At 63.9% G+C, this 57,203-nt stretch carries 55 protein-coding genes (1 of these 55 running past the window's edge); 31 read left to right on the top strand and 24 right to left on the bottom strand.

Annotated elements, in window-relative coordinates; genetic code table 11:
- The 3 genes from ABWP89_RS02630 to murI form a co-directional block, all read right to left on the bottom strand.
- A protein-coding gene (locus ABWP89_RS02630) for a TonB-dependent receptor plug domain-containing protein (protein WP_353226991.1) crosses the window boundary here: on the bottom strand, window positions 1-2,921 show its 5' portion. It extends 7 nt beyond the left edge of the window; 2,921 of the gene's 2,928 nt are visible here — the first part of the coding sequence; its start codon is at window positions 2,919-2,921; its stop codon lies beyond the left edge, outside the window.
- A gap of 270 nt (window positions 2,922-3,191) precedes the next feature.
- Complete coding sequence (gene hemA / locus ABWP89_RS02625) at window positions 3,192-4,412, bottom strand: 5-aminolevulinate synthase (protein ID WP_353226989.1); 1,221 nt, start codon at window positions 4,410-4,412, stop codon at window positions 3,192-3,194.
- 178 nt (window positions 4,413-4,590) lie between these two features.
- Entirely contained in the window at window positions 4,591-5,391 is an 801-nt protein-coding gene (gene murI, locus ABWP89_RS02620) for a glutamate racemase (RefSeq protein ID WP_353226987.1), read from the bottom strand.
- 134 nt (window positions 5,392-5,525) lie between these two features.
- Here murI and plsY point away from each other — a divergent pair, with 134 nt between their 5' ends.
- The 3 genes from plsY (at window position 5,526) to topA (ending at window position 9,996) form a co-directional block, all read left to right on the top strand.
- Window positions 5,526-6,110, top strand: a complete 585-nt coding sequence (gene plsY / locus ABWP89_RS02615) for a glycerol-3-phosphate 1-O-acyltransferase PlsY (RefSeq protein ID WP_502915219.1) — start codon at window positions 5,526-5,528, stop codon at window positions 6,108-6,110.
- On the top strand, window positions 6,107-7,270 hold the full coding sequence (dprA, locus tag ABWP89_RS02610; protein WP_353226983.1) for a DNA-processing protein DprA: 1,164 nt from the start codon (window positions 6,107-6,109) through the stop codon (window positions 7,268-7,270). The genes plsY and dprA overlap by 4 nt, the downstream gene beginning before the upstream one ends.
- 89 nt (window positions 7,271-7,359) lie before the next feature.
- A complete protein-coding gene (topA, locus tag ABWP89_RS02605; protein WP_353226981.1) occupies window positions 7,360-9,996 on the top strand; it encodes a type I DNA topoisomerase in 2,637 nt (878 codons plus the stop codon).
- A 115-nt stretch (window positions 9,997-10,111) separates the two neighbouring features.
- Here the strand turns inward: topA and era are convergent, their stop codons facing one another.
- The 3 genes from era to lepB all read right to left on the bottom strand — a co-directional run bounded on the left by era (window position 10,112) and on the right by lepB (window position 12,682).
- Window positions 10,112-11,041 (bottom strand): GTPase Era, encoded by a 930-nt coding sequence (gene era / locus ABWP89_RS02600; protein WP_353226980.1) that lies wholly within the window; start codon window positions 11,039-11,041, stop codon window positions 10,112-10,114.
- Window positions 11,042-11,105: 64 nt separating this feature from the next.
- Window positions 11,106-11,825, bottom strand: a complete 720-nt coding sequence (gene rnc / locus ABWP89_RS02595; protein ID WP_502915218.1) for a ribonuclease III — start codon at window positions 11,823-11,825, stop codon at window positions 11,106-11,108.
- On the bottom strand, window positions 11,780-12,682 hold the full coding sequence (gene lepB, locus ABWP89_RS02590) for a signal peptidase I (RefSeq protein ID WP_353226979.1): 903 nt from the start codon (window positions 12,680-12,682) through the stop codon (window positions 11,780-11,782). Before lepB ends, rnc begins: the two co-directional genes overlap by 46 nt.
- Before the next feature lie 193 nt (window positions 12,683-12,875).
- On the opposite strand from lepB, the gene pgi reads away from it, so the two are divergent.
- The 4 genes from pgi to ABWP89_RS02570 are packed head-to-tail and all read left to right on the top strand — an operon-like array spanning window position 12,876 to window position 17,538.
- Window positions 12,876-14,396, top strand: coding sequence for a glucose-6-phosphate isomerase (pgi, locus tag ABWP89_RS02585; protein ID WP_353226978.1), 1,521 nt, complete (start codon window positions 12,876-12,878; stop codon window positions 14,394-14,396).
- Complete coding sequence (gorA, locus tag ABWP89_RS02580) at window positions 14,393-15,757, top strand: glutathione-disulfide reductase (RefSeq protein ID WP_353226976.1); 1,365 nt, start codon at window positions 14,393-14,395, stop codon at window positions 15,755-15,757. The genes pgi and gorA overlap by 4 nt, the downstream gene beginning before the upstream one ends.
- A 26-nt stretch (window positions 15,758-15,783) precedes the next feature.
- Window positions 15,784-16,506, top strand: coding sequence for an SDR family oxidoreductase (locus ABWP89_RS02575; RefSeq protein WP_353226975.1), 723 nt, complete (start codon window positions 15,784-15,786; stop codon window positions 16,504-16,506).
- 3 nt (window positions 16,507-16,509) lie between these two features.
- The gene (locus ABWP89_RS02570; protein WP_353226974.1) at window positions 16,510-17,538 is read left to right on the top strand and encodes an NAD-dependent epimerase/dehydratase family protein; all 1,029 of its coding nucleotides are present in this window, start codon (window positions 16,510-16,512) and stop codon (window positions 17,536-17,538) included.
- 6 nt (window positions 17,539-17,544) lie between these two features.
- On the opposite strand, the gene ABWP89_RS02565 is transcribed toward ABWP89_RS02570, so the two are convergent.
- The 6 genes from ABWP89_RS02565 to ABWP89_RS02540 all read right to left on the bottom strand — a co-directional run bounded on the left by ABWP89_RS02565 (window position 17,545) and on the right by ABWP89_RS02540 (window position 23,722).
- The gene (locus ABWP89_RS02565; protein WP_353226973.1) at window positions 17,545-18,300 is read right to left on the bottom strand and encodes a molybdopterin-dependent oxidoreductase; all 756 of its coding nucleotides are present in this window, start codon (window positions 18,298-18,300) and stop codon (window positions 17,545-17,547) included.
- Window positions 18,297-19,148: a cytochrome b/b6 domain-containing protein gene (locus ABWP89_RS02560; RefSeq protein WP_353226971.1), complete on the bottom strand. Its 852-nt coding sequence runs from the start codon at window positions 19,146-19,148 to the stop codon at window positions 18,297-18,299. Before ABWP89_RS02560 ends, ABWP89_RS02565 begins: the two co-directional genes overlap by 4 nt.
- A 106-nt stretch (window positions 19,149-19,254) precedes the next feature.
- Window positions 19,255-20,208 carry a phytoene/squalene synthase family protein gene (locus ABWP89_RS02555; protein WP_502915213.1) on the bottom strand — a complete coding sequence of 318 codons (954 nt, stop codon included), beginning with the start codon at window positions 20,206-20,208 and terminating at the stop codon, window positions 19,255-19,257.
- Between the two features lie 6 nt (window positions 20,209-20,214).
- On the bottom strand, window positions 20,215-20,796 hold the full coding sequence (locus ABWP89_RS02550) for an LOG family protein (RefSeq protein ID WP_353226968.1): 582 nt from the start codon (window positions 20,794-20,796) through the stop codon (window positions 20,215-20,217).
- Window positions 20,793-22,271, bottom strand: coding sequence for a phytoene desaturase (locus ABWP89_RS02545; RefSeq protein ID WP_353226966.1), 1,479 nt, complete (start codon window positions 22,269-22,271; stop codon window positions 20,793-20,795). Before ABWP89_RS02545 ends, ABWP89_RS02550 begins: the two co-directional genes overlap by 4 nt.
- 218 nt (window positions 22,272-22,489) lie before the next feature.
- Window positions 22,490-23,722, bottom strand: a complete 1,233-nt coding sequence (locus ABWP89_RS02540) for a cytochrome P450 (RefSeq protein WP_353226965.1) — start codon at window positions 23,720-23,722, stop codon at window positions 22,490-22,492.
- 196 nt (window positions 23,723-23,918) lie between these two features.
- On the opposite strand from ABWP89_RS02540, the gene ABWP89_RS02535 reads away from it, so the two are divergent.
- A complete protein-coding gene (locus ABWP89_RS02535; RefSeq protein WP_353226963.1) occupies window positions 23,919-24,326 on the top strand; it encodes a GFA family protein in 408 nt (135 codons plus the stop codon).
- 63 nt (window positions 24,327-24,389) lie between these two features.
- Here the strand turns inward: ABWP89_RS02535 and ABWP89_RS02530 are convergent, their stop codons facing one another.
- From ABWP89_RS02530 to ABWP89_RS02515, 4 genes are all read right to left on the bottom strand, one after another.
- Window positions 24,390-24,677: a hypothetical protein gene (locus tag ABWP89_RS02530; RefSeq protein WP_353226962.1), complete on the bottom strand. Its 288-nt coding sequence runs from the start codon at window positions 24,675-24,677 to the stop codon at window positions 24,390-24,392.
- 197 nt (window positions 24,678-24,874) lie between these two features.
- Complete coding sequence (locus tag ABWP89_RS02525) at window positions 24,875-25,363, bottom strand: cupin domain-containing protein (protein WP_353226961.1); 489 nt, start codon at window positions 25,361-25,363, stop codon at window positions 24,875-24,877.
- The gene (gene dapD / locus ABWP89_RS02520) at window positions 25,360-26,196 is read right to left on the bottom strand and encodes a 2,3,4,5-tetrahydropyridine-2,6-dicarboxylate N-succinyltransferase (RefSeq protein WP_353226960.1); all 837 of its coding nucleotides are present in this window, start codon (window positions 26,194-26,196) and stop codon (window positions 25,360-25,362) included. Before dapD ends, ABWP89_RS02525 begins: the two co-directional genes overlap by 4 nt.
- A 38-nt stretch (window positions 26,197-26,234) precedes the next feature.
- On the bottom strand, window positions 26,235-26,924 hold the full coding sequence (locus tag ABWP89_RS02515; protein WP_353226958.1) for a pyrimidine 5'-nucleotidase: 690 nt from the start codon (window positions 26,922-26,924) through the stop codon (window positions 26,235-26,237).
- Between the two features lie 55 nt (window positions 26,925-26,979).
- Here ABWP89_RS02515 and rnhB point away from each other — a divergent pair, with 55 nt between their 5' ends.
- The 3 genes from rnhB (at window position 26,980) to folP (ending at window position 30,218) form a co-directional block, all read left to right on the top strand.
- On the top strand, window positions 26,980-27,591 hold the full coding sequence (gene rnhB / locus ABWP89_RS02510) for a ribonuclease HII (RefSeq protein ID WP_353226957.1): 612 nt from the start codon (window positions 26,980-26,982) through the stop codon (window positions 27,589-27,591).
- Window positions 27,592-27,793: 202 nt separating this feature from the next.
- A complete protein-coding gene (locus tag ABWP89_RS02505) occupies window positions 27,794-28,924 on the top strand; it encodes a site-specific DNA-methyltransferase (protein ID WP_353226955.1) in 1,131 nt (376 codons plus the stop codon).
- Window positions 28,925-29,105: 181 nt separating this feature from the next.
- Complete coding sequence (folP, locus tag ABWP89_RS02500) at window positions 29,106-30,218, top strand: dihydropteroate synthase (RefSeq protein WP_353226953.1); 1,113 nt, start codon at window positions 29,106-29,108, stop codon at window positions 30,216-30,218.
- A gap of 38 nt (window positions 30,219-30,256) precedes the next feature.
- Here the strand turns inward: folP and ABWP89_RS02495 are convergent, their stop codons facing one another.
- Window positions 30,257-31,675, bottom strand: coding sequence for a sigma-54-dependent transcriptional regulator (locus tag ABWP89_RS02495; RefSeq protein ID WP_353226951.1), 1,419 nt, complete (start codon window positions 31,673-31,675; stop codon window positions 30,257-30,259).
- A 235-nt stretch (window positions 31,676-31,910) separates the two neighbouring features.
- Between ABWP89_RS02495 and ABWP89_RS02490 the strand changes: the two genes are divergently transcribed.
- The 7 genes from ABWP89_RS02490 (at window position 31,911) to ABWP89_RS02460 (ending at window position 38,445) form a co-directional block, all read left to right on the top strand.
- A complete protein-coding gene (locus ABWP89_RS02490) occupies window positions 31,911-32,033 on the top strand; it encodes a hypothetical protein (RefSeq protein ID WP_353226950.1) in 123 nt (40 codons plus the stop codon).
- A gap of 23 nt (window positions 32,034-32,056) precedes the next feature.
- Window positions 32,057-33,175, top strand: a complete 1,119-nt coding sequence (locus ABWP89_RS02485) for an NAD(P) transhydrogenase subunit alpha (RefSeq protein ID WP_353227190.1) — start codon at window positions 32,057-32,059, stop codon at window positions 33,173-33,175.
- A gap of 15 nt (window positions 33,176-33,190) precedes the next feature.
- The gene (locus ABWP89_RS02480) at window positions 33,191-33,475 is read left to right on the top strand and encodes an NAD(P) transhydrogenase subunit alpha part 2 (RefSeq protein WP_353226949.1); all 285 of its coding nucleotides are present in this window, start codon (window positions 33,191-33,193) and stop codon (window positions 33,473-33,475) included.
- Window positions 33,475-34,890, top strand: a complete 1,416-nt coding sequence (locus ABWP89_RS02475) for an NAD(P)(+) transhydrogenase (Re/Si-specific) subunit beta (RefSeq protein WP_353226948.1) — start codon at window positions 33,475-33,477, stop codon at window positions 34,888-34,890. The genes ABWP89_RS02480 and ABWP89_RS02475 overlap by 1 nt, the downstream gene beginning before the upstream one ends.
- A 35-nt stretch (window positions 34,891-34,925) precedes the next feature.
- The gene (locus tag ABWP89_RS02470) at window positions 34,926-36,092 is read left to right on the top strand and encodes a deoxyguanosinetriphosphate triphosphohydrolase (protein ID WP_353226947.1); all 1,167 of its coding nucleotides are present in this window, start codon (window positions 34,926-34,928) and stop codon (window positions 36,090-36,092) included.
- Window positions 36,085-36,774 (top strand): NAD(P)H-binding protein, encoded by a 690-nt coding sequence (locus ABWP89_RS02465; RefSeq protein ID WP_353226945.1) that lies wholly within the window; start codon window positions 36,085-36,087, stop codon window positions 36,772-36,774. The genes ABWP89_RS02470 and ABWP89_RS02465 overlap by 8 nt, the downstream gene beginning before the upstream one ends.
- Before the next feature lie 114 nt (window positions 36,775-36,888).
- A complete protein-coding gene (locus tag ABWP89_RS02460) occupies window positions 36,889-38,445 on the top strand; it encodes a long-chain-fatty-acid--CoA ligase (protein WP_353226944.1) in 1,557 nt (518 codons plus the stop codon).
- A gap of 8 nt (window positions 38,446-38,453) precedes the next feature.
- Here ABWP89_RS02460 and ABWP89_RS02455 read toward each other — a convergent pair whose 3' ends face one another.
- The 3 genes from ABWP89_RS02455 to ABWP89_RS02445 all read right to left on the bottom strand — a co-directional run bounded on the left by ABWP89_RS02455 (window position 38,454) and on the right by ABWP89_RS02445 (window position 42,765).
- Window positions 38,454-39,434: a DMT family transporter gene (locus ABWP89_RS02455; RefSeq protein WP_353226943.1), complete on the bottom strand. Its 981-nt coding sequence runs from the start codon at window positions 39,432-39,434 to the stop codon at window positions 38,454-38,456.
- A 50-nt stretch (window positions 39,435-39,484) separates the two neighbouring features.
- Entirely contained in the window at window positions 39,485-40,990 is a 1,506-nt protein-coding gene (locus ABWP89_RS02450) for a TadA family conjugal transfer-associated ATPase (protein ID WP_353226942.1), read from the bottom strand.
- Window positions 40,991-41,178: 188 nt separating this feature from the next.
- On the bottom strand, window positions 41,179-42,765 hold the full coding sequence (locus ABWP89_RS02445; protein WP_353226940.1) for a hypothetical protein: 1,587 nt from the start codon (window positions 42,763-42,765) through the stop codon (window positions 41,179-41,181).
- A 123-nt stretch (window positions 42,766-42,888) separates the two neighbouring features.
- Between ABWP89_RS02445 and ABWP89_RS02440 the strand changes: the two genes are divergently transcribed.
- From ABWP89_RS02440 to ABWP89_RS02405, 8 genes are all read left to right on the top strand, one after another.
- The gene (locus ABWP89_RS02440) at window positions 42,889-43,233 is read left to right on the top strand and encodes an HNH endonuclease (protein ID WP_353226938.1); all 345 of its coding nucleotides are present in this window, start codon (window positions 42,889-42,891) and stop codon (window positions 43,231-43,233) included.
- A gap of 156 nt (window positions 43,234-43,389) precedes the next feature.
- Entirely contained in the window at window positions 43,390-44,838 is a 1,449-nt protein-coding gene (gene zwf, locus ABWP89_RS02435) for a glucose-6-phosphate dehydrogenase (RefSeq protein ID WP_353226937.1), read from the top strand.
- Window positions 44,831-45,475: a 6-phosphogluconolactonase gene (locus ABWP89_RS02430; RefSeq protein ID WP_353226935.1), complete on the top strand. Its 645-nt coding sequence runs from the start codon at window positions 44,831-44,833 to the stop codon at window positions 45,473-45,475. Before zwf ends, ABWP89_RS02430 begins: the two co-directional genes overlap by 8 nt.
- A complete protein-coding gene (gene edd, locus ABWP89_RS02425; RefSeq protein ID WP_353226934.1) occupies window positions 45,475-47,295 on the top strand; it encodes a phosphogluconate dehydratase in 1,821 nt (606 codons plus the stop codon). Before ABWP89_RS02430 ends, edd begins: the two co-directional genes overlap by 1 nt.
- A 70-nt stretch (window positions 47,296-47,365) precedes the next feature.
- Entirely contained in the window at window positions 47,366-48,337 is a 972-nt protein-coding gene (locus ABWP89_RS02420; RefSeq protein ID WP_353226933.1) for a glucokinase, read from the top strand.
- Between the two features lie 69 nt (window positions 48,338-48,406).
- Window positions 48,407-49,189, top strand: a complete 783-nt coding sequence (locus ABWP89_RS02415) for an enoyl-CoA hydratase-related protein (RefSeq protein WP_353226931.1) — start codon at window positions 48,407-48,409, stop codon at window positions 49,187-49,189.
- 63 nt (window positions 49,190-49,252) lie between these two features.
- Complete coding sequence (locus ABWP89_RS02410) at window positions 49,253-49,624, top strand: tRNA-binding protein (protein WP_353226929.1); 372 nt, start codon at window positions 49,253-49,255, stop codon at window positions 49,622-49,624.
- A complete protein-coding gene (locus ABWP89_RS02405) occupies window positions 49,624-50,061 on the top strand; it encodes a DUF488 domain-containing protein (protein WP_353226928.1) in 438 nt (145 codons plus the stop codon). The genes ABWP89_RS02410 and ABWP89_RS02405 overlap by 1 nt, the downstream gene beginning before the upstream one ends.
- 148 nt (window positions 50,062-50,209) lie before the next feature.
- Here the strand turns inward: ABWP89_RS02405 and aroB are convergent, their stop codons facing one another.
- Window positions 50,210-51,343, bottom strand: coding sequence for a 3-dehydroquinate synthase (aroB, locus tag ABWP89_RS02400; protein ID WP_353226927.1), 1,134 nt, complete (start codon window positions 51,341-51,343; stop codon window positions 50,210-50,212).
- A complete protein-coding gene (locus ABWP89_RS02395; RefSeq protein ID WP_353226925.1) occupies window positions 51,334-51,915 on the bottom strand; it encodes a shikimate kinase in 582 nt (193 codons plus the stop codon). Before ABWP89_RS02395 ends, aroB begins: the two co-directional genes overlap by 10 nt.
- Window positions 51,916-52,005: 90 nt before the next feature.
- On the opposite strand from ABWP89_RS02395, the gene ABWP89_RS02390 reads away from it, so the two are divergent.
- From ABWP89_RS02390 to ABWP89_RS02375, 4 genes are read left to right on the top strand one after another with little or no spacing between them, the layout of a single operon-like run.
- Window positions 52,006-52,155 (top strand): hypothetical protein, encoded by a 150-nt coding sequence (locus ABWP89_RS02390; protein WP_353226923.1) that lies wholly within the window; start codon window positions 52,006-52,008, stop codon window positions 52,153-52,155.
- Entirely contained in the window at window positions 52,152-54,092 is a 1,941-nt protein-coding gene (locus ABWP89_RS02385; protein WP_353226922.1) for a hypothetical protein, read from the top strand. Before ABWP89_RS02390 ends, ABWP89_RS02385 begins: the two co-directional genes overlap by 4 nt.
- An 8-nt stretch (window positions 54,093-54,100) precedes the next feature.
- Window positions 54,101-55,027: a tyrosine recombinase gene (locus ABWP89_RS02380; protein ID WP_353226920.1), complete on the top strand. Its 927-nt coding sequence runs from the start codon at window positions 54,101-54,103 to the stop codon at window positions 55,025-55,027.
- Between the two features lie 32 nt (window positions 55,028-55,059).
- Complete coding sequence (locus ABWP89_RS02375; RefSeq protein WP_353226919.1) at window positions 55,060-56,016, top strand: acetyl-CoA carboxylase carboxyltransferase subunit alpha; 957 nt, start codon at window positions 55,060-55,062, stop codon at window positions 56,014-56,016.
- A 25-nt stretch (window positions 56,017-56,041) separates the two neighbouring features.
- Here the strand turns inward: ABWP89_RS02375 and ABWP89_RS02370 are convergent, their stop codons facing one another.
- Window positions 56,042-56,224, bottom strand: a complete 183-nt coding sequence (locus tag ABWP89_RS02370; protein ID WP_353226918.1) for a Flp family type IVb pilin — start codon at window positions 56,222-56,224, stop codon at window positions 56,042-56,044.
- A 95-nt stretch (window positions 56,225-56,319) separates the two neighbouring features.
- Entirely contained in the window at window positions 56,320-56,502 is a 183-nt protein-coding gene (locus ABWP89_RS02365; protein ID WP_353226916.1) for a Flp family type IVb pilin, read from the bottom strand.
- A 123-nt stretch (window positions 56,503-56,625) separates the two neighbouring features.
- Between ABWP89_RS02365 and ABWP89_RS02360 the strand changes: the two genes are divergently transcribed.
- Entirely contained in the window at window positions 56,626-57,102 is a 477-nt protein-coding gene (locus ABWP89_RS02360; protein WP_353226915.1) for a (deoxy)nucleoside triphosphate pyrophosphohydrolase, read from the top strand.
- Window positions 57,103-57,203 lie beyond the last annotated feature (101 nt).

Below are 57,203 nucleotides of genomic sequence, written 5' to 3'. Positions count from 1 at the left end.
TTGACCTTGGCGCCGATAAAGAACGACTGGCCAATTGCCTCGGTCGGATAGGAGTTGAAACCCAGATCCGGCTTCTGGTTGAGGATGTTGGTCACACCGCCGTAGAACGTGAAGTTCTTTTCCACGTCGACGCTGGCGTAGATGTTGTGGACCGAGCGCGCCTTGACCCACACATATTGCGGCGCGACGTAGTTGGGGTTACCGGCCAACTTGTCTGGCGTGTAGCGCTGGGTCTTGTCAAACCAGGACCAGCTATAATCGAACGTGAAATTGCCAGTGTTGAACCCGACGTTGGTGTAGAACTGATACTTGGGTGAGGTGTACTTGTACTGCGCGAGTTCGTCGGTTGGGGCAGCCCCGGGGGTACCGACCGTCGTCAGCTTGTTCAGATAGTTGCCGACAATTTTGGCAAAGACTGTACCGAACTTCTTGACCGACACATGATAATCAAGGTTGATGTCAAGCCCGGCAGTCTGGAAGCTGGCGACGTTCTGCGGCTGCAACGCATAATCGGATATCAGGCCAGTGCCCGGTGCGCGGATGATCGCTTTGCAGAACGGGTTGTCGATGGTCTGCTGATCGACGCACAGATCCGCGAGTTGCTGTGGATCAACCGTGTTGATCGCCTGCTTGATCTTGATGTTGTACCAGTCGAACGACACCGACAAGCCGGGCGTAAAGCTGGGTTGCAGCACAACGCCAGCGGTCCAGGTATTGGCCACTTCCGGACGGAGCGCGCCATTGCCACCCTGCGTACCGGCAATGTTGACCGAGCGTGTATCATCGAACTTGGCAATCTGTGCCGGGGTCAGGCCGGATTGTGCCAGCAGCGCCTGACAGTTGGCCGCGCGCGGCGGCTTGCCCAGCGTCCGGTTGGACACAATGCAGGGATCGTCAAAGAAGAAGAAAGTCTGTGACTTCGCACCGTACAGTTCGCTGATGTTGGGTGACCGTACCGAACGCGACAGCGTGCCGCGGAACTTGATATCGCGGATTGGCGCCCAGGTGCCGTCAAACTTCCACGTCGTGCTCGTCCCGGTGCTTGTGTAATCGGACACGCGCGCTGCGGCCGAAAAATCAAGCACTTCAAAGAACGGCTTGTTGTGTATCAGTGGCAGGTCAAGCTCGCCAAACGCTTCCTTGACCGAATAGGACCCATGCGACGGGTTCAGCACGTTGCTGAATGTCAGGCCCTTCACCTCAAGCTGGTCTGGAACGAACGTCGACGATTCCCAGCGAAATTCGGAACCGACCGCAAAACTGACCGGCCCACCTGGCAGATTGAAGAAGCTGTGCGTGTCGCCCGACAGCGAACCCGATGCCACATGCTGCACCTGGCGAGTGTGTTCGGTCGTGGCGGCGCGAATGAAGTCGATCGATGCCTTGCTGGCCACGCCTTCGCCAAACACGTTGAACGGGACGCAGGCGCCGGGTTTGAACGATACTGCAGCCGCCGCGTCGGTCGGATCGACGTTCACGCGGCAGGTGGGTTTGCCATCGGGGCCGTTGACCGCGTCAATCGCTGCCAGCCAACGGTCGGTATAGCGATCGTTGATGAAGTGGGTGGTCACATTGGTCTGACCGAATACATAGCTCACGTCGTAATGCAGGCTGCTGCCCAGTTCACCGCGCGCGCCGATAACAGTGCGGAACGTTTCGCGTTTGATGCTTTCGCCACGCTGGCCCAGGTCAAAGTTGTCGCGCGTGATCTGGACATGGTCCATGCCGTTATCAGCCGCAGCACCGCGGATCGACGCCGGCATAAACGGATTGTCCGTCCTGATCGGCAGGTTATAATCGAAGGTCGGCTGCGCTAGCGAATAGCTCTTGGTTTTGGCGTATTTACCTTCGAAATAAAACTTCAACGCCGGCGAAACGTCATAATGACCGAGTACGTTGACGATGTGACGATCAACCCGAGGCCGCAAATCGTTGGCATAATCCGATACCAGCGTATCCTCGCTGTTGCGCGAATAACCGCCGGGCAGCGTCGTGCCAAGGTTGTAGGGCTGACCCAGCCCGTTGAACGACGGATAGTCACCATCCAGGATGTTCACCGCGCCCTTGCGTGATGTCAGGCCGTAGGAAACATTATCCAGCGGGATGCGGGAATACGACCCGGCAGTGCCCGCGTGATAATCGGGATTGCGAAAAAACCCGATTGCAGCGGGCCCGGTATATTCGGAACGCTGGTGGCTGGTCAGTTCATCTTCGCCGCTGTATTCATACGACAGCGCGATATTGCCGCGACCGCCGGCAAAGTTCTTGCCCCAGGTTGCCGCGACCAGGCGGTTGCCGTTGTCACCATATTTGCTGATGCCGGACTGGGCGCGGACGGTCAGACCGTCAAAATTCTTTTTCAGCACAAAGTTGACCACACCGGTCACCGCGTCGGCGCCATAAATTGCCGATGCGCCGCCGGTCAGAATGTCGGTGCGTTCCACCAGGTCTTCGGGAATGGTGCTGATATCGACCGACTGTGATCCTTCGAGGCCCGACACATGGCGGCGGCCATCGATCAGCACCAGCGTGCGATCGGTGCCGAGGTTGCGCAGGTTGAGCAGATTGAGCCCGGTCGTACCGATCCCGGCGCGATCGCCCGAGTTGGCATAAGCGCCCGATGAATTGAGCAATGCGGGCAGCGAGGTCAGGAAATCGGTGAAGTTGACCGTGCCGGACTGCTGCAGCAGCGCGCTGCCGAATGACACCACCGGGCTGGCGGTGTTGTAATCGGGACGGCGCACGCGCGTGCCGGTGACAACAATGTCGGTGGCGGCTGGCGCCTCTGGCGCGGCAGCCTGCTCTGCGGCAGGCGCGGGTGCCGGCGCATCGGCCAGCGCGATATTCGGTGCGAATGCCGCAAGGGCAAAGCCGGACACTGCAACGCGCAGGGCGTGGCGGCGATTGGAGAACGATGACATGGAAGCCCCCATTGGATTGTCGTTACGGCCATAAAACAGCCTGTGCACCCGCAGTGCAACAAATTTGTCGAAAACCGACCTTCCCTTTGTGTCAGGGCGTCTACACTATCTTTAGTGATTGGCGGAAAAACCGCGGTTTCCCCGGCGTTCTGGAAGATTTGACTGTTGCGTTTAGGTCACAGAGAGGCGCAAAACACGACACAGCCGTTCGCGCAGATCGCTGTGATGCCAGTGGCGTTGCCGCTGCAAAGCGGGCCTGTTGCGACCCGGTCAGGCGGCGCGGCGCTTTTCCAGTTCCAGCCGCTGCCAGATTTCCACCAGCGCAGCGGTCAGATCGACGATCATCGCGTGCGTGTGCTGTGGCCCGGGGGTAAAGCGCAGGCGTTCGGTGCCGCGCGGCACGGTGGGGAAATTGATTGGCTGCACATAGACGCCATATTCGGCCAGCAGGATATCGCTGACCTTTTTGGCGCGCACCGGGTCACCCACCATCAGCGGCACGATATGTGTGGTCGATGGCATGACCGGCAGGCCGGCGTCGGCAAACAGCGTCTTCATCGTCGCGGCAGCCTCGGCCTGCGCATCACGTTCCACACAGGATGATTTCAGATGGCGCACCGCCGCCAGCACGCCGGCGACCAGCACCGGCGACAACGACGTGGTAAAGATAAAGCCCGGCGCGTAGGACCGGATGACATCGATAATGCGGCGGTCGGCGGCGATATAGCCACCCATCACGCCAAACGCCTTGCCCAGCGTGCCTTCGATGATGTCGATGCGGTGCGCGGCATCGTCGCGTTCGGAAATGCCACCGCCGCGCGCACCATACATACCGACCGCGTGGACTTCGTCGATATAGGTCAGCGCGTTGTATTTTTCCGCCAGGTCGCAGATCGCATGGATCGGCGCGATGTCGGCATCCATCGAATAGACGCTTTCAAACGCGATCAGCTTGGGCACGGCGGGGTCTTCGGCGGCCAGCAATTCTTCCAGATGGGCGACGTCGTTGTGGCGGAACACGCGCTTTTCCGCGCCCGAATTGCGAATACCGGCGATCATCGAGGCATGGTTCAGCGCATCGGAAAAGATCACGCAGCCGGGCAGGATTTTGGCCAGCGTCGACAATGTCGCATCGTTGGACACATAGCCCGATGTGAACAGCAGCGCGGCGTCCTTGCCATGCAGGTCGGCCAGTTCGTGTTCCAGATCGATGTGGTAATGCGTGTTGCCACCGATATTGCGGGTGCCGCCCGACCCGGCGCCGACATCGTGCAGCGCCTCTTCCATCGCGGCGATCACCGCGGGGTGCTGCCCCATGGCGAGGTAATCGTTGGAACACCACACCGTGATCGGTTTGGGCCCGTTGTGCCCGGCAAAACAGCGCGCGTTGGGAAACGCGCCCTTGTTGCGCAGGATATCGATGAACACCCGGTAGCGGCCTTCGGAATGAAGCCGGTCGATCGCGCTGTCAAACACCTGCTCGTAATTCACCTGAGGCTCCTTTACCCCACGTCGAAGGCGGTTTTTGCGCCTGCGGCACGTCTGTTTTGCCGGTCCCACAACGCTGGCGTGGTGCGCGCCATAGTCCTGTTTTTACGCGATTGCCACCCGGTTTCGCCCATTGCCCCCTATGGCATTTTGTCCCACCCGTGGCCCTGTCAGCATGGCGTCAGAAAATGACGGTATGGTCCAGCCCGGCGCGGGCGAGCGCGGGGGCCAGCGCAATCAGGCCCGGGTCATCGCGCGTAAACAGCGCCTGATCGGGCACGCTGCGCGCAAACGGCTGTCCGTCGGTCAGGTGCGCAATCCGCCGGGCGATGCCGTCGGCGCCGTCGATAAACCGCACGCCGGGTCCGAACGCGGCGGCCAGATCGTCGATCATCAGCGGAAAATGGGTGCAGGCCAGCACCACCGTATCGATCGTGTCGCCACCCGGCATCGCGCGGAGCGCCGCCGCCGCCCGCTGTGCCGCGCCGCCAGCGTCATCGCCCCCGCGCATCATCGCCTCTGCCGCGGTCACCAGATCGGGCGCAGCATGGCGCAGCAGCGTTTTGTCATGGGCAAATTCCGCCTGCAGCCGGTCAACATAGCCCTGGCGGATGGTCGCTTCGGTCCCCAGCAGCCCGATCACCCCGGTGCGGGTCATGCCGGCAGCAGGTTTGATCGCGGGGACGGTGCCGACAATCGGCACTTCCAGCACATCGCGCACGGCGGCCAGCGCGATCGTCGAAGCGGTGTTGCACGCGATGCACACCAAACGGGGCCGCAGCCGTTCGGTCATCCGGCCCAGCAGGCCCGACACCCGCGCGGCAATCTCCGCCTCGGTCTTGCCGCCATAGGGCAGCCCGGCATTGTCGGCGACATAGATGACCGGCGCCTGGGGCAGCACCCGGCGCAGCGCGCGCAGCACCGACAGCCCGCCCACGCCGGAATCGAACATCAGGATGGGTTGGTCGGGGGTAATCGGCATGGTTGATGCCTGCTATGGGCATCATGGGCAAAAACATCCAGATGCCCCCTCCCTTTTACCCACGGTGGCCGTTAGTACGGGTGCTGCACAGGCCCATACCTGCGCCGGGGGACAATCGGGTGATCGATAAAACGCTGCAACTGGCGCTGGTCGTCGCGGGTCTGGCCTATCTGCTGGGGTCGATCCCGTTCGGGCTGATCCTGGCGCGGCTGGGCGGGGCGGGGGACCTGCGCGCCATCGGATCGGGCAATATCGGCGCGACCAACGTCCTGCGCACCGGGCGCAAGGGGCTGGCGGCGGCGACACTGCTGCTCGATCTGGCCAAGGGTGCGACGGCGGTGTGCGTGGTGCGCGCGCTGTGGCCGGGGTATGAACATGTGGCGGCGGGCGCGGTGGTGATCGGGCATTGTTACCCGGTGTGGCTGCGGTTTCGCGGGGGCAAGGGCGTGGCCACGCTGATGGGGGTGTCGCTGGCGCTCGCCTGGCCGATCGGGCTGGCCTATGCGGTGGTGTGGCTGGGCATGCTGGCGATCACGCGCATCTCCTCGCTCAGCGGGATATCTGCAGCAGTTGCGGCGCCGCTGGCCGCGCTGGCGATCGGGCATGTCAATGATGCGCGTGCGCTGTGGCCGCTGGCAGTGCTGGTGCTGTGGCTGCACCGCGCCAACATCGCCCGGCTGCGCGCCGGGACCGAGCCGCGCGTCGGTGCGCCCAAGTGAACCGCGCACACGTCGAAGGGCCGGATGCCGCAGAACAGTTCGCGCGTGTACGCTTGCTGCGGTCCCCCAACATTGGCCCGGTGACGTTTTATCACTTGCTCACCCGGTTTGGCAGCGCGGTGGCTGCGCTACCCGCGGTGCCCGATCTGGCCGCGCGCGGTGGCGCCGCCTATCGCCTGGCGCCGGCCGCGCAGATCGAGGATGAATTTGCCGCACTGGCACGCTGCAGTGCGCGGCTGGTGTTTCATGATGATGGCCATTATCCGCTGGCATTGCTGGCCGCCGATCAGCCGCCGCCGGTGTTGAGCGTGCGCGGCAATCTGGCGCTGTTTGATCAACCGGGGGTGGCGATTGTCGGCGCGCGCAATGCCTCTGCCGGGGCGGTGCGGCTGGCGCGCGATTTCGCCGCTGCGCTGGCCGCGCGCGGTTTTGCGGTGATTTCCGGGCTGGCGCGCGGGATCGATGCGGCGGCGCACCATGGCGCGCTGGCCGCGGGCGATGGCGCTGTGCACGACGGCGGCACGATCGCGGTGATCGCGGGCGGCATTGACGTGGTCTATCCGCCCGAACATGCCGCACTGCAGGAACGGATTGCCGCCGAAGGTCTGCTGGTGGCGCAGATGGCGCCGGGGATCGAGCCGCAGGCGCGCCATTTCCCATCGCGCAACCGCATCATCGCCGGGCTGGCCGCCGGGACCGTGGTGGTAGAGGCCGCGCCCAAATCCGGGTCGCTGATCACGGCAAGGCTGGCCGGCGAATTCGGGCGAGAGGTCATGGCGGTGCCGGGATCGCCGCTCGACGCACGCGCGCACGGCTGCAACCGCCTGATTCGCGAAGGTGCGATCCTGGTGCAGAGCGCCGATGACATCGCCGAACTGGTCGATACATTTCAGGGCACCGCGCGATCCACCTTTCGCGATGGCGCGCTCGGCGATTATGCTGGCGCGCAGAACGAAGGCGCGGGAGACGCGCCAGCCGGTGACGTGGTCGCGCAGATCGCCGCGCTGCTGGGCACCGCGCCGGTCACGGTCGATGAATTGATCCGCCAGAGCGGGGCCGCGCCGGGCGTGGTGCAGAACGCTTTGCTCGATCTGGAATTGGCCGGTCGTCTGGCGCGCCATGCCGGGGGGCGGGTCAGCACGGTTGCGTTTGGCGCCTAGAACTGCTTGACGGCGGTGCGGGGTTGTCTCCACCCTCGTGCGTGCACACGTAAGGTGCGCACTCTATTCAGGACAGTTGGCGCCGCCCCATGCAATTGGTCATCGTAGAATCCCCCGCCAAAGCCAAGACCATAGAGAAGTATCTGGGACCGGGCTTTAAGGTGCTCGCGTCCTATGGCCACGTGCGCGACCTGCCGCCAAAGGATGGTTCGGTTCGCCCCGATGACGCGTTTGCGATGGATTGGGAAATCTATGGTGACAAGGCCGCGCGGATAAAGGCGATCACCGATGCGGCCAAAACTGCCGATCGCCTGATCCTGGCCACCGACCCCGATCGTGAGGGTGAGGCGATTTCGTGGCACGTGCGCGAATTGCTGGCCAAGCGCAAGGCGCTGCCAAAGGACGTGCAGCGGGTCACCTTCAACGCCATTACCAAGGCCACCGTGCTGGCGGCAATGGCCGCGCCGCGTGCGCTGGATCAGGACCTGATCGATGCCTATCTGGCGCGGCGTGCGCTCGATTACCTGTTCGGCTTTACGCTGTCGCCGGTGCTGTGGCGCAAATTGCCGGGGGCAAAATCGGCGGGTCGCGTGCAATCGGTGGCGCTGCGGCTGATTGTCGAGCGCGAGCGCGAGATTGAGGCGTTCAAGACCCAGGAATACTGGTCGGTCGCGGCAAAACTGGAACATGCCGGCACCGGCTTTACCGCGCGGCTGGTGCGATTTGAAGGCAACAAGCTGGACCGGTTGTCGCTGGGCGATGAAGGCGTGGCGCAGCGAGCCAGGGCGACGGTAGAGGCGGCCACGTTCCGCGTCGACTCTGTCGAAACCAAGCCGATGCGGCGCAACCCGCAGCCGCCGTTCACCACATCGACGTTGCAACAGGAAGCCGCGCGCAAGCTGGGCTTTTCCACCAGCCACACCATGCGTGTGGCGCAGACGCTGTATGAGGCGGGCGCGATCACTTATATGCGCACCGACGGCGTGCAGATGGACAGTTCTGCCATTTCCGACGCGCGGCGGGTGATTTCCAGCCGCTATGACGGGCATTATCTGCCCGAAAAACCACGTATTTACGAAACCAAGGCGAAGAATGCTCAGGAAGCGCATGAAGCGATCCGGCCGGTCGATTTTTCTCGCACCACGCATGGTTCGGGTGATGAAGCGCGGCTGTATGACCTGATCTGGAAACGCGCGCTGGCCAGCCAGATGGCCTCTGCCGCGCTGGAACGCACCACGGTTTCGCTGGGCGAAGGCACCGGCAAGCACGAATTGCGCGCCACCGGCCAGGTGGTGCGGTTCCCCGGATTTTTGGCCGTCTATGAAGAAGGGCGCGACCAGAAGGCCGACGCCGACGATGAAGACAGCGGCATCCTGCCGGCGATGGCCGCGGGCGATCTGCCAAAGAAGCATGGCGTGGAGGCGATCCAGCATTTCACCCAGCCACCGCCACGTTATGCCGAGGCATCTTTGGTGAAGCGGCTGGAAGAACTGGGCATCGGCCGGCCATCGACCTATGCCGCGACGATCCAGGTGATCAAGGACCGCAATTATGTGCGGCTGGAAAAAAACCGTTTCTTTGCAGAAGAATCCGGCCGGTTGTTGACAGCGTTTCTCGAACGCTTTTTCGACCGCTATGTCGCCTATCAGTTCACCGCCGGGATGGAGGAGGAACTGGACGATGTGTCGGGCGGGCGCGCCGCGTGGAAAGATGTGCTCGCCGCGTTCTGGCGCGATTTCAAGCCGAAGTCTGACGAAGTGATGGAGCGCAAGCCCAGCGAGGTGACTGCCGAGCTGGACGTGTTCCTGTCCGATTACCTGTTTCCCCCGCGCGAAGATGGCACCGATCCGCGCGTGTGCCCCAAATGCGCGGTGGGCCGTCTGTCGCTGCGCGGCGGGCGCTATGGCGCGTTTGTCGCCTGTTCCAACTATCCCGAATGCAAATACACGCGCAAATTCGCGCAAGGGCAGGACAATGCCGAGGGCGGCGCATCCGAAGACGCCGTGCTGGGCCAGGACCCGGTCACCGGTCAGGACGTGGTGCGCCGCAGCGGGCGGTTCGGGCCCTATGTCCAGCTCGGCGACGGCAAGGAAGCCAAGCGCGCCTCGATCCCCAAGGACATTCCGGAGCTCGATCTGGACTGGGCGCTGAAGCTGCTGTCACTGCCGCGCGAAATCGGCATGCATCCCGAATCCGGCAAACCGATTACCGCATCGATAGGCCGCTATGGTCCTTATCTGGCGCATGACGGCAAATATGGCCGCCTGCGCAACACCGCCGAAGTGTTTGAAACCGGCATGAATGCTGCCGTGGTGCGGCTGGCCGAGGCCGCCGCCGGCGGTGGCGCACGTGGTGGGCGCACAGCGACCGAGCCATTGAAAGTGGTTGGGGCACATCCCGTATCAGGACTGGAAGTGCGGCTGATGGCGGGACGCTATGGCGCCTATGTTACCGATGGCACCACCAACGCGACATTGCCCAAGGACAAGACCGCCGACACGCTGACGATCGATGAAGCCGCCGCGCTGATCGACGCCCGCGCCGCTGCCGCGCCTGCCAAGGGGAAAAAGAAGGCCCCGGCGAAAAAGGCGCCTGCGAAAAAGGCGCCGGCGAAGAAAGATGCCGGCGCGGGTGCTGCAACCGCCGCCAAAAAGCCGGTGGCGAAAAAACCTACTGCCAAGAAACCTGCTGCGAAGAAACCCGCAGCGAAGAAACCGGCGACATAATACCAAGCGCCACTATATTTAATTCGTCATTCCAGACTTGATCTGGAATGACGAAAAGCTTTGAACACCTTCCATCCAAATGGGCCAACCCATTGGGCGCCTGGGACAACCCCAATCACTGCACCCAGTCGAGCCCGATCTCTTCATACAGATCGCGGCTTTCGGCCCATTTTTCCTCGACTTTGACGTGGAGGAACAAGTGGACTTTGGCGCCCAGCAGGTTGGCCAGTTCCTTGCGCGCGGTTTCGCCGATTGATTTCAGTTTCGACCCGCCTTTGCCCAGCACGATCGGGCGCTGGCTGTCGCGCGCGATCACGATCTGCTGGTGGATCTCGATCGATCCGTCGGCGCGCACGGCATAGCTTTCGGGGCGGACCGCGCTGTCATAGGGCAGTTCGTCGTGCAATTGGCGGTACAGTTGTTCGCGGGTGATTTCGGTGGCCAACAGGCGTTCCGACGCATTCGACACCTGGTCTTCGGGATAATGCCAGGGGCTGGGCGGCATCAGCGCCGCCAGCCGCGTTTTCAATTCGGCCACGCCGTCGCCGGTCAGCGCAGAGATAAAGAACACCTCGTCAAACCCGCCCGCCGCGACCAGCTCTTCGGCGGCGACCAGCAGCGGTTCCTTTGGCGTGGCATCGACCTTGTTGAGCACCAGGATGCGGCGTTCGGGGCGCGTGGCCAGCGTGGTCAGGATCGGTTCGAGGTATTCGCGGCGCTTTTTGCGCGCATCGACCACCAGCACGATCGCATCGGCGGCCTCTGCGCCGCCCCAGGCCGCGCTGACCATCGCTCGGTCCAGCCGCCGGCGCGGTTCAAACAGCCCGGGCGTATCGACCAGGATGATCTGTGTATCTGCCTCGATCGCGATGCCCATCAGGCGCGCGCGCGTGGTCTGCGCCTTGTTCGACACGATCGCCACTTTCTGGCCGACCAGGGCGTTGACCAGCGTCGATTTGCCCGCGTTGGGCGCGCCCAGAATGGCAACCAGCCCGCAATGCTGCGGCGAAATGGCGGGATCAATAGGGGGGGAAATGTCTGACATGAAACCGATCTTATCATCAAAACGGGAAAGGCGCGAATGGCAGGGCAGGGGCGTGTGACCTGGCCTAGCCGAAACGCTGCATGAATTCACGGGCGGCGGCGGTTTCCGCCTCCTGCTTGCTGGTGCCGCGCGCGCTTACTTCGCCCACCCCGGCCACGGTGACCGAAACGGTGAAGGTGGCGGCATGATCCGGCCCCTCACGCGTGACCAGCGCATAGACCGGCGGTTTGCGCCGGTTGCCTGCTGCCCATTCCTGCAACGCCGCCTTGGGGTGTTTGCGCTGGCCTGCGCCCGCCGCCATCGGCGGGGCCCAGGCGCGGCGCACGAAATCGCGCGCCACGGTAAACCCGCGTTCGACAAACAGCGCGCCGATCAGCGCCTCCATCACGTCGCCCAGGATATTGTCGCTGTCGGCGCCGCCGTCATCGCGCGCCTGTTTGCCCATGCGGATATGCGGCGCCAGCCCGATGGTGCGCGCGATCGCTGCGCAGGTTTCGCGGCTGACCAGCACGTTCAGGCGTTGTGACAGCTTGCCTTCGTTGCTGCCACCTTCGCCAAACAGCCATTCGGCGATCGACAGCCCCAGCACGCGATCGCCCAGAAACTCCAGCCGCTGGTAATCGGGCGTTTCGCCCAATGATCCATGCGTCAGCGCTTCGCGCCACAGCGCTGCGTTCAGCGGTTCCACCCCGGTCAGCGCGATCAGGAATTGCCGTGCGGCCGGGTCGAGCGCGGCGCTCAGAACATGCCCCCGATGCGGTTCCAGCGTGCGGCGGTAAACCACGTCCACGGCAGGAACCAGTTGGCGCCGCCATCGGTGGACCACATCACGATGGTGGCGCGGCCAACCAGGTTTTCCTGCGGTACCAGCCCGATCCCGCCGCCTTCCCGCGCCTCAAACCGGCTATCCATCGAATTGTCACGGTTGTCGCCCATCATGAACAGGCGATCGGCGGGCACCACTACCGGCGGGGTATCATCCTGCGGACGATAGCCCAGGTCGAGCACGTTATAACTTTTGCCTTCGGGCAGCGTTTCTTTGAACTGCGGGTAATGGCAACTGGGGGTGCCGTCCTTTTCCAGCGCTTCAAATTCGGGCGATACGCAATTTGTATTGGGTGAAATGCGGATGACGAAATCATCCTGCTTTACCTTGGGCACGGGTTTGCCGTTCAGCCAGACCACGCCGCCCTTCAATTGCACCGTGTCGCCGGGCAGGCCGATCACGCGTTTGATGTAATCGACATCGTTGCCCGGCGGTGCCTTGAAAATGACCACGTCGCCGCGCGCCGGCTGATGCGCCAGCACACGGCCCGGGATCAGCGGCAGGCTGAACGGCATCGAATATTTGGAAAAGCCATAGGGCCACTTGGCTGCCAGCAGATAGTCACCGTTTTCCAACCGGGGCAGCATCGATTCGGATGGAATGTTGAACGGCGAAAAGATGAAGCTGCGGAAAATTCCGACAATCAGCACGAGCTTGATCAGAAAGACGAAAAAGTTTTCATCTTCCTTTGGCTTGGCCGGCTTGGCACCGCGCGCGATCTGGGCGGCAATTTCGGCGGCCGGGTCGCGGGTGGTTGCGGCGGGACCGGCGCTTTCCGGGGAATGTTCGGGCGTATCGTTCATCGTCGCGGTCATGTTGGGCCGGTTGCCTTGCGTCAAGCGGGATCGTCATGCGCGACCCGCAAATATTGCCTTGCCCTAGGCGCAGACGGGCCTGGCGCATAGCTTTGCGCAAGGTGTTGGTCGAATAGCGGGAACGCTTGGCGGATTTGTCGCCAGCGGGCACAAGGGGGAAAGCCTGTTTGGGCGTGATCCGTTGGAGTGCATGATGACCGATACCTCTGCTGCGCTGTGGGAACAGTTTGAGCAGCTTGAATTTCCGGCGCTGGCGGCGCTGTTTGCCGCGCCGGACCGGCTGGCGCGCTATTCGACCACGCTGGGGCTGCCGGGCGGAGCGATTCGGTTCGACTGGTCCAAAACCCATTTGTACCCGGCGGCAGAGGCGATCCTGACCCGGCTGGCCGATGTGCAGCAGTTTACCGAAAAGCGCCGGCAACTGATCGATGGCGAACCGATCAACAACACCGAGGGCCGCGCCGCCGAACACACCGCCCAGCGCGGGGTGGGCAATGCCGCCAGCGTGGTCGAGGCCGAGGCGCTGCAGGCGCGGATGGAGGCGCTGGTCGAGGCGATCCACGAAGGCCTGTTTGGCGAAGTCCGTTCACTGATCCATATCGGCATTGGCGGTTCGGCGCTGGGCCCGGCGCTGGCGATCGACGCGCTGACCCACGATGGTGCGCGCGTCGCGGTGCATGTGGTGTCCAACATCGATGGTTGCGCACTGGAAACCGCGTGCCGTGCGTGTGATCCGGCAACGACCATGATCGCGATCGCATCAAAGACCTTTACCACCACCGAAACGATGACCAACGCCGCCTCTGCGCTCGACTGGTTGCGCGAAGGCGGGGTGGAGGACCCCTATGGGCGGGTAGTGGCGCTGACCGCAGCACCCGAAAAGGCGGTGGAATGGGGGGTGGATGACACCCGCGTGCTGCCCTTTGCGGAAAGCGTCGGCGGGCGTTATTCGCTGTGGTCGTCGATCGGTTTTCCGATTGCGCTGGCGCTGGGCTATGCCGGGTTTGCCGAATTTCTGGCCGGTGCCAAGGCGATGGACCTGCATTTCATCGAAACCCCGCTGGCCGGCAATGTCGTCGTGCGTGCCGCCTTTGCGGATCTGATTTATACCCAGGCGCTGGGGTGCCAGTCGCGTGCGGTGTTTGCCTATGATCAGCGGCTGGCGCTGTTTCCCGATTATTTGCAGCAGCTGGAAATGGAATCGAACGGAAAAAGCGTGACTGCCGATGGCCAGCCGCTCAACCGGCCGAGCGCGCCGGTAACCTGGGGCGGGGTGGGCACCGATGCGCAACATGCGGTGTTTCAGCTGTTGCATCAGGGCACGCACCTGATTCCGGTCGATTTTCTGGCGGTGAAAATCCCCGGCCACGATCTGGACCCGGTGCATCACCAGATCCTGCTGTCGAACTGTTTTGCGCAGGGCGCCGCGCTGATGGCCGGGGCCGCTGCCGATGATGCCGCGCGGTCCTATCCGGGCAACCGTCCCTCGGCGACCATGCTGGCCGATGACCTGAACCCCGCGACGCTGGGCGCGCTGATCGCGTTCCACGAACACCGCGTGTTTGTTTCGGCGATGATGCTGGGGATTAACCCGTTTGACCAGTTCGGCGTCGAACTGGGCAAGAAAATCGCCAAGCAGATCGACAGTGGCGGGGGCGAGGGGTTTGACCCATCGACCGAAGCGCTGCTGGCGGCGGCCGGGATCGGAGCATGACGGTGAACGACGCGCAATTCGAATACGACCTGTTTGTGATTGGCGCGGGTTCGGGCGGGGTGCGCGCTGCGCGGATCGCCGCCGGGCATGGCGCAAAGGTGGCCGTGGCCGAAGAATTCCGTATCGGCGGCACCTGCGTCATCCGCGGCTGTGTACCCAAAAAGCTGCTGGTCTATGCCGCGCAGTTTTCCGACGATCTGGCGCATGCCGGCGATTATGGCTGGACCATTGCGGGCGCAACATTCGATTGGCCCACCTTGCGCGACGCCGTTGCGCGCGATGTCGACCGCATCAACCTTGCCTATACCAGCACGCTCAACACCAACCAGGTCGCGCAATACCTTGACCGGGCCGAAGTGACCGGGCCGAACAGTGTGCGGATGAAAAGCACCGGCCAGACGGTCACCGCCAAAACCATCCTGGTGGCCACCGGCGCCTGGCCGATCATGCCCGAATTTGACGGTACAGAGCATTGCATAACATCGAACGAGGTGTTCGGCCTGCCAACGCTGCCGCGCCGCGTGGTGGTGGCCGGCGCCGGGTACATCGCGCTGGAATTCGCCGGCATTTTCAACGCACTGGGCAGCGCAGTGACGGTGGTCAACCGCAGCGACGCAATCCTGCGCAGTTACGACATCGATCTGCGCGACCGGCTGCTGACGCTGACGCGTGCGCGCGGAATTGCCTATCGGTTTCACGCCACGCTTGATCGCGTGGAAAAATGCGCTGACGGCAGCCTGCTGGTGCACCTGGGCGATGGCGGCGAACCCGTGCCGGCCGATGTCGTGCTGGTGGCGGCGGGCCGTCGCGCCAACACCGCCGGGCTGGGGCTGGAACAGGCCGGCATTGCGCTGGGCCATCGCGGCGAAGTGCCGGTGGATGGCGATGGCCGCACCGCGTGCCCCAGCATCTACGCAGTGGGCGATGTCACCGACCGCGTACAGCTGACCCCGGTGGCAATCCGCGAAGGCCACGCCTTTGCCGATGCGCAATACGCCGGGAAAAAGACCGCGGTATCCTATGACGCCATCCCCAGTGCGGTGTTTTCGCAACCGCCGCTGGCCGCAGTTGGCCTGACCGAGGCGGAAGCGCGGCGACAGTTTGCCGCCATCAAGGTGTTCACATCGGATTTCCGGCCGATGAAAAACATTTTCAGCCAACGCGTTGAACGCGGGTTTTATAAGCTCGTGGTCGATGGCGAAACCGACCGCGTGCTGGGCATCCACATGATCGGCCCCGATGCGCCCGAAATCCTTCAGGCAGCGGCGATTGCGGTCAAGGCCGGGCTGACCAAGGCCGATTTTGATGCGACGGTCGCGCTGCATCCGTCGATGGCCGAAGAACTGGTGCTGATGCGCTAAAGCATAAAGAACAACAGGGGACAGGGATGCAGATTGCGGGCAAGCTGGTGCTGGTCACCGGCGGAACGGATGGTATCGGGCGCCAGATCGCGCTGCAATTGCAGGCGCTGGGCGCAGAAGTGATCGTGACCGGGCGCAATCCGGACCGGCTGGCGCGTGCGCGCGGCGACGGGTTTGCGGTGATCAGCGCCGATCTGACCAGGCCCGACGGGGTGGAGGCGGTGCTGCGCGGACTGTCCGAACGATCGATCGACATTCTGGTCAACAATGCCGGGATGGGCACCGATCACGATTTTCGCGTTGGGCTGCCCGATGTCGCGGATGACGAACGCACCATCTGGCTCAACCTGCATGCCCCGATCCGGCTGATCACCGCGCTGATGACCGCGTTACAGACCCGGCCAGAGGCGATGATCGTCAATGTCACATCGGGGCTGGCGATAGCGCCCAGCGCGGGATCGCCAGTCTATTGCGCGACCAAGGCAGCCTTGCGCAGCTATACCCAGTCGCTGCGCGCGCAGTTGAAGGGCACGCGCATCCATGTGCTGGAGGCACTGCCGCCACTGGTCGATACCGCGATGACCACCACGCGCAGCGGGCGCAAGCTGCCGCCGCAGGAATGCGCGCGGCAGATTGTCGCGGCCATGCGCGCCAATGCGAATGAGGCCAATGTCGGCATGGTGCGCGTGCTGGCCGCGGTAAACCAGGTTGCGCCATGGTTGGCGCGCCGCATCATGATCGGGTTTTAAACGATGACAGGCACGGTTCTGGTCAGTGGTGGCAGCGGTTATATCGCCGGGTTCGTCATCAAACAGCTGCTGGCCGAAGGCTGGCAAGTGCGCACCACCGTGCGCAACCCGGCGCGTGAGGCCGGTTTGCGCGCGCTTTTGGGTGGTGACACGCAATCCTTGCAGTTCTTCGTTGCCGACCTGACTGCCGATGCCGGCTGGGCAGAGGCGATGGCCGGGTGCAGCCATGTCGCCCACGTGGCATCGCCGTTCAGCACCGAAGCGCCGCGTCACGAAGACGATCTGATCGTGCCGGCGCGCGATGGCGTGTTGCGCGCGCTTCGGTTTGCGCGTGACGCCGGGGTCACCCGTTTTGTGCAAACCTCGTCAGTCGCTGCGATCGCCTATGGCCATGGCAAGGGCCACCACCGCTTTACCGAAGCCGACTGGACCGATGTCACCGGGTCCGACGTCTATGCCTATGTAAAATCCAAGACGATTGCCGAACGTGCGGCGCGCGACTGGATTGCGGCAGAGGGCAAAGGCGGGGGCGGGGCGATGGAATTCGTGTCGATCAATCCGGCGGCAGTGCTGGGCCCGGTGTGGACCGACGATTTTTCGCCATCAATCGAAGTGGTGCGGCAATTGCTGGGCGGGTTGCTGCCGGGGTGCCCCGATCTGGGGTTCGGCATCGTCGATGTGCGCGATTGCGCCGATCTGCATGTGCGCGCGCTGACCGCGCCGGGGATCGCCGGCGAACGTTTTATCGCATCGGGGCCGTTTTTCAAACTGATCGAAGTCGCCCGCGTGCTGAAGGCACGGTTGCCCGTTCAATCGCGCAAGGTCCCGACACGGCGCTTGCCCGACTGGCTGGTACGGTTTTCTGCACTGTTCAATCCGATGATCCGGCAGATCGTCGGTGAACTGGGCAATGTGCGCGATGCCGATGCCGGGCACGCGTTGGCCGTGCTGGGCTGGAAAACGCGCCCGGTTGAAGATTCGATCGTTGATTGCGCGCGCAGCCTGATCGAGCGCGGCATCGTCAAGACGTGATGAGGGTCAGATCCCCGCGTACCACTGGTAATTGTGGTTATCTTCCCAAAACCCGCCTTTGCCGCCGTGCAGGCCCGCCAGCGTATCGACCGCCTGCACGCGCATGACATATTTGGCCTGTTTGTAACCCAGCTGGCGTTCAACCCGCAGCCGCAGCGGCGCGCCGTGGCCGATCGACAGCGGCGCGCGGTTCAGGCTGTAGGCCAGGATGGTCTGCGGGTGAAAGGCATCGACCAGATCGATGCTTTCGTAATAGGGTTTGCCCAGCAGCGTGTCGGCACAGTGAAACACCACATAGCGTGCGCGGGTTGACAGCCCGGCGCGGCGCAACAGCAGACCCAGCGGCACCCCGTGCCATTCACCGATCGCGCTCCACCCTTCGACGCAATCGTGACGGGTGATCTGGCTGCGCGCTGGTGCGGCCCGCAATTGCGCCATGGACAGCGCCAGCGGCTGGTTGACCAGCCCGTCGAATGTGAGTGTCCAATCGGCAAAATGGCTGGCGGCATGGCGGACATAATCGGCAGAATCAGCGCGCGCCGAACCGTTCACGCGAAAGACTGGCGACAGATCGGCGCGGGTGAATTCGGGTGCCAGCGCCTGACGATCCGCCACCAGCAACCGCTGCGCACTGCGTGAGGCCTTTTCCCCCAGCGACAGCACGTCCAACGTCTGCGGCGCGGTGGTCCATTTGTCGCAACCCGCCAGCAGCAGGCTGCCCGATCCAGCCAAGAGCCCGCGCCGTGTTACCGAACCGGTCATGCCCCTTCCTCCATCTGTGCTGGCTCTGACCGGGCTGGCTCTGGCAAAATGTCCTCTGGCGGCAGGCGGTACCAGCCGGTGATCATCGATCGCAGTTCGTTGATTGGCCCGGCCAGCAGCACCATCGTCAGATGCACGACGATGAACAGCGCCAGCCCGGCGGCCACGATGAAATGCAGCGATCGGGCCGACTGGCGGCCGTGGAACAGCACCAGCAACCATGGCCAGGCCGCATCCATCGCCGGTGACATGGTCAACCCGGTCAGCACCATCAGCGGCAGCCCGGCCAGCAGCACGCCCAGATAGGCCAGTTTCTGCAAGGGATTGTAATGGCGTGCAGCTTCGCCCTTGGGCAGATGCAACCGCGCATGCGCCTTGATATCATGCCACAGCGATGCCGGTTTTGCTTCTTCCCATTTCAGAAGAAGATCATTGAACAAATGTTTGGAAAAAAGCGAATATATTGCGAACGCCATCCACCCGCTGACCAGCACCCAGGCAAAGAAGAAATGCCAGATGCGCGCCACCGGTACATTGTATTGCCCGGGCAGCGTGACCAGCGGGGGAAACGCCTCGGCCGTGCCCATGGCATAGCCCAGCACACCGGTGGTGGGCACTTCAATCCCCGCGATCGTCAGGTAGCCGTTAGTGCCATGGTTGCCGATTTCCAGCCAGGCGTGATCAAAATTCGCACCATAGGCCCCCCAGTACAGCCGGGGGTGGGCGTTGAAGATCATCAGACCGGTCATCAGCATGATGAACAGTGTCACGGCATTGGTCCAATGCCACAGCCGCACCGGCAGGCGCGTGCGATAGACCAGATCGGATCGTGGGGCAGGATCGGGCATATGCGCGCTTTCACCAGAGGTATTTCAGGATAACATCCGCTATTTCGTTATCAAACGCCATCCGGTTACACCCCGCCGTGACGTCAATCACGATTTGTTTGTTACGTTACGCCACGCGTTGGGCAAGTTCGTGACGGGTGTGACGGCGCGGTGCCGCCAGTTCATGCATCCGTGCCGTAACGGGCAGCATGGTCTGCACCAGCGACCGACCGATCCACCCTATTTTGCGCGTGGTGCTGACCACCGTGCGGGTGTCCCACGCATTGGCACCCCGCCGCTTCACCAGCCGCGCAATATCGCCATAGATCCCTGCTGCCGCCAGAATCGCCCAGCGTTGGCGCATTTCCAGGCGCCGTGCGCCGATGCGGGCAGAGCTTTCATAGGCCGCCGCCATGCCGCACATGCGCGCGGCGAGCCCGGCCAGCGCGTCACGGTAACGCGGGTTCAACGCGTCGCCGGCGGGAATTGCCGCCTCGGCCAGCCATTGCGCGGGCAGGTAACAGCGCCCGGCGGCAAAATCCTCCGCCAGATCGCGCGATATATTGGCCAGCTGAAACGCCAGGCCCAGGTCGCACGCCCGATCGAGCGTTTCGTCGTCATCGGGGTCAACCCCCATGACCACCGCCATCATCACCCCGACCGCGCCCGCGACATGCCAGCAATACTGCATCAGGTCGGCCTCTGTCTGTGGCGACCAGCCGCGCGCATCCAGCGCAAACCCGGCAATCACGGCATCGGCCATGTCTTGCGTCAGCCCGGTTTCGGCCGCCACCACGCCCAGGCAATCAAACGCCGGCTCTCCCGTGTCGCCCCCGGTCAGCGCCAGCGTGGTCAGCGCGCGCACCTGCTGCAACCGTGATGTAACGGCGGACTGGTCACCCATATCGCCGCCCAGATCCTGGCCATCGATCAGATCGTCGCAGCGGCGGCACCACGCATAGAGCAGCCACACGCGTTCACGCGTGGTGCGGTCAAACAGCCGGCTGGCGGCGGCAAAGCTTTTGGATCCTTTGCCGATCATCGCTGCGGCCAGCGTTACGAGACGAGTCCGGCGGTCCATCGCGTGTTACAGATCGCCTGCGTTCATCGCAAAAATCGGCACATGCGGCTGGTGCGCGGCCATCCGTGCCAGCAACAGATCCAGATCGGGTTCGGCCAGAATGATCCCGGCATGGGCCGGGCGGACAAACCCCGTGTCCGTCATGTGACGGTTGAACGCCAGCAGATGGTCGAAAAAACCGAACGCGTTCAACAGTCCGACCGGCTTGGTATGGTATCCCAGCTGCGCCCAGCTGACCGCTTCCCACAGTTCGTCCATTGTGCCGACCCCGCCTGGCAGCGTCAGAAAGCCGTCGGACAGATCGGTAAACGCCTGTTTGCGCGCATGCATGCCCGTTACCACACGCAATTCGGTGCATTCGGCATTGGCCACTTCGGCATCGGCCAGCGCCTGCGGAATAACGCCGATCACCTCGCCACCCGCCGCCAGCGCGCCGGTCGCCACTGCGCCCATCAGCCCCAGGCGCCCGCCGCCATAGACCACGCCGATCCCGCGCCGTGCCAGCGTGGCGCCGACGTCACGCGCCAGCGTTACGTAACGGTCGTCATGCGGGGTGGCCGATCCGCAATAGACTGCAATCCGCTTCACGCAAGATCCTCCACCATCAGTTTTGCGGTGGCCTTGGCGCTGCCGACGACGCCCGGAATCCCTGCCCCGGGATGGGTGCCGGCGCCAACCAGATAGAGGTTGGAAATGGCATCGTCACGGTTGTGCCCGCGGAAAAACGCGCTTTGCGTTAACAGCGGTTCCAGGCTGAACGCGTTGCCCAGATGGGCCGACAGGTCCTGGCTGAAATCCAGCGGGGTATAGTGAAATTTCGTTACGATACGGCTGTGGATGTCGGGGATCAGCCGCCGGCCGACTTCGTCCAGCACGCGCTTTTCCAGGATCGGTCCGATCTCGTTCCAGTCCACCGGCAGCTTGCCCAGGTGTGCGACCGGCACCAGCGCATAGAACGTGCTCATCCCTTCGGGCGCCATGCTCGGGTCGGTCACGGTCGGGTGGTGCAGATAGATCGAAAAATCCTGCGGCAGCACGCCATATTTGTAGATGTCGTCCAGCAGGCCTTTGTAACGCGGGCCAAACAGGATCATATGGTGGGCGATCCCTGGCCAGGTGCCCTGAACGCCAAAATGGACAACAAACAGGCTGGGCGAAAACTTTTTGCGCAGCAGTTTTTTGGTGTGCCGTTTGGCATGGCCATTGTCGGACAGCAGATCGCGGTACGAATGGACCAGGTCGGCGTTTGACGCGACCGCATCGAAATTGGCGGTCCAGCCGCTGGCGGTGGTGACGCCAGTGGCACGGTTGCCCAGCGTTTCGATCCGCGTAACCGCGTCGCCCACGCGCATTTCGCCGCCGATCCGTTCGAAATGCCGCACCATCCCGGCGATCAGCTGGTTGGTGCCGCCCTTGGCCCACCACACCCCTCCGTCCTTTTCCAGCTTGTGGATCAGCGCATAGACCGCGCTGGTAGACATCGGATTGCCGCCGAGCAGCAGCGAGTGAAAACTGAACGCTTCGCGCAGTTTGTCATTCTCGATGAATTTCGACACGATCGAATAGACCGAGCGCCACGCCTGATAGCGCATCAGCGTGGGTGCTGCCTTGATCATGCTGGCAAAATCCAGAAACGGCACCGACCCCAGCTTGATATAGCCTTCGCGGTGCACGCCGGTCGAATATTCAAAAAATTCGTCATACCCCGCCACGTCGCGCGGATTGATTTTGGCGATCTCGCTGCGCAGCGACGCTTCATCGTTGGAATAATCAAAATTGGTGCCGTCGGGCCAATTCAGCCGGTAAAACGGCATGACCGGCATCAGTTCGACATCTTCGGACAGTTTGTGCCCGGTCAGCGCCCACAATTCCTCGAGGCACGGCGGGTCGGTGATCACCGTCGGCCCGGCGTCAAAGGTAAAGCCGTCGCGCTGCCAGTGATAGGCCCGCCCGCCGGGCTTGTCGCGCGCCTCCACCACGGTGGTGGCAATTCCGGCCGATTGCAGGCGGATGGCCAGTGCCATGCCGCCAAAACCCGACCCGATCACACATGCTCGCTTCATCGCTCAACACCCTTTGCCATGCGCGCGGGCAGGACCATCACCGGTGGTCGCGGTGTCAGCTTGTCCTCTCGCCCATTGCCTAAACCGACGCCTAAGCCGAGTAGGGCCTGGCCCGCGCCGGTGCAACCAGGGCTTTTGTCAAAGGCGTTGAAAGCTGCGTAGCATGGACGCCGGGGGGGGGCCGCCCCCTGTCAACCAACGCCCAGTGGAACAAATTGTTATTCTCGAATGATTTGCACCGGCATCTGGGTAAACCCATGCAGGAATGAACTGGCCAGCCGCGTCGGTTCACCTTGTGGTACGACGCGAATGCGCTGGGAGACCAATTCCTCGATCAGCGTGGCCAGCTGGACTTCGGCCAGGCGCGCACCCACGCAGCGGTGCGACCCGTGGCCAAAACCAAGGTGGCGCCGGGCGTTGTCGCGCGTCACATCAAAACGTTCGGCATCGGCAAACACGGTTTCGTCGCGGTTGGCGGAAATATACCACATCACCACTTTTTCGCCGGCGCGGATGGTCTGCCCGTGCAGGGTGTAATCGGCAGTGGCGGTGCGGCGCATATGCGTCACCGGTGATTGCCAGCGCACAATCTCCTGCGCGGCATTGGCGATCAGCGATGGATCGGCGCGCAGGATATCCAGCTGCGCAGGATAGCGCGCCAGCGCCTCCACCAATCCGGCCATCGAATTGCGCGTGGTATCGTTGCCTGCCACCACCAGCAGTGCCAGATTGCTGATGCGTTCAAACGGGTTCAGATTGCCCATCGCGGTGCTGTGCACCATGCGGGACAACAGGTCATCGCTGGGCGGGCGCTGGCGTCGGTCATCCATCAGCGCATCGAACCGTACCAGCATCCGTTGCATTTCGGCCAGAAATCGCTGGTTGTAATCGGCATCACGGTCTGGTTGCACATTGCTGGCCCAGTCGGACCACAGTTTCAGATCGGCGCGTTCGTCCCACGGAAAATCGAACAGCACGCACAACATGCCGATGGTCAGCGGGATCGCCACGTCGTTGACCCAGCAAAACGTTTCACCCACCGGCAACCGGGCGATCAGTTCGTGCGTGCGCTGGCGCACCAGGGCATCGGCCTTGACCATCTGGCTGGGGCTGAACGCAGGCGCCACCACCTTGCGCTGTTCGGTATGGCCGGGCGCATCCATCGCGATGAAATTGGCCAGGCTGGTTTCGGGCGGGGTATCGGCGATGGTGATGTTGCCCAGCGCGTGGCTGCTGGAAAATACCTGCGGGGCCAGTTCGACCTCCATCACCGGGGCATGGGTGACCACCGACCAATAGGCGCCAAACGGGCTTTGCGGGCACCAGCTGACCGGCATTTTCGCGCGCAGCCGTGCAAACGGTTCGCGCCAGGTGTCATCGGTATACAGCGCATTCTGGCTGACATCGAACGGGTTGATCGCGCGGGTTGCGTCGGGTGCGGTTGTGGCCATGGCTGTGCTTTCAGGCGGATTGCGGGTGGGCGCAGGTTTCACCGACTATCCTTAATCATGCGATTAATGTCCAGACCCCGCCTGGACGGATTGGCGCGCGCCACTGGCGAGCCCCTGGCGCAGGGCCTGACGACAAACTTGCCCTTGCCATGCTGTCGGCGCAGACTGGCGTCATAACAAACTGAAGGGGGTGAGGATGAGCGACACAAGAACCGGCGGCTGCCTGTGCGGGGCGGTGCGCTACACGGTGAACGGCGCGCCGCTGATGAGTGGTGTGTGCCACTGCAAGAATTGCCAGCGCCAGGCGGGAAGCGCGTGGTCGATGCTGATTGGCGTCATGACTGACGCGCTGTCAATCAGCGGAGAGCCCAAAACCTATATCGACCAAGGTGACAGCGGTGCGGCGGTGCATCGCCAGTTCTGCGCGACCTGCGGATCGCCGCTGTTTTCGCTGCCAGAGGCGATGCCGGGCATGGTGTTCATCAAGGCCGGGACGCTGGACGATACCGCAGACTTTGCGCCGACAGCGCAATACTATCTCAAAAGCAAGCAGGCGTGGGTGGATTTGCCCGGCATTCCTGGCTTTGAAGCCTTGCCCGGCTGACGCTGCCTGACGCGAAAACGGCCCCCGCGCAATGCGCAGGGGCCGTTTGCAAAGGCCAACCGATCAGTTGGTGGCGTCGATGCCCAGCGTTTTCACTTCGGCCAGGTCAAATTCGACCGGCTTGTTGTTGAACGTGCCGGTCACGGTCTTTTTGTGGATGTGCAGTTCAAACGGAACCTTGCCGGCATAGGCGGTGCCGCGCACAACCTTGTCGCCATTGGCGTCTTCGGTGGTGTAGTTGTATTCCACGCCCTTGTGGGTGAACTTTGCCGCGTCATCATTGGCGGCCAGCGCCATGGTCGGGGCAACAGCAACGAGCAACGTGGCGGCGATCAGTGAAGTCTTGAACATGGCGTTACTCCTCGACCAGGCAGGGCGAACCCGCGATCACCGGATCAGGGATATCCGGTTGCGTTCTGGTGTGAGCACCCATTTATGCTGCAGCTGCGAAGTCGCAAATGCTTTCCACGCGCCAGCGATTGCGCAAAATGCACTTTAATTGAAATACATTGATTTAATAAGGAGCAATTTGAAACCTATCCCGGTTCCTACCCACTATGGCAGGCAGCACCTGCGTCATTTACCCGCAGCGGCTGGCCCGGCGACCACTCCGGCGGGGCCAATTCAAACCCAGCAAACACAAACCCGGGCATGACTGCGCACGATACCAGCGCATAACCATGCGATCCCGCGCATGGGCGTGCCGCCTGCCAGTGCCCGGGCGGGACAATCGCCTGCAACTGGTCACCGGCCAGCGGATCGGGGCCCAGCGTTGCAGTCCGGACAGGGCCTGCATCGTCCGCTGCGATTTCCAGATCCAGCCGGTCGCCGCCCTGCCAGCACCACACTTCGTGCGCATCGACCCGGTGCCAATGCGAACTCTGGGTGGATTCAAGCAGGAAATGAATCAGCGTGCCCGCCGCGCGCGCAGGCGACGGGGTGCCGGCCGGCGGATCGGCACGCCAGGTTTCGCGAAACCATCCGCCTTCGGGATGCGGCGCAAGGTCCAGCGCGGCGATCAGTTCCGCCGCGGTCAATCGCGCAACAGTTCGTTGATGGCGGTCTTGCTGCGGGTCTGCGCATCGACCGTCTTGACGATCACCGCGCAATAGAGCGACGGCCCTGGCGAACCATCGGGCAGGGGCTTGCCCGGCAGCGATCCCGGCACGACCACTGCATAGGGCGGCACCCGGCCAATATGCACTTCACCGGTGGCACGATCGATGATCTTGGTCGATGCGCCCAGGAACACCCCCATCGACAGCACTGCGCCGGTGCCGACAATCACGCCCTCTGCCACTTCCGACCGCGCGCCCACGAACGCGCCATCTTCGATGATCACCGGGCCGGCCTGCAGCGGTTCCAGCACGCCGCCAATGCCGGCGCCGCCCGAAATGTGCACGTTTTTGCCGATTTGCGCGCAGGATCCGATCGTGGCCCAGGTATCGACCATCGTGCCTTCATCGACAAACGCGCCGATGTTGACGAAACTGGGCATCAGCACCACGCCTTTGGCAATATAGGCGCCGCGCCGCGCCACTGCACCCGGTACCACCCGAAACCCGGCATCGCGAAAGCGGTTTTCGCCCCAGCCGGCAAATTTGGATGGCACTTTGTCGAACGCCGGCGCACCCGCGGCGCCGCCATCGACCAGCACATTGTCGTTCAGGCGGAATGACAGTAGCACCGCCTTTTTCAGCCACTGGTTGACGCGCCATTCGCCATCGACCGGTTCGGCCGCGCGGGCTTTGCCACTGTCGAGCAGATCGAGTGCGGCATCGACCAGTTCGCGCACATCGGCGCTGGCCGGGGTGACAGCGGCGCGGTTTTCCCATGCGGCATCGATCGCGGCGGCAAGCTGGTCGGTCATCGCAACATTTTCCTGAACGGTTGGTATTGCCGCTGCGACTAGCCCAGCCGGCGCGCCTGGGCAAGTTCGCCTGCGACGGCGTCCAGCCAGGTGGGCATGTCATCGATCTGCACGTCGATCGCCGTATCATCCTTGGCGCGGTCGCCCCATTCGGTGGCCATGTCGATCCACACCGTCTGCATGCCGATCGCCTTGGCCGGGGGCAGGTTGCGCGCGGTATCCTCGACAAACACTGCGCGTGCCGGATCAATGCCGAAATGGGCGATCAGCCCGGCATAGGCGTGCATTTCCGGCTTTGGCCGGTATTCCATCGCGTGGATATCCCACACGCCTTCAAAACAATCGGCAATGCCCAGCGCATCCAGCGCGCGCGCGGCATAAGTGGCATCGGCGTTGGTAAAGATCAGCCGGCGCCCCGGCAGTGCCATCAACCGGTCGGCCAGCCGTGGCGCATCGGCCAGCACCGACATGTCGACCGCGTGCACATAGTCGAGGAATTCGCGCGGATTGACCGCATGGTAATGCATCAGCCCGGCCAGCGTGGTGCCATGATCGTGGAAATACAGTTTCTGCACGCGTCGCGCCTCGTCCAGATCGCACCCCAGCAATTCGGCGATGAACCGCCCCATCAGCACATCGATCTGGCTGAACAGGTTGACGCGGCTGGGATACAGCGTGTTGTCCAGATCGAATATCCAGCAATCGACGCGGGTGGGATCAAACGGCATGCGTGAGGGATCTTTGCTTGATGAGTGCGGATGACGCGCGATAGAGGTCGTGGCCGTGTCCTGTCCAATCATCTTGCGTGCAAACGGCCTGATCATCGGGGTTGATGAAGCCGGGCGCGGGCCGCTGGCCGGGCCGGTGGTGGCCGCCGCAGTCGTGCTGGGGGCAGGGGCGCCAGATGGCCTGGCGGATTCAAAGGTATTGTCGGCGCGGCGGCGGGCGGTGCTTGATCCCCTGATCCGCGCCACCTGCCGCTGGGGCATTGGCCTGGTCGACGCCGAAGAGATCGACCGGATCAACATCTTTGCGGCGACGATGCAGGCGATGACCATGGCCGTCGCCGCGCTGGTGGGTGCGGATGATGAGGTGGCGGTGGTGCTGATCGATGGCAACATGACCCCGCACGGGCGTCATCCCGACTGGCGCTGGCCGGCGCGCGCGATCGTGGGTGGTGATGCCAGCGAACCCGCCATTTCGGCCGCGTCGATCGTGGCAAAGCAGCACCGCGATGCGATCATGCACGCCGCGGCGCAGCAATGGCCGATGTATGGCTGGGACCGCAACGCCGGTTATGGCACGCGCGAACATCTTGCTGCGCTGCAACGCCACGGCCCGTGCCCACTGCACCGACGCAGCTTTCGCCCGGTGGCCGAATCTTTACGGACCTGATCGCGCCGATATTTTTTTGTTCCGGCCGGCCCACAAGATGTGGCGTGCCGAACCGGGCCCTGGCCACAAGATATGGCGCACGGACTCGTTCCGTTCCCGTTTTGGATTCAGTGCGACTCGTGGATTCACCGCGAGTCGAGGCTTGACGGCGAGTCCCGGATGATTCAGAATCGACGCCATTGCAGCGAAAGGCACGGGCGTCATGACAGTTCTGGTAAAAGAGCGGACACCGCGTGCCCGTGCCATCCCCGCGCCAGCCTGCCCGCTGCCGCTCAATCAGATCCTGCGCGGCGATTGTATCGAAGCGATGCGTGCACTGCCGTCGGCATCGATCGACATGATTTTTGCCGATCCGCCGTACAACCTGCAACTGGGCGGCGATCTGGCGCGCCCCGATGGCAGCGCGGTCGATGCCGTAACCAACGACTGGGACAAGTTCACCAGCTTTGCCACGTACGATACGTTTACCCGCGAATGGCTGACCCAGGCGCACCGCCTGCTGAAACCCGATGGATCGATCTGGGTGATCGGCAGCTATCACAACATCTTTCGCGTGGGCGCGCTGTTGCAGGACATGGGGTTCTGGATTTTGAACGACATCGTCTGGCGCAAGGCCAACCCGATGCCCAATTTCAAGGGCACGCGGTTCACCAACGCGCACGAAACGCTGATCTGGGCATCGAAAAGCGAAAAATCGAAATACACCTTCAACTATCGCGCGATGAAAACGCTGAACGACGAACTGCAGATGCGGTCTGACTGGGTGCTGCCGATCTGTTCCGGCGCCGAACGTATCCGCAAGGACGGCACCAAAGCCCACCCCACGCAAAAGCCGGAGGCGTTGTTGTACCGCGTGCTGCTGGCCACCACCAATCCGGGCGATGTCGTGCTCGATCCGTTCTTTGGCACCGGCACCACCGGCGCGGTGGCCAAACGGCTGGGCCGCGACTGGATCGGCTGCGAACGCGAAGCCGACTATATCGCGGTGGCCGAGGAACGCATCGCGATGGCGCTGCCGCTGGATGAAACCGCGCTGAAAACGATGCAAAGCCGCCGCACCGCGCGCCGCGTGGCGTTTGGTCAACTGGTAGAGGCAGGTTGGATCACCCCTGGCGCCCGGCTGTCTGACCGCAAGGGGCTGTTCATTGCCCATGTGCGCGCCGATGGATCGATCGATGCCGGCGCCGGGCCAGGATCGATCCATGGTGTGGGCGCGGCGGTGCAGACCGCGCCATCGTGCAACGGCTGGACATTCTGGCATGTCGAACACGAGGGCGCGATCAAGCCGCTGGATGCACTGCGGCAATTGTACCTGCTGGCGACCGAGGATTGATGGCAGTGCTGCATTCCGATTGCTTGCCAAACAAAACCGGTTTCGCTCATCCTGAGCCTGTCGAAGGACACGCGCGACGGTTGTTCCCGGTGATTGGGGCCTGGATTTGTGCGCGTCCTTCGACAGGCTCAGGACGAGCGGGCCCAGTGTGGGATCACACCCAAAATTCGCGCGTTCCGGCATGACCGACCAAATCTATATCCGCCCGATTGCGCTGGCAGAAAGCCCGCAAAGCGAACTGGGCGAAGTGGTGCGGCTGGGGGGAAGCCTGTGCTGGGCCAGCCGCTTTGCGCTGATCCGGCGGAGCAATGGCCGCGTCGTCGCGCGACAACGCCTGGGCGTAAACGATGTGCCCGCCGCAATCGCTGCGCTGCCCGATGCGCTGGCGGCAGAGGCCACCATGCAATGGCATGACCTGGCGCGGGCGCATCCCCCGCTGGTATGTGGCCCGCGCGTGCTGCGGCTGGATCAGCCGGTGGTGATGGGCATTTTGAACGTTACCCCCGACAGTTTTTCCGATGGCGGCAAATTCCTCGACAAGCCCGATGCCGCGCTCGACCATGCGCATGCCATGCTCGCGGCCGGCGCGGCGATCATCGATGTCGGCGGCGAATCCACCCGCCCCGGCGCGGCGGCGGTGTGGGAAGGTGATGAGGAACGCCGGGTGGTGCCGGTGATCGAAAACCTGGCGCGCGCCGGCGCGGCAATTTCAATCGACAGCCGGCGCGCCAGCGTGATTGGCGCTGCGCTGCGGGCCGGCGCGCATATCGTCAACGATGTGTCGGCGATGCGCCACGACCCGCGCACGATGGCGCTGGTGGCGCAAAGCGGCGTGCCCGTGGTGCTGATGCATGCACCCGGCGACGCCAGCGACCTGCATGCCGATGGTGAATACCGCGATGTCGCGCTCGATGTGTTCGATGCCTTGCGCGAACGGCGCGATGCGGCGTTGGCGGCAGGGATCGCGCGGCATAACATCCTGATCGATCCCGGTATCGGCTTTGGCAAAACGCTGGCCGAAAACCTGATCCTGATCAACGCATTGCCCTTGCTGCTCGCGCTGGGTCAACCGATCCTGTTTGGCGCCAGCCGCAAACGCATGATCGGCGCGCTGGCGGGCGAAGTGCCGGCGCACAAACGCATGCCGGGATCACTGGCGCTGGCCATGCGTGCGGTGGACAGCGGCGCGCATGTGTTGCGCGTGCACGATGTGCCTGAAACCGTGCAGGCGGTGCAGGTGTGGCGCGGCCTGCGCGATGCGGCATTGACCGATTTCAGCCAGATTGTGGATTAATCGGCTTGGTCCGACACTGTCGTGTCGGACCAAGCCGATCAGGCCGCGTTGTCGATGCCCAGTTCCGACAGTTTGCGATAGAGCGTCGATCGGCCAATCCCCAGCCGCCGCGCGACTTCGGTCATGCGCCCGCGATAATGCCCGATCGCCAGCCGGATCACATCGGCCTCGATATCTTCCAGCGGGCGCAGATTGCCGTCGGGGCCAAACAGCAGGACCCCGGCGCCATCGCTGATCGGCTGATGCACCCGCGCGGTTTCGCCCAGCAGGTTGGCCAGTCGGGGAAAATCCTGCGCGGTCAGCGCTTCGCCATCGCAGAATACCGCAGCGCGAAACAGCGTGGCCTGCAACTGGCGGACATTGCCCGGCCAGTCATAGGCCGCCAGCAGCGACAGCGCCCCATCGGTAATGCCCAGCGGCCGCAGCCCCGGCTGTTCGCCGATCCGCGCCAGAAAGTGCCGCGCCAGCGCGGGAATATCGCCCACGCGTTCACGCAGGGTGGGCAGGCGGACCTGGTTGATCGACAGCCGCGCCAGCAGATCCGGGTCAAACAGCCCGGCCTCCGCCAGATCCTTCAGCGGCACGTTGCTGCACATGAACAGCCGCACATCCAGCCGGAACGAATGACGCGCGCCAATCGGCTGCACATCGCCGCGCGCAATGAATTGCGCCAGCCGTTCCTGCACTGGCAGCGGCAGGCGGTCGATTTCGTCGATCACCAGCGTCCCGCCATCGGCATGCTGCAACGCGCCGACCAGCCGTTCAAACGCGCCGGCAAAGGCACCCTTTTCGTGGCCGAACAGCACGGATTCGATCTGGTTGGGCGGTATGCCCCCGGCGTTGATGATCCGCAGCGGCAGCTTTGCCCGCGGGGATGCCGCCTGCATCGCGCGCACCAGCATTTCCTTGCCCGTGCCACTTTCGCCCTCGATCAGGATATGGGCGTGGGTCCGCGCCGCTTTGGCCGCCACCGCCAGCGCGGTGCGGAATGACGATGTTGCGCCGATCATCGAATCGAAATCCAGCGCTGCGCCCAGCTTTTCGGTCAGCGGATGCAGTTCGGAACTTTGCACTTCGGGTGCGGTCGCGGCGCGCAGGGCCTGGATCAGCCGATCGGGCGCAACCGGCTTGATCAGGTAATCGGTCGCGCCGGCACGCATCGCCTCTACCGCCAGCAGCGGCGAAGAACTGGTGGTGATCATCAGGATCGGCAGCGCCGGGCGCCGCGCCTTCAATTCGGAAATCAGGTCGCAGGCGGCTTCACCCGGCACCCATTGATCCAGGATGATCGCGCCCAGCCGCATGCCCTGGCGCGTGCCGAGCATGGCAATCGCGGTTTCCGAATCGCGCGCCACAATCGTGCGCCACCCTTCGCGCGCGGCCAGCGCCGACACGAGCCGGATCTGCGCCGGTTCGTCATCGATCAGCATCAACAGGCGATCTTCGATGTCAGACATTCGCCATCCGGTCCGTTTCCCGCGCGCCAGAACCGAAAACACGCGAAATTTCGCGGTTCGATACCGACCTTGTCGTGAACGCTTACGCCCAAGTGGGTAAAAACCGGATTAAAGCCGCGAAAGTCGCTTGACGCTTGAGCATGGTGGATGGGATCGATAGAGGGGCGTCAGGACCGTCGGCAACGACGGGCAGGGGATCAACAATTTGCGCAAGCAATTTTAAGGGGTGTTTGACATGGCATCGGCAAACGACATGAAGGCCGCGCGCGCGACCTATGACGGGTTTATTGGTCTGATCAAGATTTCGGTTCCGGTGATCATTCTGATCACCGCGTTTGTCGTGTTCCTGATTCACTGATCGCGCGCAGCGTGGCACAGCCGATCGAAATCGCCGTCCTGGCCGAACGGGCGCAGGGTGAAACCCGCGTTTCCGCAACCCCGGAAACGGTCAAAAAGCTGATCGCGCTGGGCGCTGCGGTTACGGTCGAGACCGGTGCCGGCCTTAACGCATCGATCGCCGATGCCGACTATGTGGCGGCGGGCGCGCGCATTGCGACGACCGGCGCGGCGCAAGGCGCGGACATCGTGTTCGGCGTGCAAGGGCCGGAACCGGACCTGCTGACCGGCGCAAAGCCCGGCGCATGGGTGGTGGCCGGGCTTGATCCGTTTGGGCATCGTGATCGCGTGGACGCCTATGCGGCCGCCGGGCTTGAGGCGCTGGCGATGGAATTCATGCCGCGCATTACCCGCGCGCAATCGATGGACATCCTGTCTAGCCAGGCCAACCTGGCCGGGTACAAGGCGGTAATGATCGCCGCCAACCTGTATGGCCGCGCCTTTCCGATGATGATGACCGCCGCCGGCACCGTCAGCGCGGCCAAGGCATTCGTGATGGGCGTGGGCGTTGCCGGCCTGCAGGCGATCGCCACCGCACGCCGGCTGGGCGCGCAAGTGTCGGCCACCGACGTGCGATCGGCCACCAGGGAACAGATCCAGTCGCTGGGCGCCAAGCCGATCTTCGTGGAAAATGTCGCAGGCATCGAGGGTGAGGGCGCGGGCGGCTATGCCACCGAAATGAGCCCCGAATACCAGGCCGCACAGGCCGCGCTGGTGTCCAGCCATATCGCCAAGCAGGACATCGTGATCACCACCGCGCTGATCCCGGGCCGGCCTGCGCCGCGCCTGATTTCGGACGCGCAGATTGCAACGATGAAACCGGGCAGCGTGATCTATGACCTCGCGGTCGCCCAGGGCGGCAATGTCGAAGGATCGGTGCCCGACCAGGTGGTGGAAATCCATGGGGTCAAAGTGGTGGGTTACAGCAACACACCCGCGCAATTGCCCGCCGATACCTCGGCGCTGTTTGCCCGCAACCTGTACAATTTCCTCAACGCGTTCTGGGACAAGGAACAAGGCCGCCCGGTGCTGGACGAGGAAATCGGCAACGCCATCCGCCTGACCCACGGCGGCAAAGTGGTCCACGAGCGGCTGCTCGGTTAAAAGGAGCGACACGCCATGGACTTCGTTTCTATTTTGTCGATTTTCGTGATGGCCTGTTTTGTGGGCTATTACGTGGTGTGGTCGGTCACCCCGGCCTTGCACACGCCGCTGATGGCGGTGACCAACGCGATTTCTTCGGTGATCGTGGTGGGCGCGCTGATTGCCGGGGCGGCGCAAGGGTCGGCCGTTTCGAAATGGCTGGGGCTGCTGGCGGTGGTGCTGGCCAGCGTCAACATTTTCGGCGGCTTTGCCGTGACCGAGCGGATGCTGGCGATGTATAAAAAGAAGGACAAGAAGTGATGGGGGGGGATGCCATTTCTTCAGCCTGGGTCGCGCTGGCTTATCTGATTGCGGGCGTATTGTTCATCATGGCGCTGCGCGGGCTGTCGAGCCCCGCATCATCGCGTTCGGGCAACCGCTATGGCATGATCGGCATGACCATCGCTATGGTTACCACGCTGGTGACTCATGGCCTTGCCAGCTTGCCGGAAATCGCCGGAGCCATTGCGATCGGCGGCAGCGTCGGCTTTTTCACCGCGCGCCGGATCAAGATGACCGACATGCCGCAACTGGTCGCTGCGTTCCACTCGCTGGTCGGGCTGGCGGCGGTGCTGGTGGGCTGGGCCGCTTATCTCAATCCGGCAGCATTCGGCATTCTTGAAGCGGGGCATATTGCCGCGCACAGTCGCGTCGAAATGGGTCTGGGCATTGCCATTGGCGCGATCACTTTTTCCGGATCAGTTATCGCGTTTCTGAAACTGGCCGGCAAGATGAGCGGTTCGCCGATCATGCTGCCAGGGCGCCATGCGCTCAATCTGGGCACATTGGCGCTGATCATCGGGCTGGTCGGCTGGTTTACCCAGGTGGAAGACTTGTGGGTGATCGCGGCGGTAACCGCGCTGTCGTTTGCGATCGGTTTTCTGCTGATCATCCCGATTGGCGGGGCGGATATGCCGGTGGTCGTGTCGATGCTCAATTCCTATTCGGGCTGGGCGGCGGCGGCGATGGGCTTTACGCTCAACAACACCGCGATGATCATCACCGGCGCGCTGGTGGGGTCATCGGGCGCGATCCTGTCGTACATCATGTGCAAGGCGATGAACCGGTCGTTCCTGTCGGTGATCGCCGGCGGCTTTGGCGCCGATGCCGGGGCTGCCAGCGGTGGCCCGGCCAAGGAACAGCGGCCATGGAAACGTGGCAGCGCCGAAGACGCCGCCTACATCATGAAAGAGGCGGAAAACGTCATCATCATCCCCGGTTACGGCATGGCGGTCAGCCAGGCGCAGCATGCCTTGCGCGAAATGGGTGACCAGCTGAAATCGCACGGGGTCAATGTGAAATACGCGATCCACCCGGTCGCCGGCCGCATGCCCGGGCACATGAACGTGCTGCTTGCAGAGGCCAACGTGCCCTATGACGAAGTGTTCGAACTGGAAGACATCAACGGCGAATTTGCGCAGGCCGATGTCGCCTTCATCATAGGCGCCAACGACGTGGTCAATCCGGCGGCCAAGACCGACAAATCATCGCCGATCTATGGCATGCCGGTGTTTGATGTGGACAAGGCCAAGACGATCTTTTTCATCAAGCGCAGCATGGGCGGGGTTGGTTATGCCGGCGTCGACAACGATGTGTTCTATATGGACCAGACCATGATGCTGCTGGCCGACGCCAAGAAGATGGTCGAAGACATCAACAAGGCTTTGGCGCACTGATGCGCGGAACCACGGCCGCGTCCTGATTGCTGGCAATGGTGCTTGCCCCCTATGCCAGCGATCCGGACCGGTCGCGCGGGCGTGAATTCGCGCTGGAATCTGCCAGCGCACGCGGCCCGCGCAGCGCATTTCAGCGCGATCGCGACCGTATCATCCATTCGATCGCGTTTCGCCGGCTGCGCCACAAGACGCAGGTGTTTGTTGCCCCCGATGGTGATCATTACCGCGTCCGTCTGACCCACAGTCTGGAAGTGGCGCAGATCGGCCGGGTGATCGCCCGCGCGCTGGGTTTGAACGAAGACCTGACCGAGGCGCTGTGCCTGGCGCACGATATCGGCCACCCCCCGTTTGGCCATGCGGGTGAGGATGCGTTGCAGGCCGCGCTGGCCGATCACGGCGGGTTTGATCACAATGCCAATACCCTGCGCGTGCTGATGCGGCTGGACAGTCCATATATTGAACATGACGGGCTGAACCTGACGTGGGACACGCTGGAGGGGCTGGCCAAGCATAATGGGCCGATCACGCGCGTGCCCTGGGCGCTGGCAGAACTGGACGCCGCATTCCCGCTCGATCTGCACAGCCACGCCTCGCTTGAAGCGCAGGTGGCGGCGATTTCCGACGATATCGCCTATGACAACCACGATATCGATGATGGGTTGCGCGCGGGGTTCCTGACGCTGGATCACTTGCTGGAACTGCCGGCATTGGCAGAGCAGTGGTATGCGATCGAGGCGCGCTTTCCCGCTGCCCCGCGCGACCGGCTGTTGCGTGAACTGGTGCGCGGGCAGATCGGCGCGATGGTCAACGATGTGCTGGCGGAAACGCGTGCACGCATCACCGCCAGTGGTGTGGACAGCGCCGACGCCGTGCGCGCCGTTGGGCATACCATATGCGGTTTTTCAGCCACCATGCGCGGTCAGGAACGCGTGCTGAAAAATTTCATGTACGCGCGGCTCTATCTTCACCCCGAACAGGTCGCCGCGGCCGATGCCGCGCGTGACGTCATCGCACGGCTTTATGCTGCCTATGCTGCCGATCCCGCGCTGCTGCCGGTGACGTGGCAGGCACAATTGCCCGGCAGTGATCCGGCGCGCGCACGCATGATCGCAGACTATATCGCCGGGATGACCGACCGGTTCGCCATCGAACAGTTCACCCGCCTGACCGGGGAAAGCCCCAGGGGACTGCGCAATGTCTGATTGTCCGCCTGTACCGCTGCTGCTGGTGGGGGCGACCGGGCTGGTCGGCAGCGCGGTAATCGCCGCTACCGCACACCATCACGATGTGCAGCTGGCCGCGCTGGCCCGGCGAGAGGCGGCGCTGCCATCGGGCGCGCGGTTGGAAATGCTGGTGGCCGATCCCGCCGAATGGCCCCTGGCGATCACTCGCGCCCGGCCCGCCGTGCTGGCGATCGCGCTGGGCACGACCATTGCAGCCGAAGGCGGCGACCGGCAGGCATTCAGGGGTGTCGATCATGATCTGGTGCTGGCAGTGGCAAAGGCGGCACGCAGCGCGGGTACCCGGCAAGTGATCCTGGTATCGTCGGTCGGCGCCGACCCGGATTCGCGCAATTTTTACCTGTCGGTCAAGGGCGAGGCAGAGGCCGCGCTGAACGCCCTGAATTTTCCGCGGTTTGATATTCTACGTCCGGGTCTGCTGCGCGGGGCGCGGGGCGGGGCGCGGCGCCCGGTGGAACGCATGATGCAGATCATCGCACCGTTGATCGATCCGCTGTTGCGCGGGCGCTGGGCCGCCTATCGCTCGGTCCATGCGCGTGAAATGGCGGCGGCGATCCTGGCGCTGGCCGGGGCGCCAGGGCGGGGCCGGCATGGGCATGCCACGCCCGATATCCGTCGCCTGGCGCGGCAGCTGTCTGCGTAAATCGCACTTCCGAAAACAATCGGGCTTGCGCTTCGCGGCGATCGACTTAACCATTTGATTAACCGCCGGGCTGCTGCCGATTTGCGCATGCCCGGTCACGAAATGGGAGTGGGCATGCGCGAAACTGCGGGTTTTTTGACGTTCGATGCGTTTTTTCGCCACTGGGCGGCCGAACGCGGCGACGCGATCGCGCACCAGGAGGGGGACCGCACCACCACCTTTGCCGAAATGGAGCTGCGTTCCCGGCAGATCGCCGCGCTGCTGGGTGATCTTGGCGTCAAAAAGGGTGACCGCATCGCCTGGGTCGGTAAAAATGCCGATATCTATTTTCAGCTGTTCTATGCTGCGGCGCGCATTGGTGTGGTCATGGCGCCGATCGGCTGGCGACTGGCACCGGCCGAAATCGCCTATATCCTGAACGACACCCGTGCGCGCGTGGTCTTTGCCGGGCAGGGGTTTGGCGATGTGGTCAGGGCGATGGCCGACGAAATTCCGACGATCGCGCACGTGCTGGATGAAGAAGCGGCGCGCGTTGCCATCGATGCCGCGCCCGCGATCGATATCATTGCCGCCGCGCCGGATGACGCCGCGTTGCAGCTGTATACCTCGGGCACCACCGGCCATCCCAAGGGCGCGGTATTGTGCCAGCGCAATTTCTTTGGCCTGCGCAAACCGGCGCTGGAGGCCGGCTTGCCATGGGCCGAATGGGACACCGATGAGGCGATCCTGGTGTGCATGCCGTGTGCGCATATCGGCGGCACGGGGTTGGGGGTGATGGCGTTCAGCGGCGGCGTGCGCGCGATCATCCAGCCCGAATTCACCGCAGAGGGCGCCCTGCGCGGGGTGGCGCAGGGGATCACGCGGTTTTTCATCGTGCCGGCCGCGTTGCAGATGCTGGTGCATCACCCACTGGCGCAGGACGCCGATTTTACCCGGCTGAAATATGTGCTGTACGGCGCCGCGCCGATCCCGCTCGATCTGTTGCGTGAGGCGGTCAGCGCCATCCCCAATGCGCAGTTCATGCAATGCTATGGCATGACCGAAACCACCGGCACCATCTGTGTGTTGCCACCATCAGACCACGATATGGCCGGCAATGCGCGGATGCGGTCGGCCGGCCACGCCCTGCCGGGGGTAGAGGTGCGCATCGTCGATGCCGCGGGCAGTGAATTGCCGCGCGGCGCAGTGGGCGAGATTGAAACCCGCAGTTCCAACAACATGCTGCAATACTGGAACCTGCCCGATGCCACCGCCAGGACGATGAACGCCGAAGGCTGGGTGCGCACCGGCGATGCCGCCTATATGGACGCGGATGGTTATGTGTTCATCCAGGACCGGATCAAGGACATGATCATTTCGGGCGGCGAAAACATCTATCCGGCCGAGGTCGAAAGCGCGATCTATGGCCACCCGGATGTGGCCGAAGTCGCGGTGATCGGCGTGCCCGACGCCAAATGGGGGGAGGCGGTGAAGGCCTGCGTGGTCGCCAAACCCGGCCACGTGATCGATCCCGATAACGTGATCGCCTGGGCCCGCACGCGCATTGCCGGGTTCAAGGTGCCCAAAACGATCGACGTGATCGCCGCCCTGCCGCGCAATCCCACGGGCAAAGTAATGCGGCGCACGTTGCGCGAACCCTATTGGGCGGCGATGGAACGGCAGGTCAACTGATCGGCGGATCACCCCACACTGGCAGCCACGGTGTCGGCTGCCAGCCCACGGGTTGATCGCACATGTTCGCGCCACGCGATGATCGAACCCGCCGCGATGATCGCCGGCGCGCCGATCCACGTCGTGGCCGGGGGCAGGTGGGCAAACACCAGCCAGCCCCACAGCGTGGACCAGCCAAATTGGGCATAATCCATCACGATCACGCTCGACACCCGGCCATAACGCAGTGATGATGTCATCAGCAGCTGTGAAAACATCCCGAGCAGGCCGATGCCGCCGATCATCAGCCAGCCAATCGCATCATGATGAAACGCCCGATCGTATCCGGCCGGCACGAACGGCAGCAGCAGCGCCAGCACCGGCACGCTCATCGCGCAAAAATAGAACACGATGGTGATCGGTTCTTCGGTCCGGCCCAGGTCGCGCAGCTGGATCGATATCAGCGCCACCAGAAACGCCGCGATGATGCCGACCAGCAACCCCAGCACCGGCAAATGGTGGTGCCCGGTATAGGCGTGCCAGGGGTTGGCCATGATCACGACCCCGCCCAGCCCAAGCAAAACCGCGCCAATGCGCCACACGCCAACCGTTTCGCGCAGCAGCACCACCGACAGGATCACCGCGAACAGCGGCGCAGTAAAGCCCAGCACAGTCGCCTCTGCCAGTGGCAGCAGCAGCACGACACCGAGCGTGAAAAACATGCTGAAGGTGCCGATGGCCGCGCGCCGGGCATGCACCAGCGGCCGCGCGGTGCGCAATCGGTGCAATTGCCCGCGCGCGACCAGCCAGACCAGCAAGACCACTGTCGGCAGAACCTGCCGCCAGAACAGCATTTCGGGAAACCACATGCCCCGATCAGTGATCAGCTTGACCAGCAGCAGCACGACCGAAAACAGCAAGGCCGACAGCAGCCGCAACCCCAGCGCGAACAGCGGGCGTTGCTGCACGGCTGAGCGCGCGTGAAAGCGACTGTGCGGGGCGGCAGACATTGCTGCCGCCCATGGCTGTTCAAACCCCGGGGATCAAGCGCCGTGTTGGGTTACAGGCAGGCTTCGAGATAGGCCTGGTCGAACCCGAACTGGCGTGCCTTTTCCAGCGTATAGGGGCGCAGTCCGGCCGGACGGAATTCGCCGATGATCTTGCCGTCGTCGGTTTCGTCTAGATATTCGAACTTGAACAGTTCCTGGGTGACGATCACGTCGCCTTCCATCCCGATCACTTCGGTGATGTTGGTGGTGCGGCGTGACCCGTCGCGCAGACGCTTTACCTGCACGATCAGATCGACCGATTCGGCAATCTGGCGGCTGATCGCTTCCTTTGGAATCTTGATGTCGCCCATCAGGATCATGTTTTCCATACGGCCCAGGCATTCACGCGGGCTGTTGGCGTGGAGCGTACACATCGATCCATCGTGACCGGTGTTCATCGCGGCCAGCAGGTCGAAACATTCCGCGCCACGAATTTCGCCCAGGATGATGCGGTCAGGGCGCATACGCAGGGCGTTTTTCACCAGGTCGCCGATGGTGATCGCGCCCTGGCCTTCCAGGTTGGGCGGGCGCGTTTCCAGCGGCAGCCAGTGCGGCTGTTGCAGCCGCAATTCGGCCGCGTCTTCGATCGTCAGCACGCGTTCGCCCGGGTCGATCATTTTCGACAGCGCGTTCAGCATGGTGGTTTTCCCGGAACCGGTACCACCCGAAATCACCACGTTCATGCGGCAGGCCCCGGCGATTTTCAGCGCGGTGCACATCTTGTCGCTCATCGAACCGAAATCGCGCAGCATGTCGAGCGTGATCGGTTTTTCGGAAAATTTACGAATCGAGATCGCGGTGCCGCGCAAGCTGAGCGGCGGCACGATCACGTTGACGCGGCTGCCGTCTTTCAGGCGGGCGTCGGCCAGCGGAGTGGTCTGGTCAACCCGTCGGCCAACCTGGTTGACGATGCGCTGGGCAATCTGGAACAAATGGCTTTCATCGCGAAACCGGATCGGCGCGATCGTCAGCTTGCCCTTTTTTTCGATATAGGTCTGATCGGGGCCATTGACCATGATGTCGGTCACGTCGGGATCGTTGAGCAATTCTTCGAGCGGGCCAAAGCCCAGCAATTCGTCGATCAGCACCTTTTCCAGCGCGAACTGTTCGCGCCGGTTGAGCGTGACTTTCAGTTCCGCCAGCACTTCCATGATGATCGGGCGGAATTCTTCGGACAGCTCTTCCTTGGTCAGCGTCGCCGCCGCTTCGGGATCGACACGTTCCAGCAGGTGGGGAAGCACCTGTTCCTTGATCTTGTGGACCGACGCTTCAAAACCTTCGGCGTGGTACTGGTTTTCCACGACCTGGTTGGCGCGATCGGCCAGCCGCGCCATCGCGTCGGATTTGGGATCACCCGAATCATAGCCACCGCGCCCGTCATTGCCGGGTACCGGTACCGCCGCCGCATTGCTGGGGGCAGCCGAGTCGGTGCCCTTCATGGGCCGCGCAACGCCGAATGAAGGGCGCATTGCCGCGCTTCCCCCTCCCGTACCAGCCTTGCGACCAAATGCGCTCATGCCCCGTGTCCCGTTTGCTTGCTGCCCGCGTGTGATATTCCGATGGGCAATAATGTCGGTCTGATAGTCCGCAGTAGACCGAAAAATGCTTAGAATTTGCTAAACAGGTCTGAATCTTTGTGCGTTAAGTTCACCTGTCCGGTGATTTTTATGCCTCGGCGCCGGCAAACGACCGCCAGACGCGGCTGTTAAGGCACTGCACAGCCACGCTGGCTGCCGCGCGCAAACACGTACAGCGATTGATCGCCCGACAGCCGCCCGCGCCACACCATCGTGCCCGGAAAATGATCCGCCACACCATATCCGGCGCGGCACGCATCCTGCACCAGATTGGCCATATGCCCGCTGCTGCCGTTGCGGTTCACCGGCGATGCCACGATCAGATCGGGGCGGGCCGCCAGCACCGTCTGCCAGAAATCCATCCGGCTCGTCGCTTGCCATGATCCCGCCATCCACGGTTCGCCCATGTTCCAGCGGACATACGATGGCCGGGGGGCGCCGCCGTGATAATTGGCAAAGGCATTGCCGCCCAGCCAGGGCTGCACCACGAACGCATAATCGCCATAGCCAAACACCCGCCCGCCGGGATGCGCAGCGCGCCAGGTGGACACCGCCGCCGCCGCCTGCGCCCCCGTGGCATAGACGTTGGCGATGTCCCACAGACCGGTGCGCACCGTCTGCACGGTTTGCAGCGACGCGATCAGCGCGATCGCCGCCACCAGCTGGCGCCGGTCGGTGCGCGACACGCGGTTTGGCCATTCCACCCACACGATGAACAGCCAGAACAGGAAAAACACCCCTGAATGCCAGGCCGCCGCATGCACAAACACCGCCAGCAGCAGCAGCACCGCCACCACTGCCGCGGCCATCGCGCGGTTTTTGCCCGCCGCAACCAGCGCGATGACCGGCCGTTGCAGTACCAGCGTCAGGATCACGCTGGCAAAAATGTCCCAGTTGCCAGCCGCCTGCGCATTCCACACGACGATATGATCGACAAACGCATTGCACAGAAACACGATCGTGCGCATCGCGTGATTGCCGTGCAACTGGGGAAAGGGGAAATTGTTGTCCGCCGGTTGCCAGGTGCAAAACAGCGCAAACCCGATCAACCCGCCAGCGATTGCCAGCGCCATCGCCGCCCGACGATAGGTGATCGTTTGGCCGCCAATCACGCGCCGGGCCATGGCCACCGCCAGTTCCAGCGCCAGCACGCCCGCCACCAGCACCCCGTGCGCGTTGGTATTGGCGATCAGCCCGATCACCACGGCATAGCGCACCGGTCGGGCGATTCGATCGGCAAAGCATGTCGCCGCCAACGGCACCAGCAGCAGATCAAGGCAATAGCCGCGCGCAACCACGCTGAACTGGTACCCATAGAAATACGATGTCAGCAGCAACACCCGCAACGGCGCCGGAAACGGGGCACGCCACAGGATGACACCCGCGCCGGCCATCGCAAACCCTGCCGGCAGGATGAACAGCCAGGCATAGGGCACGCCCGCGCGCATGGCGATCCACAGCACTGCGTGCCACAGCCCGGGGCTGCCTTCATAGCGCACATGCTGCACCAGCAACGGCCACAGATCGTTGTCGCGCGCCAGCAGCCACGCCTGCGCTTCATCAAACCACGGTTCGTGGTGGCTGCCGACCAGCAGCACCCAGGCGGCATAGCCGGCCAGTGCGAACCAGCGCCAGGATGCCGAAATTGCAGCGAAAACCCCGGTACGGGCACGCGGCGGACCGGAACGCGACCCGGATTCGCAAACGTCGGGCATTTGCAGGCTTGCCGTAGTGTCCTGCAGTGCGGTAGTCATGCGGCCCTCAAAGCGCGTTGGATGTTTGCGGCCGATACCGGGCCTCCCGTCCAGACATTGCAAATCAAGGTTAGCACCACGTTAATGAGCGGACGCGAACGGCGCAAGCGCGGGGCAATCGACCTCGATGACGATGATCAGCAGGACGAAGGACCACCGCCGACGTGCTGGCTGTGCCTGCGGCCGCTGGGTGAAAAGGTCGATAACTATCACCCCGTGCCCAAAAGCCGGGGCGGTCGGGCAACCGTGGCGGTGCACCCGATCTGCCGTCGCACGATCGAAACGGTGTTTACCAATGCCGAACTTGCGCGTGGTGCCGGGGAACGCGAAAAACTGATAGAACACCCTGAAATCGTGCGGTTTCTGGGCTGGGTCGCCGGCAAGGGCCCCGACTTTGATGCGCCCACCGCGCCGCGCCGCAAACGGTAAGGGGCAGGACCCGGATCACTGCCGGCGGCGAAATTTCTGCCACGCGGCAATTACTCGCATACTTATGCGTGTTTATGCGCAAGGGTTTCGCATCTAGGGCGCGTATAACCCGGGCATGTTCCGTTTTTTCCGGGCTTTTGCTGGAGTGTTGCCTTCATGGCTTTGACAAGCTGTTCCGCGCTGCTGCTGTTCGGGGCAACCGGCGACTTGTCGCGCCGCATGTTGCTGCCATCGCTGTTTGCGCTGCATGAAGACGATCTGATCGCGCCCGATCTGCGCATTGTCGGCACCGCGCGGTCCGATCTGGATGACGACGGGTTTCGCGCCTTTGCCAAGGCCGCGCTTGCAGAATTTCTGCCGGCCGACCGTCAGGACCCGGCACGGTTGAGCGGGTTTCTGGACCGGCTGCATTATCAGCCGCTGGATGCGTCGAACATCGCCGGTTTTGCCGCGCTGGCGGAAAAGCTGGGCGATATCTCGTGCGGCCTGGCGATTTTCCTGTCGACCGCGCCAGCCCTGTTCGAAGCGACCATCGAAGGCCTGCGCCATGCCGGTCTGGCCCATGCCAACGTGCGCATCGGCCTGGAAAAGCCGCTGGGGCATGATCTGGCATCCAGCGCGCGGATCAACGACGCGGTGGCCGCCGGGTTTGCCGAAAACGCGATTTTTCGCATCGATCACTATCTGGGCAAGGAAACCGTGCAAAACCTGATGGCGCTGCGGTTTGGCAACATGCTGTTCGAACCGCTGTGGAATGCCGCGCATATCGACCATGTGCAGATCACCGTCAGCGAAACTGTCGGGCTGGAGGGGCGCAAGGGGTTTTACGACGACACCGGCGCGCTGCGCGACATGGTGCAGAACCACATGCTGCAATTGCTGGCGCTGACCGCGATGGAGCCGCCGTGCGATTATGACGCGACATCGATCCGCGATGAAAAGGTCAAATTGCTGCGCGCCTTGCGCCCGGTAAAGTCGGCAGAAATGGTGCGCGGGCAATACCGCAGCGGTGCGGTCGCGGGGGCGGCCGTGGCCGGCTATCCCGACGATCTGGGTGCCGAATCCGACACCGAAACCTTTGTCGCGATCAAGGCGCATGTTGACAACTGGCGCTGGCAGGGGGTGCCATTTTATCTCCGCCACGGCAAACGGCTGGCCGAACGGCGCAGCGAAATCGTGTTGCAGTTCAAGGATGTGCCGCACAACATCTTTGCCGACCGCGGCGGGCGCCCGCGCGCCAACCGGCTGGTGATCCGCCTGCAACCCGAAGAATACGTGCGGTTGCAGGTCATGGCCAAACAACCCGGGCTGGACCGCGGCGGTATCGTGCTGAGCGAGGTCAATCTGGACCTGTCGCTGACCACGGCCTTTGCCAAGACGCGGCGGCGCATCGCCTATGAACGCCTGCTGCTCGATCTGATCGAGGGCGAACAGACGCTGTTCGTCCGCCGTGACGAGGTGGAGGCGCAATGGCGCTGGATCGACGCGATCCGCACGGTTTGGGATGGCGGAGACGAAGAGGTCAAGCCCTATGCCGCCGGTGGCTGGGGCCCCAACGCCGCCATCGCGCTGACCGAACGTGACGGGAGGTCATGGCATGACTGACGCCACGCCTGGCAGCCCCCGCGTGCGCTGGGCCGACCCCGGCGATGCCGCGGCTGTGGCCGCGCGGATCGAGGCAGAGGTCCGTCTGGGCACGCCCCGCCGGATTGCGTTTACCGGCGGATCAACCCCGTTAAAGGTGCTGGCGCTGCTGGCCACGCGCGATCTGGACTGGTCGCAGGTGACCATCGCGCTGACCGACGACCGCCGCGTGCCCGATGATCATCCGGCGTCCAACTTTGGCAAGATCCACGCGGCGCTGGGCGCAACCGGCGCCCGGTTCGAACGCCTGGTCGAAGGCATGGCCGTCGCCCCGTTCGATCTGGTGTGGCTGGGCATGGGCGACGATGGCCATGTCGCTTCGCTGTTCCCGACCATGCAGGCGCTGGTGCGCCCCGGCCCGACGGTGATCGCCACCACCCCGGTCCCGCTGCCGGTGGAGGCGCCGTTTGATCGCCTGACGCTTAATGAAATGGCGCTGAAGGCCACTGCCGAAATTATCCTGGTGGTGACCGGCGCCGCCAAGCGCGCGCTGCTCGATCGTGTGCTGGCGGGAACCGATGTCGCTGCACTTGCCTATCCCGTGTCCGATGTCCTGCGCGGCTGTGGCCCGCAGGTCACCATTTACTGGAGCGAATGATGGCCCTGCATCCTGTTGTCGCGCGCGTAACCGACCGGGTTATCGCCCGTTCGGCGCTCACCCGCGCCGCCTATCTCGATCTGATTGACCAGGCGCGGCACAACGGGCTGGACCGGCCGCGGCTGTCGTGCGGAAATCTGGCGCATGGTTTTGCCGCCGCCGAAGCCGACAAGGCGACCATCCGCGCGGGCAAAGCGATGAACATCGGCATCGTCACCGCCTATAACGACATGCTGTCGGCGCATCAGCCCTATGCCCGCTATCCCGACCAGATCAAGCTTTACGCCCGCGAAGTCGGCGCCACGGCGCAAGTCGCGGGCGGGGTGCCGGCGATGTGTGACGGGGTGACGCAGGGCCAGCCATCGATGGAACTGTCGCTGTTCAGCCGCGACACCATCGCCATGGGCACCGCCATCGCGCTGAGCCATGGCATGTTCGAATCCGCGCTGTTGCTGGGCATCTGTGACAAGATCGTGCCCGGGCTGCTGATCGGCGCGCTGCGGTTTGGCCACCTGCCGGCCATCCTGGTGCCCGCCGGGCCAATGCCATCGGGCCTGCCCAACAAGGAAAAGGTGCGCATCCGGCAACTGTATGCCGAGGGCAAGGTAGGGCGTGACGAATTGCTCGACAGTGAAAGCGCCAGCTATCATTCGCCCGGCACCTGCACGTTTTACGGCACTGCCAATTCCAACCAGATGATGATGGACATGATGGGGCTGCACCTGCCCGGCGCCAGCTTTGTCACGCCCGGCACCAAACTGCGGCAGGAATTGACGCGCGCTGCCACGCATCGCATCGCGCAGATCGGCTGGGACGGCGATGATTACCGCCCGCTGGGACATTGCATCGATGAAAAGGCGATTATCAACGCTATTGTCGGACTGCTGGCGACCGGCGGATCGACCAACCATGTCATCCATCTGCCCGCCATCGCGCGCGCTGCGGGTATCCAGATCGACTGGGACGACATGAACGATCTGTCGCGCGCGGTGCCGCTGATTGCCAGTGTCTATCCCAACGGCGCCGGCGATGTGAACGCCTTCGCCGCCGCCGGTGGCATGCCCTATGTGTTGCGCGAACTGATCGGGGCAGGGCTGGCGCATGACGATATCCGGACCGTCTATGGCGCATCGTTGACCGAGGGCGCGCAGCAACCGGTGCTGGATGGCGATGCGCTGCGTTGGGAACCGGCATCGGACACCAGCGCCGATCCGACGATGCTGCGCCCCGTGGCCGAACCGTTCCAGCCCGAAGGCGGGTTTGCCTTGCTGAAGGGCAACCTGGGACGTGCGACGATCAAGACCAGCGCGGTGGAACGATCACGCTGGACGATTGAGGCGCCGGCGCGCGTGTTTTCCGACCAGGATGCGGTGATCGCCGCGTTCAAGGCGGGTGAGCTGGAACGCGATGTGGTGGTGGTGGTGCGGTTTCAGGGCCCCGGCGCCAACGGCATGCCCGAATTGCACAAGCTGACGCCGTCGCTGGGCGTGTTGCAGGATCGCGGCTTTCGCGTTGCGCTGGTCACCGACGGGCGTATGTCGGGCGCATCGGGCAAAGTGCCCGCGGCCATCCACGTCACGCCAGAGGCGAAGCATGCCGGCCCGCTGGCGCTGTTGCGTGATGGTGATCTGGTTCGCGTGTGCGCGCAGACCGGTGAATTGTCGGCGCTGGTTGATGCCCCCGAATGGGCGGCGCGTGAACCAGCGCCATCGCCGGCTGAGGCGATCGGCGTGGGCCGCGAACTGTTTGCGCTGATGCGTGCGCATGCCGATCCCGCCGAACGCGGCGGATCGGCGATGCTGGCAGCAGCGGGTTTGTAAATGATAAAACCCTTCCCCTCAGGGGGAGGGTTTAAGGATGCTAAAAACATAACCGGGGAAGGATTGCACGATGCGGCTGGTTGCAGTGGATATCGGGGGCACTCATGCACGCTTTGCCATTGCCGAAGTATCGGCGGGCAAAGTGGTCGCGCTGGGTGAGGCGGTTACGCTGAAAACCGCCGATCACGGCAGTTTCCAACTCGCCTGGCACGAATTTCAGCGGTTGAGCGGCGGCGCGCTGCCGCCGGCGGTGGCGATTGCGGTGGCCGGGCCGGTGGGGGGCGACATCATCCGCTTTACCAACAACCCGTGGATTCTGCGCCCCGCGCTGATCCCGGAAAAACTGGGCGCGCATCAATACGTGGTGGTCAATGATTTTGCCGCCGTGGCGCATTCGGTGGCGCAGGCCGATGACGCGCATTTCATCCATGTCTGCGGCCCCGATGAACCGCTGCCGGACCATGGCGGGATCAGCGTGGTCGGGCCCGGCACCGGGTTGGGGGTGGCGCTGCTGTTGCGCGACGACCACGGCTATCACGTGCAGCCGACCGAGGGCGGCCATATCGATTTTGCCCCGCTCGATGCTATCGAGGACAAGATCCTTAAACGCCTGCGCCGCCGCCATCGCCGGGTTTCGGTCGAACGCGTGGTGGCTGGGCCGGGCATTGTCGATATCTATGAAACGCTGGCCGCGATCGAAGGCCGATCGACCGCGCCGCATGATGACAAGACGCTGTGGGCGGCTGGCATGGATGGCAGCGATCCGCTGGCGACCGCCGCGGTCGACCGGTTCTGCCTTTCGCTGGGCAGTGTCGCGGGCGACATCGCGCTGGCACACGGGTCAAAGGCGTTGGTGCTGGCGGGCGGGCTGGGGTATCGCATCCGTGACAATCTGGTGGCATCGGGGTTTGCCGGCCGGTTTGCCGCCAAGGGCCGGTTTGAAGGGCTGATGGCGGCGATGCCGGTCAAACTGATCACCCACCCGCAGCCGGGGCTGTTTGGCGCGGCTGCGGCCTTTGCGCAGAAATATCGCGACGCCTGACCGCTTGCCAAACCACCGTCCGCACGTTAGCCCTCGTCTTAATCAGTTGGTTAAATCGGGAGAGCAGACGTGAGCTTCGACACCATCCGCCTTGAACACATCGGGCCGGTTGCGAAAATCGTGCTGAACCGGCCGGAGCGGCTGAATGCCTGCCCGCCGTCGATGGCGGTGGAAATTTCCGACGCGCTGTCAATGCTGGGCGATGCCCGCGCCGTGTTGTTGACGGGGGAGGGCCGCGCGTTCTGTTCGGGCGCCGATCTGGCGGTGACCGGCGCGCGCAGCATTGCCGGGGGTGCCGGCAGTTACAAGGCGCTGACCGAATCCTACAACCCGCTGATCATGAAACTGTCGCGGCTGCCGGTGCCGGTGGTGGTGGCGGTCAACGGCCCGGCGGCGGGCGTCGGCTGTTCGCTGGCGCTGGCGGGCGATTTCACGCTGGCCGCCAAAAGCGCCTATTTCCTGCAAGCGTTCGTCAATATCGGGCTGGTCCCCGATGGCGGATCAACCTGGATACTGCCGCGCCTGATCGGCAAGCCGCGCGCGATGCAGATGATGATGCTGGGCGAACGCGTCAGCGCCGAACAGGCAGAAAATTGGGGCATGATCTATCGCGCGGTCGATGATGCCGCGCTGGCGGATGAAGCGCTGGCACTGGCCACGCGACTGGCCCACGGGCCAACGGTGGCGCTGGGCACGCTGCGCCAGACCATGGCGCGCGGGCTGGAAAGCGATCTCGGCTCTACCCTGGTGACCGAGGCCGAAGGCCAGCGCAAAGCCGGCGACAGCGCCGACGCCGCCGAAGGCATCCGCGCCTTCCTGGAAAAGCGCAAACCAGTCTTCACCGGGACGTAAAAATCCTTCCCGAACCGGGGAGCATTGCTTGCATTGGGTGGTGGTGCGTGGTCGAATAGAGGGATGCACCTTGATCATGATCCCGCCGCGCCGCCTGCTGCGCTCATCGGCTTTGACGATTTTCTGGCGGTCGATATTCGCGTGGGCACCATCGTTGCGGCGGAACCCTATCCGGAGGCGCGCAAGCCCAGCCTGAAGCTGCGTATCGATTTCGGGGCGGGGATCGGCGAGAAAAAATCCAGCGCGCAGATTGCCACGCTTTATGCCCCGGCGGAGCTGATCGGGCGCCAGGTGGCCGCGGTGGTCAATTTCCCGCCGCGCCAGATCGGCAAGGTCATGTCCGAAGTGCTGACGGTGGGTTTTGCCGACGACGCGGGCAATGTGGTGCTGTTCGCGCCTGATCGTGCAGTGCCCGATGGTTCGCGGTTGTTCTGATGGGCGCGACCATCTGGACCATCGGCTATGAACAGACCACCATGGCAGCGTTTCTGGCCGCGCTGACCGGGGCAGGGGTGCAGGTGGTGGCCGATGTGCGCGCGCTGCCGCTGTCGCGCCGTCCGGGCTTTTCGAAATCGTCGCTGGCCGCCAATCTGGCGGAGGCGGGCATCGGCTATGTCCATTTTCGCGCATTGGGCACCCCGCCAGAGGGCCGTGCAGCGGCGCGCCGCAACGACCATGCCACGCTTGAACGGGTTTATGCGGGGCAGTTGCAATTGCCCGAAGCGATGGCGGCAATGGCAGGACTGGCCGATCTGGCGAGCGATCGGCGCACCGCGCTGCTGTGTTATGAACGCGACGCCTGTGGCTGCCACCGCACGCTGCTGCGTGCAGAGGCGCTGCCGGATTTCGCCGGGATTGATTTGGTGCCGTAGACTGTGATGGGAAAAGCAACCCACTGAAGATAAAGCCCTCCCCCTCAGGGGGAGGGTTGGGTGGGGATGTCCAGCGCTGATGTGACGCGCGACAACTCGGGCGTTGGACACCCCTCCCCAACCCCTCCCCTGAGGGGAGGGGCTAAGACTATCGCGCCAATTCGTCGTCCAGAAACGCGGCGACATCACCCAGATCGACATCGCGTGCCAGAAACGTCTGCCCAATCCCGCGCATCAGCAAAAATGGCAGGGTGCCGGCATCCATCTTCTTGTCGTGCAGCATATGATCGGCCAGCCGGCGCCCGTCGCAGCCCAGGTCGAGCGTAGCGATCGACGAACGCAGCCCGACACTGTGCAGATGCGCCGCGATCCGTTCGGCATCCTGCCCGTGCATCAGGCCCTGTCGCACCGAAAACCGTGCGGCCAGTACCATGCCCAGCGCCACGCCTTCGCCATGGATCAGCCGGTCGGAAAAGCCAGTCTGCGCCTCCAGCGCATGGCCGAACGTGTGACCCAGGTTGAGCAGCGCGCGCACGCCGGTGGTTTCGCGTTCGTCCGCCGCGACAATCCGCGCCTTGGCCGCCACGCTGCGCGCGATCGCGGTGGTGCGCGCGGCCATGTCGCCCGCAATCAGCGCCGGGCCGTTCTGCTCACACCAGGCGAAAAAATCGGCATCGTCGATCAGGCCATATTTGACCACTTCGGCATAGCCGGCGCGCACTTCGCGTGACGGCAGCGTGTCCAATGTGGCGGGATCGGCCAGCACCAGCACCGGCTGGTGAAACGCGCCAACCAGGTTCTTGCCGGCGCTGGTGTTGATCGCGGTCTTGCCACCCACGCTTGAATCGACTTGCGCCAGCAGCGTCGTCGGCACCTGGATAAACCCGCAGCCGCGCTTCACCATCGATGCGGCAAACCCGACCAGATCACCGATCACCCCGCCGCCCAGCGCGATCACCACATCGCGCCGTTCGATTTCGGCCGCGATCAGGAAATCGACCACTTCGGCCAGAAAGGTCCACGATTTTGTCGCTTCACCCGGCGGCAGCACCAGCCAGTGCCCGGTCAGCCCGGCGGCGCTCAATGTCTGATCAACCCGCGCGCGCCACTGCGCGGCAACATGTTCATCGGTTACCACCGGCACGCTGTTCCTGCGCACAAACGGGCGCACGGCGTGGCCCAGTTCGTTGATCAGTCCCGGCGCAATCCGCACTTCATAGGGTGCGCCCGCAACATCGACGGCAATGGTGGCAGTGGCAGTGGCAGTATAGGTCAAAGCCATGCGTCGATCGCCTTCAGAATGGTGTGCACGGTCACGCCGTGGGGTTGATGGCCGCTGATGACATGGATGTGCGCCTGGCTATAGGCTGGCTCACGCTCTGTGCGCAGACGTCCCAGAATTTCGCGCGGGTTGCCCTGGCGCAACAGGGGCCGGTTGTCCTTGCGGCCGACGCGTTCCACCAGCGTGTCCAGATCGCTGTCAATCCACACTGCGATCGCGCGCGACAGGATCAGCGCGCGGGTATCGGCATCGACAAATGCGCCGCCGCCGGTCGCCAACACCTTGCGCGCAGGGTGCCCGTCGGCATCACCACCCACCAGCCGCGCAATCACGCGCCGTTCGCCGTCGCGAAAATAGGCCTCACCATATTGGGCAAAGATTTCGGGGATCGACATCTGCGCGGCGCGTTCGATTTCCTCGTCCGCATCGACAAATGGCAGGGCGAGCAAACCCGACAATTTGCGCCCGACCGTGGTCTTGCCCACCCCCATCATGCCTACCAGCACCACCGGACGATCGATCCGCCCGGCAATGCGCTGAATTTCGGGATGAGAGAGGGTGTCGTGCTCCATTGCCGCCCTGCCTATACTTGGGCTAGAGCCAAGCGCAAGATATCCGCGATCCGGCCGGCGACGGCGGCCGATCGAACGAAAAGGCGACACGTGAAGGTTTGGTTCGCAACTGCTGCCGGGGTGGTGATCATTCTTGCGATGGGGATCATGGCGGTGGCATGGATCAGGGGCGGTGTGCAGCCGGCCCGCGTGGTCGAAATTCCTGCCAGCACGGCGTCGACTGCCGGGGGTGCGGCATGACGGCGCACCGGTCGTTGCGCATGCTGGCGGCGCTGGGGCTTTTGTTGGGCACCGGGCTGACCAGCATGGTGCTGGCGCAGGAATCATTGTTGCCGCCGGGCATGGATGACCGGCCTGCGCCGCGCCCGCGCGCCGCACCGGGCACGCCAAGTACGACGCCCCGTGCCAGCACGGCACCGCGGGCAACCGTTGCCCCACGCCCGGCGCCGGCGGCACAGCGCAATTCTGCCGCCACCGCGCCACCAGTGCCGCATCTGCCCGCCGCGCCGGTGCCGGTGCGCCCCGCGCCAATCGCCACCAGCGCTGCGCTGCCCGACGATACCGGGGTTACCGCCACCGTGCCCGCGACGCCCGCGCAGGACCCGATCGATTCGCTCGACCCGGCATTGATCGACCAGGTTGTGCAGAGTGCCGCGCCGCGCTTTGATATCCCGCTGCAGGCGCGCCGCAGCCTGGACCGCGTCGGCTATCTGGCGGCGGTCGATGGTGGTCTGCCGTCGGTGTCCACGCATTACCTGAATGGTGAATACGTCGGGGCGCTGCTGGGCAGGCTGCAGGGCCCGCTGGTGTCGCGCTGGGGCCATATCCTGTTGCGCCGCGTGCTGGCCAGCCGGCTGGACACGCCCGTCGGCATGAACGGTGCGGACTGGGCCGCGCTGCGCGCCGCGCTGCTGTTGCGGATGGGCGAAATCGATGCCGCGCGCGCGCTGGTGCAGGAAGTTGACAGCGGGTTCTACACGCGTCAGCTCGAAGACGCGGCGATGGCGACGTATCTGTCGGCGGCCGATCCCGCCGGGTTGTGCCCGATCAACGCGCTGACCGCGATATCGCGCAGCGAATGGGATTGGGACCTGTCACGGTCGATCTGCCTGGCGTTCAACGGGACCGAAGGATCGCCCGCGCTGGCGCAGCTGGATCGCGCGATGCGGCGCGGAACGGCGGCAAAGCTGGATATCCTGCTGGCGCAAAAATTTGCCGGATCGGCAAACACCACGCACCGTGCGGTACAGATCGAATGGGCCGAGGTAGATGGCCTGACCCCGTGGCGCACTGGCCTTGCCTTTGCCACCGGGCTGGAGCCGCCGGATTCGCTGCGCCGCAAGGATTGGCCGGGCTATGCCCAGCTGGCCACGCGCGCGCCCAGCCTGTCGCTGGCATCGCGCGCAGCGGCCGCCGACATCAGCGCGGCGGCGGGCGTGCTGTCCGCCGCGGCGATGGTCGATCTCTATGCGCAGATTGCGGCGCTGCAGGAACCTGATGCCACCTGGGGGCCGCTGACCGCGCAGCTGCGAACCGCCTATGTCGCCGGGCAGGATGAGCGGATGGCGGCGATCAAGGCGCTGTGGGGCGATGCGACAGACCCGGTGCGGCAGGCATCGCGGCAGGTGCTGACGGCCTATGCCGCGGCACGGATCGAACCATCGGCAGGGCTGAACGATGATGCTGCGGGGCTGATCGCGGCGATGCTGACCGCCGGGCTGGATCGCAATGCCGCGCGCTGGGCACCGGTGGTGACCGCGGGCAGCCAGGCGTGGGGCATGGTGATCACCGGCGCGCCCAGCAAACCGCTGGTGGTCAGCGGCGACGCGCTGTCATCGTTTCAGTCTGGCGACAGCAGCACGGGCCATCTGCGATCAGGATTGTTGCTGGCCGGGTTGCTGGGGCTGGGCCGCGTCGATGGCCAGACCGCGCGCGACTTTGCTGGCAAGCTGAAGCTGGATATGGCCCGCAGGACCGCGTGGGGCGATGCGATCGACAATGCCGCGGCATCGCGCAACCCCGCGCTGGTCGCGCTGTTGGCGGCCTATGGCATGCAAGGGTCCGGCTGGAACCGCATGACGCCGCTGCATCTGTATCACATTATCGGCGCGTTGCGGCAGGTCGGCCTGGAAGCAGAGGCGCGGATGATCGCCGCCGAGGCCGTGGCGCGCAGCTGAGCGGTAGCATGACCGCCAGCCCCGCAGCGCCAGTCGACACCGCTGCGGCGATTGCCGCATTTCTGGCGATGCTGGCGGCAGAGCGCGGCGCGGCGGCCAACACGCTGTCAGCCTACCGCCGCGATCTGACCGGTGCGCAAGTCTTGATCGGCGATCTGGTCGGTGCCGACCGCGCCGCGCTGTCGCGGCTGGGCGAAGCCTGGGCCGATCTGGCGCCCGCCAGCCTGGCGCGCAAGGCGTCGGCGCTGCGGCAGTTTTATGCCTTTGCGGTGGCGGAAGGCTGGCGTGGCGATGATCCGGGCGATGCCTTGCCCCGCCTGCGCCCGCGCCGTTCGCTGCCACGCCTGTTGTCGCACACGCAGATTGCCGCGCTGTTTACGCTGGCAGAGGCAGACGCCGCCACCGGCGATCCGGCAGCCCTGCGGCTGCTGGCATTGATCGAATTGCTGTATGGTTCGGGGCTGCGCGCGACCGAACTGGTGTCGCTGGCGGTCAACGCGGTGCCGCGCGACGCCCCGTTTCTGACGATTACGGGGAAGGGCGGACAACAACGCCTGGTGCCGGTGGGGGAACGCGCCGGCGCCGCGCTGCGCGCGTGGCTGCGGGTTCGCCCGGGCGGCGGGCGGCACGTGTTTCCGTCGCCGCGCGGGGGGCATCTGACGCGAGTACGATTGTTTCAACTGTTGCGCGACCATGTGCTACGCGCCGGGCTCGATCCGGCGACGGTCAGCCCGCATGTGCTGCGCCACGCCTTTGCCACACACCTGCTGGAAGGGGGCGCGGATTTGCGCGTGCTGCAAACCTTGCTGGGCCATGCCGACATCGCCACCACCCAGATTTACACGCATGTCGATGGCGCGCGGCTGGTGGCGCTGGTCAACTTGCGCCACCCGCTGGGGGAAGGCTCTACCCGCCGCTACGCATCCGAAGGTTGACCGCGCCCGCGCGGTTGCCTAGCGCAAGAGCCATGATTTCCTATCTTGAATTTGAAAAACCGATCGCCGCGCTTGATGCGCGCATCGCCGAACTGCGCCAAACCGCAGAGGCGGCGGAACTGGCCGGCGAGCTCGACATTTCGGCAGAGATCCGCAAGCTGGAGGCAAAGTCGGCCGAACTGCTGGGCCAGGCCTATCGCGCGCTGACCCCGTGGCAGAAAACCCAGGTTGCGCGGCATCCGTCACGGCCGCATTTTCATGACTATATCGCGCATGCCTTTGCCGATTTTGTACCGCTGGGCGGCGACCGCTGTTTTGGCGAGGACAAGGCGATTGTGGGCGGGCTGGCGCGGCTCGGTCACCGCCGGGTGATGCTGATCGGGCACGAAAAGGGCAACGACACGCAAAGCCGCATCCGCCACAATTTCGGCATGGGCAAACCCGAAGGATACCGCAAGGCGATCCGGCTGATGGAACTGGCCGGGCGGTTTGGCCTGCCGGTGGTCACGCTGGTCGATACATCCGGCGCGTTTCCGGGTGTCGAAGCCGAAGAGCGCGGTCAGGCCGAGGCGATCGCGCGGTCAACCCAGGCGTGCCTGGCGCTGGGCGTGCCGATGGTCGCCACGATCGTCGGCGAAGGCGGATCGGGCGGCGCAGTGGCGCTGGCCAGCGCCGAACGCGTGCTGATGCTGGAACACGCGGTCTATTCGGTGATTTCGCCCGAAGGCTGCGCATCGATCCTGTGGCGCACCGCCGACAAGGCTGCCGATGCGGCCGAGGCGATGAAGGTGACCGCGCAGGACCTGTTGCAATTGGGCGTAATCGACCGGATCGTGGCCGAACCCGTGGGCGGGGCGCATCGCGATCCGGTGGCCATGGCACAAACGCTGGGTGCAGCGATTGGTGATGAACTGGATGCCCTGGCAGGAACGGCGCCCGCTGCGCTGCGGGCCAGACGCGAAGACCGGTTTTTGCGGATTGGTGCGTGATCGCCTGAAACGGCGGAGCGCGCGGTTACAGCGATCCGTCGGACGCGTTGCTCATATCATTGGCCACCGCGACAAATGCGGTTGACAGGGCATTGCCCAGCGTACCGATCGCGCTGATCGCCGCAAACGACACCAGCGCCGCCAGCAGCGCATATTCCACTGCGGTGGCCGCCGTGCGGTCTGCCCACAATGCACGCAGCAACGCCATTGGTCTCTCCTGCCCGGGGCGTACCGGCACTGCCCCGGCATCTTCCTGGCCCGTTTGTGCGCGCACAACGGCTAACGAGGGTTTAATATCCGGTGTCAATGTTTGGCCATGGAGTTGTCGGTGTAGCCCTGAACGATCAGCCAGGTGTTGATCAGCTGGTTGGAAAAACCCTGGAAACCCACAATCAATATTACTGAAATAAGCGCTATCAGCATACCATATTCGACTACCGTCGCGGCGGAGCTATCGCGCAGCAGCCTTTTGAATAAAGTTTGCACGCGCAGATTCCCGTGGTGACAGCCCGACCAAACCTTACGATGGCGATGCTAACAATTCGTTAGAGCTTGTCTTGCCGAGTGTGCCCTACCATGCCTGAACCATCTCCCACGCCTGAACCGTCAATGCCTGATTCGGACCTTGCGGTACTTTCCGCATTGCTGGTTGTCGCCGCCGCGCTGGTTGATGCGACCGGCCGCGTGCTGATGCAGCAGCGTCCGGCGGAGCGCGATCACGGCGGCCTGTGGGAATTTCCGGGGGGCAAGCTGGAACCGGGGGAGGGGCCGGTCGCCGCACTGGTCCGCGAACTTGCTGAAGAACTGGCGATCACGGTGGCACCGGCAGACTGCGTCGCGCTGGGGTTTGCGGCGAACGAGGGCGGCCCGGGCACGCGCCCGGTGGTGTTGCTGCTGTACGGGTGTCGCACCTGGCGTGGCGATCCTGTCAGCGACGAAGGCGCTGCGCTGGCCTGGTGCCGGCCGGCGCGGCTGCCGGCGCTGGCCATGCCGCCGCTGGATGTGCCGCTGGTCGGGCCGGCGGTACGGTTTGCGAAAGCGCAGCGGCGCGATCGGGTACAGGGTGGACGGGTGCAGGGCGGGTAAGGATTGTTCGAAAACCACTTGCCAAGCCCGGTGGCGCCACCTAAACGCGCGTCTCCCCGGCGCCCGTAGCTCAGCTGGATAGAGCATCAGACTACGAATCT

This window comes from Novosphingobium sp., assembly GCF_040398825.1.
GTDB lineage: Bacteria > Pseudomonadota > Alphaproteobacteria > Sphingomonadales > Sphingomonadaceae > Novosphingobium.
The sequence above is the reverse complement of the archived record's forward strand: the minus strand, read 5'-3'. Positions and strand labels throughout refer to the sequence as shown.

Coding starts and splice junctions, on each gene's coding strand:
- ABWP89_RS02360 (WP_353226915.1), top strand. CDS start 56,626: ATGCCTGATTCGGACCTTGCGGTACTTTCCGCATTGCTGGTTGTCGCC.
- ABWP89_RS02555 (WP_502915213.1), bottom strand. CDS start 20,208: ATGGACCGCCGGACTCGTCTCGTAACGCTGGCCGCAGCGATGATCGGC.
- ABWP89_RS02455 (WP_353226943.1), bottom strand. CDS start 39,434: ATGTCTGCCGCCCCGCACAGTCGCTTTCACGCGCGCTCAGCCGTGCAG.
- ABWP89_RS02490 (WP_353226950.1), top strand. CDS start 31,911: ATGGCATCGGCAAACGACATGAAGGCCGCGCGCGCGACCTATGACGGG.
- gorA (WP_353226976.1), top strand. CDS start 14,393: ATGACGGTGAACGACGCGCAATTCGAATACGACCTGTTTGTGATTGGC.
- ABWP89_RS02505 (WP_353226955.1), top strand. CDS start 27,794: ATGACAGTTCTGGTAAAAGAGCGGACACCGCGTGCCCGTGCCATCCCC.
- ABWP89_RS02530 (WP_353226962.1), bottom strand. CDS start 24,677: ATGTTCAAGACTTCACTGATCGCCGCCACGTTGCTCGTTGCTGTTGCC.
- ABWP89_RS02460 (WP_353226944.1), top strand. CDS start 36,889: ATGCGCGAAACTGCGGGTTTTTTGACGTTCGATGCGTTTTTTCGCCAC.
- ABWP89_RS02465 (WP_353226945.1), top strand. CDS start 36,085: ATGTCTGATTGTCCGCCTGTACCGCTGCTGCTGGTGGGGGCGACCGGG.
- ABWP89_RS02385 (WP_353226922.1), top strand. CDS start 52,152: ATGACGGCGCACCGGTCGTTGCGCATGCTGGCGGCGCTGGGGCTTTTG.
- ABWP89_RS02395 (WP_353226925.1), bottom strand. CDS start 51,915: ATGGAGCACGACACCCTCTCTCATCCCGAAATTCAGCGCATTGCCGGG.
- ABWP89_RS02515 (WP_353226958.1), bottom strand. CDS start 26,924: ATGCCGTTTGATCCCACCCGCGTCGATTGCTGGATATTCGATCTGGAC.
- ABWP89_RS02420 (WP_353226933.1), top strand. CDS start 47,366: ATGCGGCTGGTTGCAGTGGATATCGGGGGCACTCATGCACGCTTTGCC.
- lepB (WP_353226979.1), bottom strand. CDS start 12,682: ATGACCGCGACGATGAACGATACGCCCGAACATTCCCCGGAAAGCGCC.
- ABWP89_RS02570 (WP_353226974.1), top strand. CDS start 16,510: ATGACAGGCACGGTTCTGGTCAGTGGTGGCAGCGGTTATATCGCCGGG.
- ABWP89_RS02470 (WP_353226947.1), top strand. CDS start 34,926: ATGGTGCTTGCCCCCTATGCCAGCGATCCGGACCGGTCGCGCGGGCGT.
- folP (WP_353226953.1), top strand. CDS start 29,106: ATGACCGACCAAATCTATATCCGCCCGATTGCGCTGGCAGAAAGCCCG.
- zwf (WP_353226937.1), top strand. CDS start 43,390: ATGGCTTTGACAAGCTGTTCCGCGCTGCTGCTGTTCGGGGCAACCGGC.
- ABWP89_RS02545 (WP_353226966.1), bottom strand. CDS start 22,271: ATGAAGCGAGCATGTGTGATCGGGTCGGGTTTTGGCGGCATGGCACTG.
- ABWP89_RS02480 (WP_353226949.1), top strand. CDS start 33,191: ATGGACTTCGTTTCTATTTTGTCGATTTTCGTGATGGCCTGTTTTGTG.
- ABWP89_RS02430 (WP_353226935.1), top strand. CDS start 44,831: ATGACTGACGCCACGCCTGGCAGCCCCCGCGTGCGCTGGGCCGACCCC.
- topA (WP_353226981.1), top strand. CDS start 7,360: ATGCAATTGGTCATCGTAGAATCCCCCGCCAAAGCCAAGACCATAGAG.
- pgi (WP_353226978.1), top strand. CDS start 12,876: ATGACCGATACCTCTGCTGCGCTGTGGGAACAGTTTGAGCAGCTTGAA.
- ABWP89_RS02410 (WP_353226929.1), top strand. CDS start 49,253: ATGCACCTTGATCATGATCCCGCCGCGCCGCCTGCTGCGCTCATCGGC.
- dapD (WP_353226960.1), bottom strand. CDS start 26,196: ATGACCGACCAGCTTGCCGCCGCGATCGATGCCGCATGGGAAAACCGC.
- ABWP89_RS02495 (WP_353226951.1), bottom strand. CDS start 31,675: ATGTCTGACATCGAAGATCGCCTGTTGATGCTGATCGATGACGAACCG.
- ABWP89_RS02560 (WP_353226971.1), bottom strand. CDS start 19,148: ATGCCCGATCCTGCCCCACGATCCGATCTGGTCTATCGCACGCGCCTG.
- ABWP89_RS02405 (WP_353226928.1), top strand. CDS start 49,624: ATGGGCGCGACCATCTGGACCATCGGCTATGAACAGACCACCATGGCA.
- edd (WP_353226934.1), top strand. CDS start 45,475: ATGGCCCTGCATCCTGTTGTCGCGCGCGTAACCGACCGGGTTATCGCC.
- ABWP89_RS02540 (WP_353226965.1), bottom strand. CDS start 23,722: ATGGCCACAACCGCACCCGACGCAACCCGCGCGATCAACCCGTTCGAT.
- aroB (WP_353226927.1), bottom strand. CDS start 51,343: ATGGCTTTGACCTATACTGCCACTGCCACTGCCACCATTGCCGTCGAT.
- ABWP89_RS02445 (WP_353226940.1), bottom strand. CDS start 42,765: ATGCCCGACGTTTGCGAATCCGGGTCGCGTTCCGGTCCGCCGCGTGCC.
- era (WP_353226980.1), bottom strand. CDS start 11,041: ATGTCAGACATTTCCCCCCCTATTGATCCCGCCATTTCGCCGCAGCAT.
- ABWP89_RS02475 (WP_353226948.1), top strand. CDS start 33,475: ATGGGGGGGGATGCCATTTCTTCAGCCTGGGTCGCGCTGGCTTATCTG.
- ABWP89_RS02440 (WP_353226938.1), top strand. CDS start 42,889: ATGAGCGGACGCGAACGGCGCAAGCGCGGGGCAATCGACCTCGATGAC.
- ABWP89_RS02375 (WP_353226919.1), top strand. CDS start 55,060: ATGATTTCCTATCTTGAATTTGAAAAACCGATCGCCGCGCTTGATGCG.
- ABWP89_RS02380 (WP_353226920.1), top strand. CDS start 54,101: ATGACCGCCAGCCCCGCAGCGCCAGTCGACACCGCTGCGGCGATTGCC.
- ABWP89_RS02450 (WP_353226942.1), bottom strand. CDS start 40,990: ATGAGCGCATTTGGTCGCAAGGCTGGTACGGGAGGGGGAAGCGCGGCA.
- ABWP89_RS02565 (WP_353226973.1), bottom strand. CDS start 18,300: ATGACCGGTTCGGTAACACGGCGCGGGCTCTTGGCTGGATCGGGCAGC.
- ABWP89_RS02535 (WP_353226963.1), top strand. CDS start 23,919: ATGAGCGACACAAGAACCGGCGGCTGCCTGTGCGGGGCGGTGCGCTAC.
- ABWP89_RS02575 (WP_353226975.1), top strand. CDS start 15,784: ATGCAGATTGCGGGCAAGCTGGTGCTGGTCACCGGCGGAACGGATGGT.
- murI (WP_353226987.1), bottom strand. CDS start 5,391: ATGCCGATTACCCCCGACCAACCCATCCTGATGTTCGATTCCGGCGTG.
- ABWP89_RS02370 (WP_353226918.1), bottom strand. CDS start 56,224: ATGGCGTTGCTGCGTGCATTGTGGGCAGACCGCACGGCGGCCACCGCA.